The sequence below is a fragment of the Kitasatospora sp. NPDC002227 genome (assembly GCF_040296285.1).
Lineage (GTDB): Bacteria > Actinomycetota > Actinomycetes > Streptomycetales > Streptomycetaceae > Kitasatospora.
The window spans coordinates 57,672-115,342 of the sequence record NZ_JBEOWY010000016.1 but is presented as its reverse complement, the minus strand read 5'-3'; the positions used below and the strand labels follow the sequence as shown (position 1 = coordinate 115,342).

The 57,671-nt window shown below is 72.0% G+C and carries 46 protein-coding genes and 1 pseudogene (2 of these 47 cut by a window edge); 11 read left to right on the top strand and 36 right to left on the bottom strand.

Annotated features, from left to right (window positions below):
- The 3 genes from ABT095_RS17345 to ABT095_RS17335 all read right to left on the bottom strand — a co-directional run.
- Nucleotides 1–614: the 5' portion of an RtcB family protein gene (locus ABT095_RS17345; protein WP_350530265.1), read on the bottom strand. 643 nt of this gene lie to the left of the window's left edge; 614 of the gene's 1,257 nt are visible here — the first part of the coding sequence; its start codon is at nt 612–614; its stop codon lies off the left edge, out of view.
- Nucleotides 615–932: 318 nt separating this feature from the next.
- A complete protein-coding gene (locus tag ABT095_RS17340; RefSeq protein ID WP_350530264.1) occupies nt 933–2,318 on the bottom strand; it encodes a M16 family metallopeptidase in 1,386 nt (461 codons plus the stop codon).
- A complete protein-coding gene (locus ABT095_RS17335) occupies nt 2,315–3,637 on the bottom strand; it encodes a M16 family metallopeptidase (RefSeq protein WP_350530263.1) in 1,323 nt (440 codons plus the stop codon). Before ABT095_RS17335 ends, ABT095_RS17340 begins: the two co-directional genes overlap by 4 nt.
- 295 nt (nt 3,638–3,932) lie before the next feature.
- Between ABT095_RS17335 and ABT095_RS17330 the strand changes: the two genes are divergently transcribed.
- Both ABT095_RS17330 and ABT095_RS17325 read left to right on the top strand, forming a co-directional pair.
- Nucleotides 3,933–6,386: a DNA gyrase/topoisomerase IV subunit A gene (locus ABT095_RS17330; RefSeq protein ID WP_350530262.1), complete on the top strand. Its 2,454-nt coding sequence runs from the start codon at nt 3,933–3,935 to the stop codon at nt 6,384–6,386.
- Nucleotides 6,387–6,606: 220 nt separating this feature from the next.
- A complete protein-coding gene (locus ABT095_RS17325; protein ID WP_350530261.1) occupies nt 6,607–7,524 on the top strand; it encodes a ferredoxin family protein in 918 nt (305 codons plus the stop codon).
- Here the strand turns inward: ABT095_RS17325 and ABT095_RS17320 are convergent.
- Together ABT095_RS17320 and ABT095_RS17315 are read right to left on the bottom strand one after the other, a co-directional pair.
- The gene (locus tag ABT095_RS17320) at nt 7,509–8,192 is read right to left on the bottom strand and encodes a response regulator (protein ID WP_350530260.1); all 684 of its coding nucleotides are present in this window, start codon (nt 8,190–8,192) and stop codon (nt 7,509–7,511) included. The two genes, ABT095_RS17325 and ABT095_RS17320, sit on opposite strands and share 16 nt — an antisense overlap.
- Nucleotides 8,189–9,793, bottom strand: a complete 1,605-nt coding sequence (locus tag ABT095_RS17315) for an ATP-binding protein (protein WP_350530259.1) — start codon at nt 9,791–9,793, stop codon at nt 8,189–8,191. Before ABT095_RS17315 ends, ABT095_RS17320 begins: the two co-directional genes overlap by 4 nt.
- Nucleotides 9,794–9,999: 206 nt before the next feature.
- Between ABT095_RS17315 and ABT095_RS17310 the strand changes: the two genes are divergently transcribed.
- From ABT095_RS17310 to ABT095_RS17300, 3 genes are read left to right on the top strand one after another with little or no spacing between them, the layout of a single operon-like run.
- Nucleotides 10,000–10,821, top strand: a complete 822-nt coding sequence (locus tag ABT095_RS17310) for an ABC transporter ATP-binding protein (RefSeq protein WP_350530258.1) — start codon at nt 10,000–10,002, stop codon at nt 10,819–10,821.
- On the top strand, nt 10,821–11,690 hold the full coding sequence (locus ABT095_RS17305; RefSeq protein ID WP_350530257.1) for an ABC transporter permease: 870 nt from the start codon (nt 10,821–10,823) through the stop codon (nt 11,688–11,690). Before ABT095_RS17310 ends, ABT095_RS17305 begins: the two co-directional genes overlap by 1 nt.
- A 33-nt stretch (nt 11,691–11,723) precedes the next feature.
- Entirely contained in the window at nt 11,724–12,788 is a 1,065-nt protein-coding gene (locus ABT095_RS17300; RefSeq protein ID WP_350530256.1) for an ABC transporter substrate-binding protein, read from the top strand.
- Between the two features lie 102 nt (nt 12,789–12,890).
- Here the strand turns inward: ABT095_RS17300 and ABT095_RS17295 are convergent, their stop codons facing one another.
- From ABT095_RS17295 to ABT095_RS17270, 6 genes are all read right to left on the bottom strand, one after another.
- A complete protein-coding gene (locus tag ABT095_RS17295; RefSeq protein ID WP_350530315.1) occupies nt 12,891–14,504 on the bottom strand; it encodes a monocarboxylic acid transporter in 1,614 nt (537 codons plus the stop codon).
- Nucleotides 14,505–14,578: 74 nt separating this feature from the next.
- A complete protein-coding gene (locus ABT095_RS17290; protein WP_350530255.1) occupies nt 14,579–15,055 on the bottom strand; it encodes a DUF485 domain-containing protein in 477 nt (158 codons plus the stop codon).
- Nucleotides 15,056–15,285: 230 nt separating this feature from the next.
- Nucleotides 15,286–15,951 (bottom strand): response regulator transcription factor, encoded by a 666-nt coding sequence (locus ABT095_RS17285; RefSeq protein ID WP_350530254.1) that lies wholly within the window; start codon nt 15,949–15,951, stop codon nt 15,286–15,288.
- Nucleotides 15,948–17,105 (bottom strand): sensor histidine kinase, encoded by a 1,158-nt coding sequence (locus ABT095_RS17280; RefSeq protein WP_350530314.1) that lies wholly within the window; start codon nt 17,103–17,105, stop codon nt 15,948–15,950. The genes ABT095_RS17285 and ABT095_RS17280 overlap by 4 nt, the downstream gene beginning before the upstream one ends.
- A 16-nt stretch (nt 17,106–17,121) precedes the next feature.
- Complete coding sequence (locus tag ABT095_RS17275) at nt 17,122–17,610, bottom strand: DUF1453 domain-containing protein (protein WP_350530253.1); 489 nt, start codon at nt 17,608–17,610, stop codon at nt 17,122–17,124.
- Nucleotides 17,611–17,846: 236 nt separating this feature from the next.
- Nucleotides 17,847–19,937: a DNA gyrase/topoisomerase IV subunit B gene (locus tag ABT095_RS17270; RefSeq protein ID WP_350530252.1), complete on the bottom strand. Its 2,091-nt coding sequence runs from the start codon at nt 19,935–19,937 to the stop codon at nt 17,847–17,849.
- 539 nt (nt 19,938–20,476) lie between these two features.
- Between ABT095_RS17270 and ABT095_RS17265 the strand changes: the two genes are divergently transcribed.
- Nucleotides 20,477–20,707 carry a DUF7455 domain-containing protein gene (locus ABT095_RS17265; RefSeq protein ID WP_350530251.1) on the top strand — a complete coding sequence of 77 codons (231 nt, stop codon included), beginning with the start codon at nt 20,477–20,479 and terminating at the stop codon, nt 20,705–20,707.
- A 139-nt stretch (nt 20,708–20,846) separates the two neighbouring features.
- Here the strand turns inward: ABT095_RS17265 and ABT095_RS17260 are convergent, their stop codons facing one another.
- From ABT095_RS17260 to ABT095_RS17230, 7 genes are all read right to left on the bottom strand, one after another.
- Complete coding sequence (locus ABT095_RS17260; RefSeq protein ID WP_350530250.1) at nt 20,847–21,698, bottom strand: S1 family peptidase; 852 nt, start codon at nt 21,696–21,698, stop codon at nt 20,847–20,849.
- A gap of 188 nt (nt 21,699–21,886) precedes the next feature.
- A complete protein-coding gene (locus tag ABT095_RS17255; RefSeq protein WP_350530249.1) occupies nt 21,887–23,506 on the bottom strand; it encodes an RNA polymerase sigma factor in 1,620 nt (539 codons plus the stop codon).
- Between the two features lie 301 nt (nt 23,507–23,807).
- On the bottom strand, nt 23,808–24,680 hold the full coding sequence (locus ABT095_RS17250; RefSeq protein ID WP_350530248.1) for a FadR/GntR family transcriptional regulator: 873 nt from the start codon (nt 24,678–24,680) through the stop codon (nt 23,808–23,810).
- 197 nt (nt 24,681–24,877) lie between these two features.
- Nucleotides 24,878–25,678: a hypothetical protein gene (locus ABT095_RS17245; RefSeq protein WP_350530247.1), complete on the bottom strand. Its 801-nt coding sequence runs from the start codon at nt 25,676–25,678 to the stop codon at nt 24,878–24,880.
- 3 nt (nt 25,679–25,681) lie between these two features.
- Entirely contained in the window at nt 25,682–26,965 is a 1,284-nt protein-coding gene (locus ABT095_RS17240) for a DUF8746 domain-containing protein (RefSeq protein WP_350530246.1), read from the bottom strand.
- 313 nt (nt 26,966–27,278) lie between these two features.
- Nucleotides 27,279–28,022, bottom strand: coding sequence for an NUDIX hydrolase (locus tag ABT095_RS17235; protein WP_350530245.1), 744 nt, complete (start codon nt 28,020–28,022; stop codon nt 27,279–27,281).
- A gap of 134 nt (nt 28,023–28,156) precedes the next feature.
- Entirely contained in the window at nt 28,157–30,166 is a 2,010-nt protein-coding gene (locus ABT095_RS17230) for an amylo-alpha-1,6-glucosidase (RefSeq protein ID WP_350530244.1), read from the bottom strand.
- A 1,335-nt stretch (nt 30,167–31,501) separates the two neighbouring features.
- Between ABT095_RS17230 and ABT095_RS17225 the strand changes: the two genes are divergently transcribed.
- Nucleotides 31,502–32,815 carry an alpha/beta fold hydrolase gene (locus ABT095_RS17225; protein WP_350530243.1) on the top strand — a complete coding sequence of 438 codons (1,314 nt, stop codon included), beginning with the start codon at nt 31,502–31,504 and terminating at the stop codon, nt 32,813–32,815.
- Nucleotides 32,816–32,865: 50 nt separating this feature from the next.
- Here the strand turns inward: ABT095_RS17225 and ABT095_RS17220 are convergent, their stop codons facing one another.
- Entirely contained in the window at nt 32,866–34,509 is a 1,644-nt protein-coding gene (locus ABT095_RS17220) for a DUF4192 domain-containing protein (RefSeq protein ID WP_350530242.1), read from the bottom strand.
- A 243-nt stretch (nt 34,510–34,752) separates the two neighbouring features.
- On the opposite strand from ABT095_RS17220, the gene ABT095_RS17215 reads away from it, so the two are divergent.
- Nucleotides 34,753–36,999, top strand: a complete 2,247-nt coding sequence (locus tag ABT095_RS17215; RefSeq protein ID WP_350530241.1) for a RecQ family ATP-dependent DNA helicase — start codon at nt 34,753–34,755, stop codon at nt 36,997–36,999.
- A 329-nt stretch (nt 37,000–37,328) separates the two neighbouring features.
- Nucleotides 37,329–37,952 (top strand): hypothetical protein, encoded by a 624-nt coding sequence (locus tag ABT095_RS17210; RefSeq protein ID WP_502884904.1) that lies wholly within the window; start codon nt 37,329–37,331, stop codon nt 37,950–37,952.
- 104 nt (nt 37,953–38,056) lie between these two features.
- Here the strand turns inward: ABT095_RS17210 and ABT095_RS17205 are convergent, their stop codons facing one another.
- From ABT095_RS17205 to ABT095_RS17195, 3 genes are all read right to left on the bottom strand, one after another.
- Nucleotides 38,057–38,446 (bottom strand): hypothetical protein, encoded by a 390-nt coding sequence (locus ABT095_RS17205; protein ID WP_350530240.1) that lies wholly within the window; start codon nt 38,444–38,446, stop codon nt 38,057–38,059.
- Between the two features lie 348 nt (nt 38,447–38,794).
- Complete coding sequence (gene rnhB, locus ABT095_RS17200; RefSeq protein ID WP_350530239.1) at nt 38,795–39,478, bottom strand: ribonuclease HII; 684 nt, start codon at nt 39,476–39,478, stop codon at nt 38,795–38,797.
- A 103-nt stretch (nt 39,479–39,581) separates the two neighbouring features.
- Nucleotides 39,582–40,223 (bottom strand): TetR/AcrR family transcriptional regulator, encoded by a 642-nt coding sequence (locus tag ABT095_RS17195; protein ID WP_350530238.1) that lies wholly within the window; start codon nt 40,221–40,223, stop codon nt 39,582–39,584.
- A gap of 195 nt (nt 40,224–40,418) precedes the next feature.
- On the opposite strand from ABT095_RS17195, the gene ABT095_RS17190 reads away from it, so the two are divergent.
- On the top strand, nt 40,419–41,969 hold the full coding sequence (locus ABT095_RS17190; RefSeq protein ID WP_350530237.1) for an MFS transporter: 1,551 nt from the start codon (nt 40,419–40,421) through the stop codon (nt 41,967–41,969).
- 117 nt (nt 41,970–42,086) lie between these two features.
- On the opposite strand, the gene ABT095_RS17185 is transcribed toward ABT095_RS17190, so the two are convergent.
- From ABT095_RS17185 to nrdR, 14 genes and pseudogenes are all read right to left on the bottom strand, one after another.
- Nucleotides 42,087–42,986, bottom strand: a complete 900-nt coding sequence (locus ABT095_RS17185; RefSeq protein WP_350530236.1) for a carbohydrate ABC transporter permease — start codon at nt 42,984–42,986, stop codon at nt 42,087–42,089.
- Nucleotides 42,987–43,084: 98 nt separating this feature from the next.
- On the bottom strand, nt 43,085–44,098 hold the full coding sequence (locus tag ABT095_RS17180; protein WP_350530235.1) for a carbohydrate ABC transporter permease: 1,014 nt from the start codon (nt 44,096–44,098) through the stop codon (nt 43,085–43,087).
- A 164-nt stretch (nt 44,099–44,262) separates the two neighbouring features.
- Complete coding sequence (locus tag ABT095_RS17175; protein ID WP_350530234.1) at nt 44,263–45,441, bottom strand: ABC transporter substrate-binding protein; 1,179 nt, start codon at nt 45,439–45,441, stop codon at nt 44,263–44,265.
- A 508-nt stretch (nt 45,442–45,949) separates the two neighbouring features.
- A complete protein-coding gene (locus tag ABT095_RS17170; protein WP_350530233.1) occupies nt 45,950–47,152 on the bottom strand; it encodes a cytochrome P450 family protein in 1,203 nt (400 codons plus the stop codon).
- 46 nt (nt 47,153–47,198) lie between these two features.
- The gene (locus ABT095_RS17165; protein WP_350530232.1) at nt 47,199–48,443 is read right to left on the bottom strand and encodes a cytochrome P450; all 1,245 of its coding nucleotides are present in this window, start codon (nt 48,441–48,443) and stop codon (nt 47,199–47,201) included.
- Nucleotides 48,440–49,243, bottom strand: a complete 804-nt coding sequence (locus tag ABT095_RS17160) for a GTP-binding protein (protein ID WP_350530231.1) — start codon at nt 49,241–49,243, stop codon at nt 48,440–48,442. The genes ABT095_RS17165 and ABT095_RS17160 overlap by 4 nt, the downstream gene beginning before the upstream one ends.
- Nucleotides 49,224–49,592, bottom strand: a complete 369-nt coding sequence (locus ABT095_RS17155; RefSeq protein ID WP_350530230.1) for a DUF742 domain-containing protein — start codon at nt 49,590–49,592, stop codon at nt 49,224–49,226. Before ABT095_RS17155 ends, ABT095_RS17160 begins: the two co-directional genes overlap by 20 nt.
- 95 nt (nt 49,593–49,687) lie before the next feature.
- A pseudogene (locus tag ABT095_RS17150) lies at nt 49,688–50,098 on the bottom strand (roadblock/LC7 domain-containing protein); the annotation flags it as partial.
- Nucleotides 50,098–51,804: a sensor histidine kinase gene (locus tag ABT095_RS17145; protein WP_350530229.1), complete on the bottom strand. Its 1,707-nt coding sequence runs from the start codon at nt 51,802–51,804 to the stop codon at nt 50,098–50,100. The pseudogene ABT095_RS17150 and the gene ABT095_RS17145, both read right to left, overlap by 1 nt.
- 200 nt (nt 51,805–52,004) lie before the next feature.
- Nucleotides 52,005–52,553, bottom strand: a complete 549-nt coding sequence (locus ABT095_RS17140) for a Clp protease N-terminal domain-containing protein (RefSeq protein WP_350530228.1) — start codon at nt 52,551–52,553, stop codon at nt 52,005–52,007.
- Nucleotides 52,554–52,555: 2 nt separating this feature from the next.
- Entirely contained in the window at nt 52,556–52,786 is a 231-nt protein-coding gene (locus tag ABT095_RS17135; RefSeq protein WP_350530227.1) for an RNA polymerase subunit sigma-70, read from the bottom strand.
- Between the two features lie 48 nt (nt 52,787–52,834).
- Nucleotides 52,835–53,224 (bottom strand): hypothetical protein, encoded by a 390-nt coding sequence (locus ABT095_RS17130; protein ID WP_350530226.1) that lies wholly within the window; start codon nt 53,222–53,224, stop codon nt 52,835–52,837.
- Nucleotides 53,225–53,474: 250 nt separating this feature from the next.
- Nucleotides 53,475–56,363, bottom strand: coding sequence for a vitamin B12-dependent ribonucleotide reductase (locus ABT095_RS17125; RefSeq protein WP_350530225.1), 2,889 nt, complete (start codon nt 56,361–56,363; stop codon nt 53,475–53,477).
- Between the two features lie 262 nt (nt 56,364–56,625).
- Entirely contained in the window at nt 56,626–57,117 is a 492-nt protein-coding gene (gene nrdR / locus ABT095_RS17120; RefSeq protein ID WP_350530224.1) for a transcriptional regulator NrdR, read from the bottom strand.
- Nucleotides 57,118–57,535: 418 nt separating this feature from the next.
- Between nrdR and lexA the strand changes: the two genes are divergently transcribed.
- Nucleotides 57,536–57,671: the 5' portion of a transcriptional repressor LexA gene (gene lexA / locus ABT095_RS17115; protein ID WP_350530312.1), read on the top strand. It continues 683 nt past the right edge of the window; only the first 136 of its 819 coding nucleotides appear in the window; the start codon lies at nt 57,536–57,538; its stop codon lies beyond the right edge, outside the window.

Genomic DNA, 57,671 nt, shown 5'->3' with positions numbered 1-57,671 from the left:
TGGTTGTGCGGGAGGGAGCGGGCCACGCCCATGTGGTGCTCGGCCAGTTCCTTGCCGATGTTGCGCGAACCCGAGTGCAGCATCAGCCAGACGGCACCGGTCGAATCAATACAAACTTCAACGAAGTGATTCCCGCCGCCCAGCGTCCCCATCTGCTGCATGGCCCGCTCACGCCGCCACTTCACCTCGGGGGCGACGTCGTCGAACCGCCCCCAGAAGTCGTCCCAGCCCGCCGTGGCGTAGCCGTGCAGCTTCCGCGGGTCGACCGGGTCAGTGTGCGCACCCCGGCCGACCGGGATGATCTGCTCGATCTTCGAGCGGAGCCGGGAGAGGTCGTCGGGCAGGTCCTTGGCCGTGAGCGTGGTCTTGACCGCGCTCATACCGCAGCCGATGTCCACGCCCACGGCGGCGGGGCAGACGGCGCCGCGCATCGCGATCACGGACCCGACGGTCGCGCCCTTACCGAGGTGCACGTCCGGCATCACCGCCAGACCGTGCAGCCAGGGCAGGGAGCTGATGTTGCGCAGCTGCTGCATGGCCGCGCCCTCGACGGTGGCGGGATCCGTCCACATCCGGATCGGTACCCGGACACCCGGAACTTCGGTGTACGACATGGTGAACGACCTCCAAGGGTCGGCAGATTCAAGCCTAGGCGGCGAAGGCCCAGGAGAGGACTGCCACGCGAAGCTTCCGGCGTGGCTCGGGGAAGATCAGAAGGCCTTGCTCAGGCGGCGAAGGCGCGTCGGAGGGACAGCGGCCGCAGGGAGCGATAGCGCCTTATGGCTGGCTCGACCCGCATGTTGACCGCCTCCTCTCCGGTGAGTGATCGCCCACTGTGGGCGACGGGGATATCTACCCACACCGCACAACAGAGCGGCAAGCGAATAAAAAGGGGGCGGCTGCGAGCAGCCGCCCCCTCACCTCACCAACTGTCAGTCGATGACCGTGACCTCGCCGATGCCCAGGGCACGGACCGGCTCGGCGATCTCGGAAGCGTCGCCGACCAGGACGGTGACCAGGCGGTCGGCCGGGTAGGCGGCGACCACGGCCGCGGTGGCGGCGGCGGTCTCCAGCTCGGCCAGCTCGCGGTAGACCCGGGCCTGGTAGTCGTCGGGCAGGCTCTGCTCGACCTGGTCGGCCAGGGTGGAGGCGACCGAACCGGCCGTCTCGTACTTGAGCGGGGCGACGCCGACCAGGTACTGCACCGACTCCTCGCGCTCGGCGTCGGTCAGGCCGTCGGCGGCCAGGGTGCCCAGGATCTTCCAGGTGTCCTCGAGCGCCGGGGCGGTCGAGGCGGTGTCCACCGAGCCGCTGATCGCCATCAGAGCGCGGCCGGAGCCGTCGGCGCCGGAGCGCAGCGGCTGGGCGAAGGCGCGCACGCCGTAGGTGTAGCCCTTCTCCTCGCGCAGCACGCGGTCGAGCCGGGAGGTGAGGGTGCCGCCGAGGCAGTAGGTGCCGAGCAGCTGGGCGGACCAGGTCGCGTCGTGGCGGTCCGGGCCGAGGCGGCCGATCAGCAGCTGGGTCTGCACCGAGCCGGGCCGGTCGACGATGACCACGCGGGCGCGGTCGTCACCGACCACCGGGGCGTGCACGCTCGGGGTGGCCGGCTCGGCCGTCCAGCGGCCGAGGGTGGCCTCCAGCAGCGCCGTCAGGTCGACCCCGGTGAGGTCGCCGACCACCACGGCGGTCGCGGTGGCGGGGCGCACGTGCGCGGCGTAGAACTCCTGGACGGCGGCCCGGGTGATGTTCTTGACCGTGTCGGTGGTGCCGTTGCGCGGGCGGGAGAGCCGGTCGGCGCTGTCGAACAGCGTGGCGTAGAGCGCCTTGGCCGCGCGGCGGGCCGGGTTGGCCTGCTCGTGGGTGATCTCGTCCAGCCGGTTGGCGACCAGGCGCTCGATCTCGGCCTCGGGCAGCGCGGGGGCGCGCAGCGCGTCGGCGAGCAGGGTGAGGCCGCGCTCCAGGCGGGAGGCGGGCACCTCGAGCGAGACCCGCAGGCCGGGGTGGTCGGTGGAGGTGTCCAGGGTGGCACCCGCCCGCTCCAGCTCGGCGGCGAACTGCTCGGCGTCCAGCGAGTCGGTGCCCTCGTTGAAGGCGCGGGCCAGGATGTTGGCCACGCCGTCGAGCCCGGCCGGCTCGGCGGCCAGCGGGGCGTCGAGCTGCACGTCCACGGCGACCAGCTGCTGGCCGGGGCGGTGGCAGGAGAGCACCGTGAGGCCGTTGGCCAGGGTCGAGCGCTCGGGGGCCGGGAAGGCCCACGGCGTCGGGGCGCCCGGGGTGGGCTGCGGGTGGAAGGTCATGGCGGGGGTCACGTCGGTCATGCCGCGTCCTCCTCGGTCTCGTCGTCGGCGGTGGTGGGCTCGTATACCAGGACAGCCCGGTTGTCGGACCGCAGGCAGGCCGCGGCGACGGCCTTGACCTCCTCGGCGGTGACGTCGAGGACCCGGTCGAGGGCGGTGTTGAGCAGCTTCGGGTCGCCGAACAGGACGGCGTAGCGGCAGAGTTCGTCGGCGCGGCCGGCCACCGTGGTGAGCCGGTCCAGCCACTCGCGCTCGATCTGGGCCTGGGCGCGCTCCAGTTCCTCGGCCGTGGGGCCCTCGGCGGCGAAGCGGGCCAGCTCCTCCTCGACGGCCGTCTCGATCTGCTCGACGGTCGCGTCCCCGGAGGTCTTGGCGTCCAGCCAGCCCAGCGAGGGCGCCCCGGACAGGCGCAGCAGGCCGAAGCCGGCGGTGACGGCGGTGCGGTCGTGCCGGACCAGCCGGTTGTAGAGGCGGCTGGACTCGCCGGAGCCGAGGATGGTGAGCGCCAGGTCGGCGGCGTCGGCCTCCCGGGTGCCGTCCTGCGGCAGGCGGTAGGCGGCCATCAGCGCGCGCGAGGGGACGTCCTCGCGGACCAGCTCGCGAGCCTCGGCGCCCATGATCCCGGGCAGCGCGCCGTCGCGCGGGGCCTGCTTGCCGTCGTGCGAGGGGATGCTGCCGAAGTACTTCTCCACCCAGGCGATCGCCTGCTCGGGGTCGATGTCGCCGACGATCGAGAGCACCGCGTTGTTGGGCGCGTAGTAGGTGCGGAAGAACTCGCGGGCGTCCTCGAGGGTGGCCGCGTCCAGGTCGGCCATCGAGCCGATCGGGGTGTGCTGGTACGGGTGCCCGGCGGGGAAGGCGAGGGCGACGAGCTTCTCGAAGGCGGTGCCGTAGGGCACGTTGTCGTAGCGCTGGCGGCGCTCGTTCTTCACCACGTCGCGCTGGTTCTCCATGGACGTGTCGTCCAGGGCGGCCAGCAGCGAGCCCATCCGGTCGGCCTCCAGCCAGAGCGCGAGCTCCAACTGGTGGGCGGGCATGGTCTCGAAATAGTTGGTGCGCTCGAAGCTGGTGGTGCCGTTGAGCGAGCCGCCGGCGGCCTGCACCAGCTCGAAGTGCCCGTTGCCGGAGACGCTGGCGGAGCCCTGGAACATCAGGTGCTCGAAGAGGTGGGCCAGCCCGGTGCGGCCCTTCACCTCGTGGCGCGAACCGACGTCGTACCAGAGGCAGACGGCGGTGACCGGGGTGAGGTGGTCCTCGGAGAGCACCACGCGCAGGCCGTTGGCCAGGCGGTGCTCGGTGATGGCGAGACCTCGGGTGGTGGCGGGGGCCGGGTTGGCCATGCGGTCACCGGTCCTTTCCGGGCGTGATCGGCGTTGATCGGCGTGCCGTGATCGGCGGTTGGAGGCGGAGCTGAGCCCCCATTGTGGTGCAACGCGCGGGAGCCCGTGATGTGTCCGCGCTGGTCGTGCGTTCGCCACGGGCGGAAGCGGCCCGACGAGCGCCCGGACCGGACTGAGCGGGCCCAAGGCGGGGCTTGTCGGCGCGAGGGTCCACAATGGGGGGCGCCGTACCCATGCACGGATTCAGCAGTTACAGGAACGACGTAGCCAGACACACGTAGGGAGCCCCGCCGCGATGGCCCGCCGCAGTTCGCCCACCCCGCCGCCCGGAGACTTCGAGGAGCGCATCCTCGATGTCGATGTGGTGGACGAGATGCAGGGCTCCTTCCTGGAGTACGCCTACTCCGTGATCTACTCCCGCGCGCTGCCCGACGCGCGGGACGGCCTCAAGCCGGTGCACCGCCGCATCCTGTACCAGGCCAACGAGATGGGCCTGCGGCCGGACCGCGCGCACGTGAAGTGTGCCCGCGTGGTCGGCGAGGTGATGGGCCGTCTGCACCCGCACGGTGACGCCTCGATCTACGACTCCGTGGTCCGAATGGCCCAGCCGTTCTCGATGCGGCTGCCGCTGATCGACGGCCACGGCAACTTCGGCTCGCTCGGCAACGACGACCCGCCGGCCGCCATGCGGTACACGGAGTCGCGCCTGACGGCCGCCTCGATGGCGATGGTCGAGTCCATCCACGAGGACACCGTCGACTTCGGCCCCAACTACGACGGCAGCGAGCAGGAGCCCACCGTGCTCCCCGCTTCCTTCCCCAACCTGCTGGTCAACGGCGCCTCCGGGATCGCCGTCGGCATGGCCACCAACATGCCGCCGCACAACCTCTCCGAGGTGGTGGCCGCCGCCCGGCACCTGATCAAGAACCCGCAGGCCGACCTCGAAGCCCTGATGCGCTTCGTGCCGGGCCCGGACCTGCCGACCGGCGGCCGGATCGTCGGCCTCTCGGGCATCCGGGACGCGTACGAGTCCGGGCGCGGCACCTTCAAGATCCGCGCGACGGTCTCGATCGAGGCCGTCACCGCCCGCCGCAAGGGCATCGTGGTCACCGAGCTGCCGTTCACGGTCGGCCCGGAGAAGGTCATCTCCAAGATCAAGGACTTGGTCGGCGCCAAGAAGCTCCAGGGCATCGCCGACGTCAAGGACCTGACCGACCGTGAGCACGGCCTGCGCCTGGTCATCGAGGTCAAGAACGGCTTCGTGCCCGAGGCCCTGCTCGAACAGCTCTACAAGCTGACGCCGATGGAGGAGACCTTCGGCATCAACAACGTCGCCCTGGTCGACGGCCAGCCGCTGACGCTGGGACTCAAGGAGCTGCTGGAGGTCTACGTCGACCACCGCTTCACCGTGGTGCGGCGGCGCAGCGAGTTCCGCCGCCGCAAGCGGCAGGAGCGGCTGCACCTGGTCGAGGGCCTGCTGGTCGCGCTGGTCGACATCGACGAGGTCATCGCGATCATCCGCTCCAGCGACAACGCGACCCAGGCCAAGGACCGTCTGATGGAGCGCTTCGGGCTCTCCGAGACGCAGACGGCCTACATCCTGGACACCCCGCTGCGCCGCCTGACCCGCTTCGACCGGGTCGAGCTGGAGACGGAGCAGGAGAAGCTGATCGCCGAGATCGCCGAGCTGACCGAGATCCTGGAGTCGGACTCCCGGCTGCGCTCGGTGGTCTCGAACGAGCTGGGCGCCGTGTCCAAGCAGTTCGGCACCGAGCGGCGCACCGTGCTGCTCGAGGCCGGGGCGGCGCCGAGCGCGGCGCTCTCCGTGCCGCTCGAGGTCGCGGACGACCCGTGCCGGGTGCTGCTCTCCTCCACCGGCCTGCTGGCCCGCACCGCGGACGGCGAGCCCTTCGAGGCCTCCGGCGACCGGGCCAAGCACGACGTGATCGTCTCCGCCGTGCCGGCCACGGCACGCGCCGACGTCGGTCTGGTCACCACGGCCGGCCGGGTGCTGCGGCTCCCGGTGATCGACCTGCCGGCCCTGCCGCCCTCCCCCACGCCCTCGCTCGCGGGCGGGGCGCAGGTCTCGGAGTTCCTGCGGCTGGAGGACGGCGAGCGGGCCATCGCGCTCACCACGCTGGACGAGTCCTCGCCGGGTCTGGCGCTCGGCACCGAGCAGGGTGTGGTCAAGCGGGTCGTGCCCGAGTGGCCGGCCAACAAGGACGAGTTCGAGGTGATCGCGCTCAAGGACGGCGACCGGCTGGTCGGCGCGGTGGAGCTGCGCACCGGCGAGGAGGACTTGGTCTTCATCGCCTCCGACGCCCAGCTGCTCCGCTACCCGGCCTCGTCCGTCCGTCCGCAGGGCCGCCCGGCGGGCGGCATGGCGGGCATCAAGCTCTCGGACGGGGCGCGGGTGCTCTCCTTCACCGCCGTCGACCCGGCCGCCGACGCGGTGGTGGTCTCGGTGGCCGGCTCCGCAGGCACCCTGGCGGGCGAGCAGCAGACCAGCTGGAAGCTCACCCCCTTCGAGCAGTACCCCCGCAAGGGCCGCGCCACCGGTGGCGTCCGCTGCCAGCGCTTCCTCCGCGGCGAGGACGCCCTCCTCTTCGCCTGGGCCGGCCCAGCCCCGGCCCGAGCAGCCGCCGCCAGCGGCACCCCGGTCCAGCTCCCCGAGCGCGACCCCCGCCGCGACGGCTCCGGCACCCCGGTCAAGACGCCGCTCGCGGCGGTGGCGGGGCCTTCGGCCTGAGCCTTCGCACCACCTCAGGTTGCACTGGTTGCACTGGTTGCACTGTCCAGGGGCGCGAGGAACTGCGCTCTGCGGAAGGCGACAGGCCGGAGCCTTCCGAGCCCGCGCCGTTCCTCGCGCCCCTGAGCACTTGCGACTGACCGTCAGTGGCCAGGATGCAGGCCGGCCTCTTCCGGCCTCGCGCAGTTGGACGCGCCCCTGATGGTGCAAGCTGACGTCTGTGAATACCTGTACGACGATCTCGGCCGAACTCGCCGAGCCGCTGGCCGCGACGGCCGCCAGCGCGACGACGTGGTTGCTGATCGAGCAGGCCGGGCCCTGGGGGGCCAAGGCGCTGACCGAGAGCCACCTGGAGGCCGCTCTCGGGCGGCAGTTGGACGCGGCCGCCGCCGGCACCGGTGTCCGGATCGCGCTGATCCGCCGCCCGGGCCGGCACGCCGACGCCGCGGACGGCACGCCGCACACGGTGCTGGTCGGCCACACGGCGCCGGGCCGCTCCTGGGTCCGCCGACTGACCGTCACCGACCCCGCCGAGCTCCTGGAGCTGGACTTCGCGGCCCTGGGCGCCGGCGACCACGCCGGCCTGGGCACCGCCCACTCCGGCGGCCCGATCGCGCTGGTGTGCACCAACGGCCGCCGCGACCGCTGCTGCGCCCTGCTCGGCCGCCCGCTCGCGGCGGACCTCGCGGCGGCGGGCCACAGCGAGGTCTGGGAGGTCACCCACCTGGGCGGGCACCGCTTCTCCCCCACCATGCTGGTGCTCCCGTACGGCTACGCGTACGGGCGGCTCACCGAGGCCGCGGCCAAGGAGGTGCTGGCGGCCACGGCCGCCGGGCACACCAGCCCGGCGTGGTCCCGCGGCCGCTCGTACTGGGACCGTCCGGGCCAGGCGGCCGAGCAGGCCGTCCGGGAACTGACCGGCGAGACGGCGGCCGACGCCCTGACCCTCACCCAGGAGCCCGCGGGCGAGCGCCGCTGGCGCGTCCGCGTGACCCACCGGGACGGCCGCGGCTGGACGGCCGAGGTGGCGCAGCTCCCGAGCGAACCGGCCCGCCCGGAGAGCTGCGGCAAGACCCCGGGCACCCCCGCCCGGATGGACGTGGTCGCGCTGACGGAGGGCGCTCAGGCCGGCCGGTAGCGGTGCTCCGGGCGGCCGGTGGCCCCGTAGCGGAGCTCCAGCCGGATCATCCCCTCCCGGACCAGGTACGACAGGTACCGCTGGGCGGTCGCCCGGGAGACGCCGGTCTGTTCGGCGACCTGACTGGCCGACAGGTCACCGCCGTACCGGCGGACGGAGGCGAGGACGAGGGCGAGCGTCGGTGCGGAGTGGCCCTTGGCGGGGAGCCGGGGAGCGGCCGTGGGGCGGGCGGCGCTGAAGAGGGCGTCCACCTCCGCCTGGCCGTTCTCCGCGATCGGGTCGAGTGCGGCGACCCGCTCCCGCAGCTCCCGGTAGGCCTCCAGACGCTCCTGGAGGGCGGCGAAGCCGAAGGGCTTGACCAGGTAGCCCGTGGCGCCCAACTGCATGGCGGCCCGCACCGAGGTGAGGTCCCGGGCCGCGGTGATCATGAGCGCGTCCGGCCGCTCACCGGGCTCGGCCCGCAGCCGCCGCAGCAGATCGAGCCCGCTGCCGTCCGGCAGGTAGACGTCGAGCAGCAGCAGCTCCGATGCCAGCTCCCGGACGGCCTCGACGGCCGCGGCGACCGTACCGGCCTGTCCGCACACCTCGAATCCGGGCACCCGTCCGACGTACGCGGCATGGATGCCGCTCACCCGGAAGTCGTCGTCCACCACCAGCACCCTGATCACCGGGCCACCTCCAGTGCCGTGCCGTCGGCGGCCCGCACCGACTCCTCGTCCGGCAGCGGCAGGGTCACGGTGAAGACCGCCCCGGGGCCCTCGCTGACGGCGACCGTGCCGCCGTGCCGCTGCACCAACCGGTGCACCAACGCCAGCCCGAGGCCACGCCTGGCGGTGCCGCGCCCGGGCCTGGTCGACCAGCCGTCCTCGAAGATCGGGGCACCGGCCGGGACGCCGGGCCCCGAGTCGGTCACCCGCAGCAGGACGGTCTCGGCCCCCTCGGCCAGCAGCAGCCGAACGGTGCCGCCGGTGCCCGCCGCCTCCACCGCGTTGTCGAGCAGGTTGCCGACGATGGTGAGCAGCCGCCGCAGGTGGCCCGGGTCCTCGCCGAGCCGGGAGCCCTCCGCCAGGGTGAGCCGCACCCCCCGCTCGGCGGCGACGGCCGTCTTGGCCACGATCAGCCCGGCCATCAGCGGGTTGGCGATGCTGTCCCGGACGGCCTCGGCCGCAGAGGGCTCGGCCCGGCCCAGCTCCACCGCGTACTCCAGGGCGGCCTGCTGGTCGCCGAGTTCGAGCAGGCCGGCGAGGGTGTGCAGGCGGTTGGCGAACTCGTGCTGCTGGGCGCGCAGGGCGTCGGTGAGACCGCGGACGGAGTCGAGCTCGCGCAGCAGGCCGACCAGCTCGGTGCGGTCCCGGACGGTCACCACCGCGCCGAGAGTGCGGCCGTGCAGGGTGACGGGCATCCGGTTCACGGCCAGGCAGTGGCTGTCGGTGAGCACGGTGAGGTCGTCCCCGGTCAGGGTGCCGTCGAGGGCGCGGCGCAGTCGGCCGTCCGGCAGCAGCTCATCGAGCCGGGAGCCGAGCGCCGTGCCGAGGCCGAGCAGGCGGCGGGCCTCGTCGTTGACCACGGTCACGCGGCCCTGCGGGTCGAAGGCGAGCACGCCCTCGCGGATGCCGTGCAGCATTGCCTCGCGGTCCTGGAGCAGCCCGGCGATCTCCTCCAGCTCGAGGCCGAAGGTGCTCCGCTTGAGCCGCCGGGCCAGCACGTAGGAGGCGATGACGCCGACGGCCAGCGCGCTGCCCAGGTAGACGGCGAAGGTGGCGAGCTCACGGCGCAGCTGCCCGAGCACGTCCTTCTCGGCGATGCCGACCGAGACCGCGCCGACCAGGGTGCCGGTCGGGCCGTACAGCGGGGCGGTGCCGTTGGCGGAGGTGCCGGTGGAGCCGTGGTTGATCCGCACCGAGCTGCGGCCGTCCGGCGGGGCCTCCTCCACCGGGCGGCCGATCAGCTCGGGGTTGGGGTGCGAGTGGCGTACCCCCGCGCGGTCGATCACCACCACGTACGAAGCCCTGGCCGCGTGCTGCACCCGGTCGGTGACGGTCTGCACCAGGTCGCCCCCGCCGCCGTACTCCATGGCCGCCTGGATCTGCGGGTCGGCGGCGGTGGTCTGCGCGATGGCGAGGGCCCGCTGCTCGTTGTCGCGGTCCAGCTGGGCGCGCTGGGCGTAGGCGAGCAGCACGAAGCCGATCAGGCCGGTGATGGCGAGGATCACCAGGTGCCCGGTGAGGATCCGGGCCGAGAGCCGCCTGCCGCGCCCACGTCGGGCCATGCTCCTCACCTCCGGTCCACTCGGGCTGTGGCAGGCGATTGTGCCTGGTGGGGGCTGGTTTGCCCACCCCCGTGACCGTGCGCAGAACGAGCAGAACCGTGCGCAACGCGGGGAAGTCACGCAATGCGCTCAAGACTCCCGGTGCCGTAGCCGCCCGCCCTACCGTCTGGCCACCGACGACGAGCCCCCGAAGGTGGTGCCGGCCAGTGGACCAGACACCCGGCAGTGCGATCCCCGCGATCGAGCTGCGCAACGCGACCAAGCGCTTCCGCACCCCCTCGGGGGGTGTCTACACCGCGATGTCCGAGCTGAGCATGACGGTGGCGCCCGGCGAGTTCTGCGCCGTGGTCGGCCCGACCGGCTGCGGCAAGTCGACCACCCTCTCGCTGGTCTCCGGGCTCGAGCCCGCCAGCGAGGGCGAGACGCTGATCCACGGCGGGCCGGTCACCGGCACCGACCCGCGGGTCGGCTTCATGTTCCAGACCGACGCCGTCTTCCCGTGGAAGTCGGTGCTGGACAACGTCGCCGCCGGGCCGCTCTTCCGGGGCCTGCCCCGCAAGGAGGCGCTGGCCAAGGCGCGCGACTGGCTGCGCCGGGTGGGCCTGGCGGGCTTCGAGGACCGGCTCCCGCACCAGCTCTCGGGCGGCATGCGCAAGCGCGTGGCGCTGGCCCAGACGCTGATCAACGAGCCCGAGATCCTGCTGATGGACGAGCCTTTCTCCGCGCTCGACGTGCAGACCCGCCAGATCGTGCAGGACGAGCTGCTCGCGCTCTGGGAGCTGACCCGCCCGGCGGTCGTCTTCGTCACCCACGACCTGGAGGAGGCCATCGCGCTGGCCGACAAGGTCGTGGTGCTGACCGTCGGGCCAGCCACGGTCAAGTCCGTCTTCACCATCGACCTGCCTCGCCCGCGCCGCGTCCAGGAGATCCGCTTCCACCCGCGCTTCGTGGAGCTGTACGAGCAGATCTGGACCAGCCTGCGCGACGAGGTGCAGCTCGCGTACGCCCGCACGGCAGGAGCAGCCTGATGACCCTCACCTCACTCACCCACGATCTCGTCGACGAGGCAGCCCTCCTCCGGGCCGCCCGGGCCCGGGTGCGGCGGCGCCGGCTGCTGGTGCTGGCCGCCCAGCTGGTGCTGGTCGCGCTGGTGCTCGGCGGCTGGCAGCTCGGCGCCGCCCAGGGCTGGCTGGACTCCTTCACCTACGGCTCGCCGAGCGGGGTGGCCGGGCAGCTGCGGGTCTGGTTCACCGAAGGCACCGCGACCGGTTCGATCTGGCGCAACATCGGAGTCACGATGCAGGAGACGGTGTTCGGCTTCCTGCTCGGCACCGGGGGAGGCGTGGTGCTCGGCATCGCGCTGGGCCGGGTGCGGATGCTCGCGGACATCGCAGCGCCGTTCATCAAGGCGGCCAACTCGGTGCCCCGGATCGTGCTCGGCTCGGTCTTCATCATCTGGTTCGGGCTCGGTCCGAGCGGCAAGATCGCGCTGGCCACCGTGCTGGTGTTCTTCTCGGTCTTCTTCAACGCCTTCCAGGGCACCCGCGAGGTGGACCAGCACCTGGTCGCCAACGCCCGCATCCTGGGCGCCTCCCCCTGGCGGGTCACCACCCAGGTGGTCCTGCCCTCCGCGATGACCTGGATCGTCGCGTCCCTGCACTCCGCCTTCGGCTTCGCCCTGATCGGCGCGATCGTCGGCGAGATCCTCGGTGCCCAGTACGGCCTGGGGCAGCTGATCGCCCAGGCCCAGGGCTCGTTCAACGCCAACGGCATCTACGCCGGCACGGTCGTGATCGCCGTCCTCGCCCTGCTCGCCGAATGGCTGGTGACCCGCTTCGAGCAGCGGGTGCTGCGGTGGCGCCCCAGCCAGGCGGGCAGTCACGCCACCCAGATCTGACCCACCCCCACCCCCGTTCCGAAGGAGCCCGCAATGACGCCGGTCCGGCACACCGCCACCCGCAGAACCGCCACCGCCCTGCTCGCGGCCACCGCGCTCACCCTCTCCCTCGCCGCCTGCGGAAGCGGCGGCGGCGCGAAGCCCGCGGCGAAGAACGACGCCGGCGAACTGACCGTCAAGATCATGGTCGGCGGCCTGAACAAGCAGATCTACCTGCCCGTGATGCTGGCCAAGAACCTGGGCTACTTCAAGGCCGAGGGCATCGACGCCCAGCTCTCCGACGAGCCCGCCGGGGTGGACGCCGAGACGGCCATGCTGGCCGGTCAGGTGGACGCGGTGGTGGGCTTCTACGACCACACCATCGACCTCCAGTCGAAGGGCAAGTCCACCGAGTCCGTGGTGCAACTGCTGCGGGCGCCGGGCGAGGTGGAGATGGTCCGCACCGACCTGGCGGGCGCGGTGAAGTCCCCCGCCGACTTCAAGGGCCGTCACCTCGGCGTCACCGGCCTCGGCTCCTCCACCAACTTCCTGACGCAGTACCTGGCGGAGAAGAACGGCCTGAAGCCGGGCGAGACCACCTCGATCGCGGTCGGCGCGGGCTCCACCTTCGTGGCGGCGATGCAGAACAAGCAGATCGACGCGGGGATGACCACCGAGCCGACCATCTCGCTGCTCCAGCAGAAGGGCCTGGCCCAGCCGCTGATCGACCTGCGCACGGCCGAGGGCGCCCGGGCCGCCCTGGGCGGTACGTACCCGTCCTCCTGCGTCTACCTGACCTCCGCCTACGTGCAGCAGAACCCGGAGGCCGTCCAGAAGCTGGCCAACGTCTTCGTGAAGACGCTGAAGTGGATCCAGGCCCACTCGCCCGCCGAGATCACCGAGCAGATGCCGGCCGACTACTACGCGGGCGTCGGCAAGGACGCGTACGTGAAGGCCCTGGAGAACGAGAAGGCCATGTACTCCCCCGACGGCCTGATGCCCTCGGACGGACCGCAGACCGTACTCAACGTGCTCTCCGCCTTCGACCCCACCGTCAAGGGCCACACCGTGGACCTGTCGAAGACCTACACCGACGCGTTCGTGAAGAAGGCCGGCTGACGGTCCGTCGAGACACCCCCGGGCGTGGTCCCCCATCGCGCCCGGGGGCTCCGGCTGTTACGCCGCCCCGTCTTACGCCGCCTCGTGTTATGCCGCCTCGTGTTACGCCGCTCCCGCCCCGGTGAGGGAACGGACCTCCAGCTCGGCGTACTTGTCGGGGTCGGCCGCCTCCCGGGAGGTCAGGGTGCCGATCCAGCCGGCCAGGAAGCCGAGCGGGATGGAGACCAGGCCGGGGTTCTCCAGCGGGAACCAGTGGAAGTCCAAGCCGGGGAAGATCGAGGTCTTCGCCCCGGAGACGACCGGCGAGAAGACCACGAGCAGGACGGCGGGCACCAGGCCGCCGTACACCGACCAGACCGCGCCCCGGGTGGTGAAGCGGCTCCAGAACAGGCTGTAGAGCAGGGTCGGCAGGTTGGCCGAGGCGGCCACGGCGAAGGCCAGACCGACCAGGAAGGCCGTGTTCAGCTGCTGGGCGAACAGGCTCAGCACGATGGCCAGCGCCCCGATCACCACGGCGGCCGAGCGGGCCACCACCAACTCCTCGCGCTCGGTGGGCTCCCGCCGGCCGACCCGGCGCCAGGCCCGGGCGTAGAGGTCGTGGGCGAAGGCGGCGGAGGCGGCCAGGGTGAGGCCGGCGACCACGGCGAGGATGGTGGCGAAGGCGATCGCGGAGATCAGCGCGAAGAGGATCACGCCCACCGTGCTGCCGGGACCGCCGCCGAGGTCGAGCGCGAGCAGCGGCACGGCGGTGTTGCCCGCCGGGTTGGCCGCCTTGACGGCCTTGGCGCCGACCAGCGCGGTGGCACCGAGGCCGAGCACGATGGCCATCAGGTAGAAGCCGCCGATCATGCCGATCGCCCACATCGTGGAGCGGCGGGCGGCCCGGGCGGTGGGCACGGTGTAGAAGCGGGAGAGGATGTGCGGCAGGCCGGCGGTGCCGAGCACCAGGCCGAGGCCCAGGCTGAAGAAGTCGAGCCGACTGGTGAGGCTCGCGCCGTACTTGAGGCCCGGCTCGAGGTAGGCCTGACCCTTGCCGCTGCCCTGGGCGGCGGCGCGCATCAGCTCGGCGAGGTTGCCGTTGAAGCGGGCCACCACCAGGACGGTGAGCAGCACAGCGCCGACGATCAGCACGAAGGCCTTGACGATCTGGATCCAGGTGGTGGCCTTCATCCCGCCGACCGTGACGTAGATGATCATCAGGGCGCCGACCCCGACGATCGTCCAGGTCTTGGCCTGGCCGCCGTTGGTGCCCAGCAGCAGGGTGACCAGGCTGCCCGCACCGACCATCTGCGCGATCAGGTAGAGCAGGGTGACCACCACGCTGGCGCTGCCCGCGGCCGCGCGCAGCGGGCGCTCGCGCATCCGCAGCGCCAGCACGTCGGCCAGGGTGTACCGGCCGGCGTTGCGCACCAGCTCGGCCACCAGCATCAGCACCACCAGCCAGGCGACCAGGAAGCCGATGCTGTAGAGCACACCGTCGTAGCCGTAGAGGGCGATCAGGCCGGTGACACCGAGGAAGGAGGCGGCGGAGAGGTAGTCGCCGGAGAGCGCGAAGCCGTTCTGCAGCGGGGTGAAGTCCCGGCCGCCGGCGTAGAAGTCCTCGGCGGCCTGGCCCCGGCGGCCGACCCAGAGGGTGATGCCGAGGGTGACCAGCACCACCACGGCGAAGAGCACCACGGCGAGGCTGTGGTGCTGGCCGGTGGTGACGGGGGCCATCGCCGGGGCGGCCGGAGCGGCCGGGACGACCGAGGCGGGGTGGGCCTCGGGGGGCGGCAGGAGGTTGGAGAAGGTCATCGGAGTTGGTCCTGGGTGTCCCAGCGCAGCCCGAGGGCCGCGCGGTCGCGCTTGGTACGGGCGTTGCGGGCGTAGAGCCAGGTCAGCAGGAAGGTCGAGGCGAACTGCAGCAGACCGGCCAGCCAGGCGACGTTGAGCGGCCCGGCGAGGCGGATGCGCATCAGCTCGGGGGCGGCGGTCTGCCCGGCGAGGTAGAGCAGGTACCAGCCGAGGAAGGCCGCACTGGCGGGGAAGACGAATCCGCGGTAGCTGCGCCGGATCTCCTGGAACGCCTCGCTGGCCTGCACCGAGCGGTACACCTCGGCGGCGTCCACCGACGGGGGCGCGGGGGGCGGAGGCGGGGGCGCGGCGGGCGGCGGCGCCGCGACCGCGCGCGGCGCGGGGACGGCCGCACGGGCCTTCGCCGCCGAGCGGACCACGGTCCGACCGACGGGCTTGGCGGCCCACCAGTCGAACCTCTCCTGCTGTGCCAATGCTGCTCCTGAACCGGGACGGCCCGTAGGGGCGGGGCGTCGGTGTCGGCGCCGGAGGAGTCGGTTCCGGACGCACCTGTCCGGACCAGCATGGTGGCGCGCGCCCTGGCGTTGCGAGCCAGCGGCCCCTGCATCACTCGAACAGGTGAGGGCCAATCAGGTGACGAGGCGTCAGTCGAGGGGTAGGATTCCCGGCCCCCGATAGTCGGCCAGCGGACTCCCCCGGCGGACTATCGGGGGCCGGAGGGCGAACCGATCCCGTGCCGGTAGGCGTAGGCCACGGCCTGGGCCCGGTCGCGCACGGCTGTCTTGGCGAAGAGGTTGTTGATGTGCGTCTTCACCGTGGCCTGGCTCACGAAGAGCCGCTGGGCGATCTCGGTGTTGGACAGGCCCTCGGCGATCAGCGCGAGCACCTCGGCCTCCCGGGCGGTCAGACCGTCCGGCAGCTCGACCGGCCCGGCCGGGGTGGCCGAGAGCCGCTCCAGCAGCCGCCGCTGGACCTGCGGGGAGAGGCCGGCCGCGCCCGAGCGGACGTCGGCGATGGCCCGGGCGATCTCCTCGCCGCCCGCGTCCTTGGTGAGGTAGCCGCGCGCGCCGGCCTGCAGGGCGGGGAAGAGCGAGTCGTCGTCGGCGTAGGTGGTGAGCACCACCACCTCGGTGCCGGGGTGCTCGGCGCGGATGCGCCTGGTCGCCTCCACGCCGTCACAACGGGGCATCCGAAGGTCCATCAGGACCACGTCCGGCTGGTGCCGCTCGACCAGCCGGACGGCCTCCTCGCCGTCGGAGGCCGCACCCACCACCTCGATCCCGGGGAGCAGCCCCAGCAGCATCACGATGCCCTCGCGGACCACCGTCTGGTCGTCCGCGACCAGCACCCTGGTCGGCCGATCGGTCATGCCGGCACCCGCAGCAGCACGCGCCATCCTCCTTCGTCCGGGCCCGCGAGCAGTTCACCGCCGAGCAGTTCGGCTCGCTCGCGCATCCCCAGCAGACCGTACCCGCTGCCCGCGTCGGCGAGCCCGGGGGCCGCTCCGCCACGCGGCGCGCGGGTGTTGCGCACCTCCAGCTCCACCTCCTCCTCCAGGTACGCGAGCCGCACCGTGACCCGCGCGCCGGCCGCGTGCTTGCGCACGTTGGTCAGTGCCTCCTGCGCCGTACGGCTCACCGCCAGACCGGTCTCGGCCGGCAGTGGACGGGCGACTCCCTCGACCACCAGCTCCGCTCCCTCACGGTGCGTCAGCTCCACCAGGAACTCCCCGACCGGCGCGAACTCGCCACGCAGCGCCGAGAGCGCCTGGCGGGTCTCGGCCAGACCGTCCTGCGCCATCCGCCGGGCGGCCACCACCCGCTCCCGGATCCGCTCCCGCTCCGCCCCGGCGTCCAGCATCAGACGGGCCGCCTCCAGGTGCACCAGCTGGGCCGAGAGGCTGTGCGCCAGCACATCGTGTATCTCCCGGGCGATCCGGGCCCGCTCGGCCAGCGCTGCCGCCTCCGCCTCGGCGGCCCGGGCCGCCCGCTCCTGCTGGAGCAGTTGGTGCGCCGCCCCGGTCGCCTCGGCATCCAGCCGGAGCAGGTACCCGAGGAGGGAGAGCCCGCCGACCGTCGCGATGATGCTCAGCCAGCTCTCCCAGCTGACCGCCGCGTAGGAGATCAGCGCAACCGCTGCGAGCGGTGCGCCGGCCACCAGCGGCAGCCGCACCAGGGCCGTGACGGCCAGGGTGCACCAGAGCAGGTCGGCCAGCAGGTAGGCCTGTGTCGTGTTGGCGATCCAGCCAAGGCCGAGCAGCGCCGCCCCCAGGCTCACCGCCGCCGCCAGGCGGTGGACCAGGGTGGTGTGGAAGTACGCGGTGAGCAGCAGCCCGGCCAGCACGATCCCGGCCCCGATCCAGACCGCTGCCCAGCCGGTGAACCGCCCTGGCGCATAGGTGCCCCAGAGCACCACCACGAGCAGCACCAGCCTGGTCAGCACGGAGAGCAGCCGGCGCGGCTGGCTCTCCCGCTCCTTGGTCAGCCCGGCCCGCGGCGGCCAGTCGGCCCAGGAGGTCTGCATCCGCACGGCGGCCCTCTCACTCGGTCAGGGTAGGGACACGGTACGACGCGACCAGCCGCTCGGCCCGCCACCGCAGCACGAGCCCCCGGACCAGCAGCAGGGCTGCGAGGGCGAGCAGCAGATCACTCGTGCCCTGCCGGACGCCGAGGGCCGCACCTGTCCCGTACAGCCCGCCTCGCACCACCATCATGCCGAGCCAGGCCGCCAGCGCGGCGGGGGTGCCCTTGACCCAGACACTTCCGTCGCTCTCCCGCCAGAGCCGGGACGTCCAGCCCCAGACCGAACCGAGGGCTATCTCGACCGCCATCCCGACGGCTATCAGGCAGATGGCGGCCACCTGATGGTGAGGGTCCACCAGGGCCGGATCGCGGAGCGAGAGCACCGCAAGGATCAGGGGGATGAGCCAGACCCGCTTCTCGGAATCCAGCTGCCGGGCGCGGAACTGACGGGCGATCACCAGGATCGTCACCGCGAGGACGATCAGGACGTTGAAACCGGCGCTCATGGTGGGCTCCGTACCGCGAGGGGTGTGCTGACCTCCTCAAAGCTACGGAGAGCCGGCCTGGCGGGGATCGGAGCCAGGGTTGAACCGGCATGGAGAGGGCCCTCCACCCTGGGGTGGAGGGCCCTGGTCCGACCGGGCTCGGCCGTTCGAGCTCAGGCGTTCGTACTCAGGCGTTCGCGTTCAGGCCTTCGCGTTCAGGCCTTCGCGCTCAAGCCTTCGCGCTCAGGCGTCCGCGCTCAGGCGTCGATGCGTGAACGGTCCAGCGTCGCCGCCGAGTCGACGATGAACTCCTTGCGCGGGGCGACGTCGTTGCCCATCAGGAGGTCGAAGGTCTTCTCCGCCAGGTCGAGGTCGCCCAGGTTGATCCGGCGCAGGGTGCGGTGGCGCGGGTCCATGGTGGTCTCGGCCAGCTGGTCGGCGTCCATCTCGCCGAGGCCCTTGTACCGCTGCACCGGCTCCTTCCAGCGCAGGCCCTTGCGCTGGAATTCCAGCATCGTGGAGCGCAGCTCGGAGTCGGAGTAGGTGTAGTGGTACTTCTCCTGCCCGCGCTTGGGATTGGTCAGCTCGATCCGGTGCAGCGGCGGCACGGCGGCGAAGACCCGGCCCTGCTCGACCATCGGGCGCATGTACCGGTGGAAGAGCGTGAGCAGCAGGGTGCGGATGTGCGAGCCGTCGACATCGGCGTCGGCCATGAAGATGACCCGGCCGTAGCGGGCCTGGTCGATGTCGAAGGTACGGCCCGAACCGGCTCCTATGACCTGGATGATCGAGGCGCACTCGGCGTTCTTGAGCATGTCGGCCACGGAGGCCTTCTGCACGTTCAGGATCTTGCCGCGGATCGGCAGCAGGGCCTGGAACTCGGAGTTGCGGGCCAGCTTGGCGGTGCCGAGCGCGGAGTCGCCCTCGACGATGAACAGCTCGCTGCGCTCGACGTCGTCGCTGCGGCAGTCGGCCAGCTTGGCGGGCAGCGAGGAGGTCTCCAGAGCCGTCTTCCGGCGCTGGGCCTCCTTGTGCTGCCGGGCCGCGACCCGGGTGCGGGCGGCGGCGGCGATCTTCTCCAGGACGGCGCGGGCCTGGAGCTTCTCGTCCTTCTTGGTGGAGGCCAGGAAGGCCTTGAGCTCCTTGGCCACCACGGCCGCGACGATCCGGTTGGCCGCCGAGGTACCGAGCACCTCCTTGGTCTGCCCCTCGAACTGCGGCTCGGCGAGCCGGACCGTCACCACGGCGGTGAGACCCTCGGTGGCGTCGTCCTTGGTGACGTCGTCCTCGGCGACCCGCAGCACCTTGGTGGCCCGCAGCGCCTCGTTGACCGTCTTGGCCAGCGAGCGCTCGAAGCCGGTGACGTGGGTGCCGCCCTTGGGGGTGGCGATGATGTTGACGAAGGAGCGCAGCGTGGTGTCGTAGCCGGCGCCCCAGCGCAGGGCGATGTCCACCCCGAGCTCGCGGGAGACCTCGGTGGGGGTCATGTGGCCGAACTCGTCCAGGACCGGCACCGTCTCCTTGAACGTGCCCTCGCCCTGGAGTCGCAGCACGTCCGAGACGCCCTTGTCGGGCGACAGGAACTCGCAGAACTCGCTGATGCCGCCGTCGAAGCGGAAGGTCTCCTCCTCGATCTTCTCGCTCTCCGTCAGCCGCTCGTCACGGACGACGATGGTGAGGCCGGGCACCAGGAAGGCCGTCTGCCGGGCGCGGGCGTGCAGCCCGTCCAGCGAGAGCTTGGCCTCCTTGAGGAAGATCTGCCGGTCGGCCCAGTAGCGGATCCGGGTACCGGTGCGGCCGCGGGGGCCCTTCCGCTTGGCCATGCCGTTGGCCGGCTCGAAGGGGGCGTCCGGGCTGAGCTCGGTGAAGATGCCGGGGGTGCCCCGGCGGAAGCTGATCGCGTGGGTGGAGCCGCCGCGGTCGACCTCGACGTCGAGGCGGGCCGAGAGCGCGTTCACCACGGAGGCGCCGACGCCGTGCAGACCGCCGGAGGCGGCGTAGGAGCCACCACCGAACTTGCCGCCCGCGTGCAGCTTGGTCATCACGACCTCGACGCCGGACAGGCCGGTCTTGGGCTCCACGTCGACCGGGATGCCGCGGCCGTTGTCCCGCACCTCGACGGAGGCGTCGTCGTGGAGCACGACCTCGATCCGGTCGCAGAAGCCGCCCAGGGCCTCGTCCACCGCGTTGTCGATGATCTCCCAGAGGCAGTGCATCAGACCACGGCTGTCGGTCGAACCGATGTACATGCCGGGGCGCTTGCGGACGGCCTCCAGGCCCTCCAGGACGAGCAGGTGCCGGGCGGTGTAGTTGGACCCGTCGTCGACGATCCGGGCCTGCGCGCTCATCGGCCCACCTCGCCGCTCCCGGTCGCCGCCGCGCGCACGGTGCGCAATCCCATCGTCCTGGACCGCCCTTCGATCAGTGTTGCAGTCAGTGTGTTCGACACCCGCAGTGTTCCCGATGCCTGAGACAGCGGTGGTTCGACCCCGTGCGACTTGTACGCGCTGCGCGAACAAGACCGACGCCGGTCGCGGCGGCCCCGGAGCTCCATCTCCACCTCCCGCCACGGGTCCTGGCGGATCGTAGCGCGCGGCGCAGGCGGCGGAACTGCCGATATGCAGGCTACCGGGGCCACTGGGGGGGCTTATGCTCCAACCCAGCGGAGGATTATGCTACGCGGACTTCGGACACCGCCTCGATCGGGCGTTCGAGGACGTGGATGCGCTCATGGAATCGGTACGCATGAACCACCGGCGCCCTGGGCACGTCCTCAGCAACAACACAGCAGAATCCTCAGAGAAGAAAAGCCACGAGCGGGAACGTTTTCGGCCTGGTTGGATGTTGACCCTGGTACGACAGCTCGTCGAGCTAGAGAAGAGGCGACGTGACTACTGTTCTGACACCTGCGAGCCCGCTGACCGCGGCTGACCGCTGCGACCGCTGCGGCGCCCAGGCTTACCTGCGCGTCGTACTCGCGAGCGGCGGAGAGCTGCTCTTCTGCGCCCACCACGGGCGGAAGTTCGAGCCTGAACTCAAGAAGATCGCCGTCGAGATACAGGACGAGAGTGGCCGCCTCACGACGGTCGCCAACAGCACTCCCGACGACGAGCGCTGACCTCGTGGCTCGCTCGGCGAGCTGAGTCGCGCCAGGCGTCGAGCCGGGTGGCAGCCCCAAAAGGGCCCGCCACCCGGCTTCGTCATGCCATCGGCGGCAACTCACCGCACATGGACGGACACGCAGGGTTGACATCGCGTCAGAGCTGGCCGCGCACCGCGTCCGCCACGGCCGACAGCCGGGTGTAGACGCCCGGGTGGGCCGCCTCGGCACAGCCCGTACCCCAGGAGACCACCCCCACCAGCCGCCCGGCCACCACCAGCGGGCCGCCGCTGTCGCCCTGGCAGGCATCCCGGCCGCCTTGCTGCTCCCCTGCGCAGACCATGCCCTGCGCGTCGAAACCACCGTTCGCAGCCCCGCCGGGGTACGCCGCCGCGCAGGCGCCGTCCGGCACGATCGGCACCTCCACCTCGCGCAGCACCGGCGAGTAGCTGCCGTCGCCCCTGGTGTCCCCCCAGCCGTAGACCTCGGCCGAGGTGCCTTCCGCGTACGGCTGCGTCTCGCCCTGGCCGACCAGCTCTAGAGCTGGCACGTCGGCCTGCGGCTGGCCGAGCGTGAGCACGGCCACATCCTGCATGTTGCTGGCGAAAGAGTACCGGGGGTGCACCCAGATCGACCGGACGGTCACCTCGCGCCCGTCCGCGCGGGTCAGGTCCTCCCGCCCGACGATCACCCGCAGGCCCGGCCGGCTGGTCGGCCGGCCGTTCTCGTCGTAGAAGCAGTGCGCGGCCGTCACCACCTTGGTCGGCGAGACCAGGGTGCCGCCGCAGAACTGGCCGGACCGGGCCGAGCCGAACTGCTGCCGGCTCGCGATCGCCACCGCCCACGGATGGCCGGACAGCGCCGCCGGGTGGCCGCCGACGATCCGCCGCTGGGCCTGCGCCGGGGCGGCCGCGCCGAGCGTGATCAGCGGGGCCGGCAGCGCGGCGAGCAGTGCCACCGCCACCGTCCGACGGCGTCGACGGGACGTGACTTCCGGGGTGGGCTGCACCGGTCTCTCCAAGCTGGGGTTCGACGACAGGGAACCGACCCAGCGTAGTCGGCCGATCACCTGAAGCGACGTCAGCGGGGCCGACGCCACCCGGACGAGCGACGGGCGGGCGCCGTGCATCCGGCACGCGAAGGGGCCCGGAGTGCTGTGCAGCACTCCGGGCCCCTTCGGTTCGCCTTGGGGCGGGATCAGTCCAGGTAGTCGCGCAGCACCTGGGAGCGCGACGGGTGACGCAGCTTGGACATGGTCTTCGACTCGATCTGGCGGATGCGCTCACGCGTCACGCCGTAGACCTTGCCGATCTCGTCCAGCGTCTTCGGCTGACCGTCGGTCAGACCGAAGCGCATCGAGACGACGCCCGCCTCACGCTCGGAGAGGGTGTCGAGCACCGAGTGCAGCTGCTCCTGGAGCAGGGTGAAGGAGACCGCGTCGGCCGGGACGACCGCCTCGGAGTCCTCGATCAGGTCACCGAACTCGCTGTCGCCGTCCTCGCCGAGCGGGGTGTGCAGCGAGATCGGCTCGCGGCCGTACTTCTGGACCTCGATGACCTTCTCGGGGGTCATGTCGAGCTCCTTGGCCAGCTCCTCCGGGGTGGGCTCGCGGCCCAGGTCCTGGAGCATCTGGCGCTGGACGCGGGCCAGCTTGTTGATGACCTCGACCATGTGCACCGGGATACGGATGGTGCGGGCCTGGTCGGCCATGGCGCGGGTGATCGCCTGACGGATCCACCAGGTGGCGTACGTGGAGAACTTGTAGCCCTTGGTGTAGTCGAACTTCTCGACCGCGCGGATCAGACCGAGGTTGCCCTCCTGGATCAGGTCCAGGAAGAGCATGCCGCGGCCGGTGTAGCGCTTGGCCAGCGAGACCACGAGACGGAGGTTGGCCTCCAGCAGGTGGTTCTTGGCGCGGCGGCCGTCCTCGGCGATGATCTCCAGCTCGCGCTTGAGCTTGGGAGCGAGCTTGTCGGCGGCACTGAGCTTGTCCTCGGCGAACAGGCCGGCCTCGATGCGCTTGGCGAGCTCGACCTCCTGCTCGGCGTTGAGCAGCGGGACCTTGCCGATCTGCTTGAGGTAGTCCTTGACCGGGTCGGCGGTGGCACCCGCGACGGCGACCTGCTGGGCCGGCGCGTCGTCCTCGTCGTCGTCGGAGAGCACGAAGCCCTGGTCCGACTCCTCCTCCGGCGTGTCGGCACCCTCGGCCTTGTCGCCGGGCAGCGCCACGTCCTCGAGGAGCTCCTCCTCGCCGATCTCGTCCTCGCCCTTGGCCTTGGCGGCGGTCTTCTTCGCCACGGCCTTCTTGGCGGGGGCCGCGGCCTTCTTCGCCACGGCCTTCTTGGCGGGGGCGGCAGCCTTCTTGGCAGCCGCGGCAGCCGTGCGGGCCTCGGCCATCTCGATGCTGTCCACGACCGTCACCTCGACGGCCGCGGCCGTCACGGACGGGGCGGCGACGCTGGCGGCCGGGGCGATCCGCACCGGGGGCTTGGTCGGCGCGGCAGGCGTGCGGGTGACCGCAGCCTTCGTCGCGGTGCGCTTGGTGGTGCTCTTGGCGGCAACGCTCTTGCGCTTGGCACCCGCGGGCTCGGCCGCGCTCACCATGAGGTCAACCCCCTCCTCAATCAGCACCTGATTGAGGCTGCGCATGACGTTCTTCCACTTGGTGACCGGGATCTGGTCCGCCTCGAAGGCCTGACGCACGTCGTCACCGGCGATCTGCCCCTGGGCCTTGCCCCGCTCGATGAGCGCGAGCAGAGCTGCGGACTCGGCGATCTCGGGGGGGAGCGAACGGGATGTGCTGGCCGACACGAACAACCTCTCGGACGAAGAGTGGGACTCGAACCCGTACCGGGCCGCCCGAGAGGGCGGGGAAGGATCACGCGCAGACACGCACGCGCTGTCGATTCCGACCGGCTCGGGCTTGAGACTGGGTTTGCTTGAGGACTTGCTTGCGGAACGGCAGCAGCGCCGCGGACCAACACAGCGTTGAGGCGCTGTGACGGTATTCCCGGAGCTGCTTCCGCTCCGTACACATCGCTGCTACCCCTCAAGTGTTACGCATGGCCTTCGTGGCGCCGGTCACACCGGCGCCACGGGTCGTCCGGGAGGCCGGCAGTCAGTGCTCGCGGGGGGCCGGGACGGCGTGCTCGACCTCGGGGTGGACGGTGAGCAGCGCCCGGACGGCCGCCTCGGCGGCGGTGCCGTCCCCGGTGCCGAGCGCGTCGACCAGCCGGGCGTGCAGGCTGACCGAGGCGTCCGAAGGGCGCTCGCAGGAGGCCGAGTGCCCGCCGGAGACGTGCAGCGCGCAGGAGATGATCCCCGAGAGGTGCTCCAGCATCCGGTTGCCCGCCATCTGGAGAACGAGCGCGTGCAGCTCGGTGTCGGCGCGGCCGTAGCTGGCGAGGTCGCCCTGGGCCCCGGCGTGGGCCATGATCTCGGTCAGCTCGACCAGCCGCTGCTGGACATCCTCCCGGCCGTGGCCGGCGGCCAACCGGGCGGCCAGCGGCTCGATCGCCCAGCGCAGCTCGAAGAGCTCGCGACGCTGCTCGTCCCGGGCCGGGCCGAAGGCGCGCCACTCGATGATGTCGGGGTCCAGCAGGTTCCAGTCGGCGACCGGACGGACCCGGGTGCCGACGTTCGGCCGGGCACTGACCAGGCCCTTGGCCTCCAGCACGCGCAGCGACTCGCGGACGACCGTCCGGGAGACCTCGAAGCGCTGGCCGATCTCCTCGGGGACGAGCGGGCGGTCGGCGCCCAAGTCCCCCGAGACGATCATCTGGCCGAGCTGCTGGACCAGCTGGCCGTGCAGGCCTCGGCCTCGGCTGCTGGTGGTCTTGCGGCCGACCCGCGAAAGGTCGGCCTCGGCGCCCTCCCAGCGGGGAGCGGGCGGCACGGGCCGGTCGGCGTAGGAGAAGCGGTCCAGCTCCGCGGCACCGACGGCGTCGGCGGAGCGGGCGGTGGTCATGGTGGGGTGCGCAAGGGTACTCACAGCTCCTTTGTCGGCGATAGGCGGCCGCGCCTTGAGAATTCTCGTGAAAAGCACACGAAAGGGTGATCGCCCGTGACTGGATAATTGACCTCTTATCAGCAAGAACGGGACATTTCGGGCAGATTGTGGCGATCTTCATGACAGGCAGTCACCGATGGCCTGGAGGTAGGTGGTTGCGATCTGGTCCGGACCGCTGCTCACAGCGCCCGGCGGCGGGCCTGGAGCAACAGGCACCCGGCCAGCAGTACGACCGGAGGCGCCAGCAGCACGCCCAGCACCAACGGGCCGTTCCCGCTCGGCAGGCGCTCCAGGTCGTACGGGAGGCCGACCGGCAGCACCTCCCGCAGCTGCTCCGGCCAGCCACCGGAACCGAACTGACGCAACGCCAGCGTGGTGGCCGGCTCGGCCAGCACCGGGAGCGCGCAGAGGATCAGCAGGCCGGCGGCCGCGCTGCGCACCAGCGAGGTGAGCAGCAGACCGACCCACCCGGCGAACACCACCACGCCGAGGAAGACCAGCAGCGGCTGCAGCACCGAGCCGGCCCGGCCGAAGTGGTCCGGGTGGACGGCCGCGGCACTGAACACCCGGTGGGCGTGCGCCCCCGGCGCCAGCGCCAGCCGGAGCACCGGCGCGTCCACCGCGACGGTCACGGCCGCGAGCAGCGCTGCGACCACCCCGGTCACCGCCAGCTTCCCCGTGAGCAGCGCGAGCCGTCGGCGGTACGAGACCCGCGAGGCGGGCAGGCCCGGGTGGCGGACCTCGTGCCCGTACGAGAGCGCGCCCAGCGCGCCCGCGCCGAGCGCGGCGATCGGCAGCGGGAGCAGCGGCACGACGGCGGTGACGGTCCGGACGGCGGCGGCCGCGCCGAGCTCCCCGGCAGGGAGCTGACGGGCCAGCAGGGCGGTGACGACGGCGTCCGCCAGCAGGACCGCGCCGAGCAGGAACCAAGTGGAGCGGAGGCCGCGCAGCCGGCGCACCTCGTAGGCCAGTACGCGCACGGGTCACTCGCTCCGGGGGTCGGTGGGGATGGGCAGGACGGTGGGGGCGGGCAGCACGGCGGGAGCGGGCAGCACGGTGGGGGCGCCCAGGACGGCGGAGGCCTGGGCGGGCGGATGGACCGGTGGGGCCCCGGTGAGGGGCGGGGCCACCCGGGGGAGGACCAGGGTCTCGGCCGCGGGCGTGGCTGTAGGCGTGGCCGCGTGGGTGGCTGTGGAAGTGGCCGCGTGGGCGGCTGCTTTGGCGACTGCGGGGGCGGCGCCAAGGGTGTCAGCAGAGGCGGCCGACTGGGGCTCGGGCGCCTGCGCGAGGTCGGGGACCGGTGCGGGCCGGGGTTCGGACCCGGGGTTCGGCTGAGGGTGCAGCTGGACGTGGCCGGATCGGCCGGAGCCGCCCGGGAGCGTGGGGCGGGGCGGTCGGGTCAGGGGTTGCTCGACCACCCGGTCGGCCAGCTCGTGGAGCAGGATGCCGTGGCGGTAGGCGAGTTCACCGATCTCGGTGCGGCCCGCACCGCTCACGGCGATACCCACGCCACTGTCCCGCCGGACCTGCGCCCCCTGCTCGGTGAGCAGGTCGGCGAGCCGGGCCATCTGCGGGCCCCGGACCACCACCTCGGGGTGGAGGCGGGTGCGCCGGAACTCCGACACCGGCTGGTCTGCGAGCAGCCGCCCGTGGTCGAGCGTGATCACCCGATCCGCGAGCAGAGCCGCCTCCTGGGGAGTGCGGGTGGTGACCAGGACGGTGCCGCCGGAGACCGAGTAGGAGCGCAGGAAGGAGTGGAACCACTCGACGTTGCGCGGCGAGAGGTCCTCGGTGGGGCAGTCGAGCAGGAGGGTGTGCGGGTCGCCCAGCAAGGCGGTGGCCAGAGCCAGGCGGCGGTGCATCCCCGGCGAGAAGGAGCGGAGGCGGTGCTCGGCGACGCCCGCGAGCCTGGTCTGCTCCAGCAACTCGTCGGCCCGGCGGCCCGGGACGCCGACCGCGCCGGCCAGCATCCGCAGATGGCCCCGGGCCCGACGGCCGGGGTGCCCGACCAGCGGGTGACCACCGGCCAGCAAGACGCCGACCTCCCGCTCAGGGCGACGCAGCCGACGGTAGGTCTGCCCGCCGAACAGGGTGATTCCCTGGCCGCGCTCCAGCTCGACCATCAGCCGCAGCGCGGTGGTCTTACCCGCCTCCTCCGCACCCAGCAGTGCGGTGACCATCCCGGGGCGGGTGTCGAAGCTCAGGTCGAGCAGGGCGGGTGGCCGGCCTCGGCGGTAGACCTTGGTCAGTCCGGTGCTCTGGATCATCGCTGCCTGCTCCCACGTCCTCGGCCTACAGGGCCCGCGAGACACGGGACGGTGTCCGTGTGCCCGCGCCAGCACATTAGGACGCGGAGGTGGAGAATTCGGGCATTCCGGATGGCTCGTCGGCTCTTTGACCGCCCAGCTCACTCGATCAGGCGACAGTTCTGGGCGTCGCCGACTGGACGGACGGCCGCAGTGGGAACGTCCGCGGGTGGGGACATCCGCGGTGCGAACGTCCGCGGGTGGGGGTGGGCACGGGTGGGGGTGGAGGTGGGCATGGGCGGGGCGGCAGGTACGGGCGGGTGGGCCGCGCGAGTCAGGATTCGGGGCGGAGCATGGGCGGGTTGAGCACGGTGGCGCCGCCCGCCTTGAAGAGCTGGGCCGGGCGGCCACCCTGACGGGTCGTCGTGCCCCCGGTCGGGACCAGGAAGCCGGGGGTACCGGTGACCTTGCGGTGGAAGTTCCGAGGGTCGAGGGCGACGCCCCAGACCGCCTCGTACACCTGTCGCAGCTCGCCGACGGTGAACTCCGGCGGGCAGAAGGCGGTGGCCAGCGAGGAGTACTCGATCTTCGAGCGGGCCCGCTCGACCCCGTCGGCCAGGATCTTCCCGTGGTCGAACGCGAGAGGTACGCCGTCGGCCGGGCTCTGGCCGATCAGCTCCCCCGCCGGTGCCCAGCGGGCGCTGCTCGCGTCGCCGCCGGGGCGCGGGGTCGGCAGGTCGGGCGCGAGCGCCAGGTGGGCCACGCTCACCACTCGCATGCGCGGGTCCCGCTGGGGGTGGCCGTAGGTGGCGAGCTGCTCCAGGTGCGCACCGACCGAGCTCTGGCCCGCCGTGGAGTACGCCCGCAGGCCGGTCTCCTCCGCGAGCTCTCGCGAGGCGGCCTCGGCCAGCCCCTCGTCAGGGCGCACGAAGCCGCCGGGCAGTGCCCAATACCCCTGGAACGGGGGCTCGCCACGGCGCACCAGCAAGGCGCACAACGCATGCTCCCTGACCGTCAGCACCACCAGGTCGACTGTCACGGCGAACGGGGGGAAGGCCGACGGGTCATAACGGGACATGGGGACGATCATAGTCGTCTCTCTGACGATAAGCACAGGGTACGGACAGACCCGGGCCGTACCGGCTCGACGCCGCCCAGGCCGGCGGGGCTGGCGGGGCTGGCGGGGCTGGCGGGGCTGGCGTGTGCCCGGGGTCAGTGCGTGCCGAGCATGAGTGAGGATGACGCCTCCTCCACCACTGCGACTCCGATCCGGCTGACCCGGACCGAGAACGGCTCGCCCGCCACGCGGAGTCCGGTCAGCTCCAGCGCGCCGAGCGGGGCGGTGCTGGCTGGGCGGACTGCCACCCGCCCGGCTGGGACGTCCGGCCTGACTCCCGCGAGGGCGGTCACCAGGTGGACCGCCGCCGCCGAGGAGACGGCGGCCGGGCGGCAGGCGGCCGGGTGCGGCACCGGCGGGCAGCCCGGGACACGCTGCTCCCCCGCGTACATCTCCGGCAGACGTCCCTCGAAGTACTCGGAAGCGTCGAGCAGCCCGGTGAGCAGCTCCCCCGCCTCGCGCTCGAAGCCCGCGCCGGACAGCCCCGCGACCGCCAGCACCGTCTCGTGGACCCGGACCGCACCGCTGCGGTGCCCCAGCGGGTTGAACCGCGGGGACTTGGCGCTCAAGGTGCGCAGCCCCCAACCACAGTCGAACTCCGGGTTGACCAGCCGCTGGGCCAACGCCCTGGTCTGCTCCCGGTCCAACAGACCCTCGTGGTCCGCACCGTCGGCAGCCAGCCCGAGATCGAGCAGGTGGACGGAGGAGGTGGCCAGGGCAGGCAGCAGGCGCCCGGGGGCGAGCAGGGCCGCGGCCGGACGGCCGCCTGACAGGTCGTCGATCCAGAACTGCTCGCGGAACCGCTCACGCAGACCCGCGGCCCAGCTGCGCCACCCTTCGGCGCCGGGGCGGCCGAAGGCCTCCAACAGTTCGGCGCCGTGCAGCGCGGCGCGGTGCGCCTGTGCCTGCACCTCGCACCTGGCGGGCACCGGACGTGCCGCCCGCTCCTCGGCCGTCCGGCCCAGGTCGGTGACGAAGCCGACCGGCCCCTCGACCGCTGGCGGCTCGCCCGGTTCCGTGTCGCTCCCGTGCTCGGCCCGGCTGTCGGCGGCCTCGCTGCTGAGGTTGGCCCGGAGGGCGCCGAGCGCCCGCTCCGCCGCCGGAAGCAGTTCCGCGACCTCCTGGGTGGGCATGCCCCAGCGCCAGGCCTCGGCCAGCACCGTGACGAAGAGCAACGTCGCCTCGGTGGCGGTGCAGGAGGGTGGCAGTTCCGGGCCGGCGTGGCGAAGCGCACCGGGAATCACGCCCTCGGGGCGTGCGCCCCCGGGGTACTGACGGCGCGCAAGCGCGCGGAGCGTGCCGGCAGCCAGCCGGGTGCCGAGCGGCAGCGTGAGCCTGGCCGCCCAGAGCGCATCCGCCGAGGTCAGACCGAAGCGCCAGGGCGCGCCCGAGGCTGTGTACAGGTCCGTCGGACGGTCGGCGTCGGCAAGCAGCAGGCTGCCGAGCGCGTCGAGCGAGCGCGGGACCAGGAGCTGGGCCCGTGGGTCGTCGCAGCGCACCTCCGGAGCGGACCACGGCAGCGGGACTCCCTGGCCACGGCCGGTCGGCGGCCGGACCGCCGGAGCAGCCAGCGGCTCCACCTCGGTGCGCAGCTCGACCGACCACCGGGCGCCCGGCTGCACCTCCAAGTCCCACCGCAGGACACCGGCACCGGCCAGGACGGCGTGCGGGGACGGTCGGGCGGAGACCGTGGCGCTGTGGTGCTGCCCTGCCCAGCGCAGGCCCGCCGACTGCACCTGTGCGGGGAGGTCGGCGGTGCGCTGGCCTGCGGCGATCTCGGCGAGCTGGCCGAGATCCGTGCCGAGCATGATCTCCAACGGCAGCCGGGCGGGACGACCGCTGGTGTTGCGGACGGTCACCGTCTCCACGCCGTCGGCGCTCCTGAGCCGCTCGACGGTCAGCGCCGGGTCCGGGTCCGGATCGCCGGGCACTCGAACGGCACCGACGAACCGGGCCTCGGCAGCCGAGGTCAGCGTCCCCTGGAGGGGCAGCGGCTCGATTCCGCCGAGCCGCACCTCCATCCTGGCGAGTGCCCTGACTCCGGCTCGGAAGAAGCCGTGCAGACCGTGGCCGCGCAGCTGACCGTCCGGACCGGACGTGGCCATAGCCGGGGCGTTGACACAGATGATCTCGGTGTGGGCGGCGATCGGCTGCGGCGGACGGGCCGGGACCGAGGGTCTCGCCTGGCCCGGCAGACCGGCCGGGCCGCCTGGCTGGCCGGGTGGAACTGACTGGTGGCCCAGGGCGGGCGCCGGTTGGCCCGCCACCGGGGCCGGGTGCGCGGCGGGTGGGGCAACCGGGGAGGCGGCTGCCGTGACCTGGTGTCCGGGGCCGGCGGGCGCCTGGCCGAACCCGGCGGGAGGTCGGCCAGGCGCGGCGTACGGCAGGTCGGGGTGCCGCTGGCCCGGGTACGGCTCGCCCGGGCCGGGGCGGCCGGAGCTGGGGTGACCGGCTGCGGGGTAGCCGGAGCTGGGGTGCGGGCGGAGCTGCGCGGTCGGCGCGACGCCGGGTGGGGCGGCCGGCGACGGCGGTGCGACCGGATGGGGGCCCGGAGCGCCGGAGGCGGACGGAGTGGTGGGGACGGACGCGGTCGGTGGTGCTGACTGCGGCTCCGTCTGAGGTGGCGTCATGGCCGACACCTGGCTCTCCTCCCTCGGCCGACCGACCGGCGCCGGGCCGGTCGGCCGAGCGCGTGCTCGATCGCGTTCTGGTACAGCTGCTGTTGGTGGTGCGGTCGGACTGACCGACCGACCGGCTCGGAACCTGCCGCAACCCGTCGTCGGCCCGGAGCAGGATCTGCCCCGCCGTCGCCGACTCGAAGCCGGTGACCTCGCCCCCGGGCCCCCGAGCCCGGTGTCGAAGAGCCAGGTTCCGAGGAGCCTGGTGCCGAGATGGCCGCTCCCGGCGGCTCCGGTCCTGGCGGCCTCCGATCCGCTGAAAAACCCCGAGCCTTCGAGCATCGAGCTGCCGGGCCCCGAACGGACCGGACCTGAACCGACAGGATCCGCTCCGCACGCCGCCGGTCGGCGGTGGCCGACCGGACCGTGTGCCAGGCCACCCTGGCCCGCCACTTGAGACCGGACGGGCGTACGGCCACCCCACGGGGTGAACGCACCGCACCTTCCCCAGGTCACGCCGGAACGACGACTGCCACCCGGCCCAGCGGTTCGCCGTACCTCCGCCCTGCGGCGGTGCTCCGACGCCACCTCGGCCGGACCGGTCCCGCAGCCAGCGTGCCAGATCCACCCGCCCCCGTGCTCGGACCGCCCTACGACAGCGTCCGGCCGCCGCCAGGATACGGTGCGCAGGTGGCGGCGTTCGCACCGGGAGGACCGGCGGGACGCCGGAGCGGCCTCCACCGCCGGAACCCCGGCGGCAGCTCGGAACCCCGCCGGCGGCCGCGGTACCTCTCCCCTCACCACCTCAGATCGAGGAGTCGCATGTCCACCAGCAACCGGCTGCCCGGGATCGTCACCACCGACCACGTCTTCCAACTGCCGCTCGACCACGAGGCTCCCCAGGGCGAGCAGATCGAGGTCTACGCCCGCGAGGTGGTGGCCGCCGGACGAGAGGGCGAGGACCTCCCCTGGCTGCTGTTCCTCCAGGGCGGCCCGGGCGGGAAGGCCAACCGGCCGCTCGGCCGGGACGGCTGGCTGGTGCGCGCGCTGGACGACTACCGGGTGCTGTTGCTCGACCAGCGCGGCACCGGCCGCTCCACCCCGGCCAACCGACAGACCCTGGCCCGGCGGGGCGGGCCCAAGGAGCAGGCCGACTACCTGGCGCACTTCCGCGCCGACTCGATCGTCCGCGACGCCGAGCTGATCCGCCGCCGGCTGCTGGGCGAGGGCAGCAGGTGGAGCCTGCTGGGCCAGAGCTTCGGCGGTTTCTGCACGCTGACCTACCTGTCGCTTGCGCCGGAAGGGCTTCGGGAGGCGTTCGTGACGGGTGGCCTGGCGGGCCTGAAAGCCTCGGCGGACGACGTCTACCGGGCCGCGTACCCGCGAGTGGCCCGGAAGAACGCCGGACATTACGCGCGCTACCCGCAGGACGTCGCGACCGTCCGTGAGATCGCGGCGCATCTCGCCGAGAACCCGGCGCGGCTTCCGGACGGCGGCCTGCTCACTGTCGAGGCCTTCCAGGCGCTCGGTCTGATGCTGGGCTCCGGCACGGGCTCGCACTCGCTGCACCACCTGCTGGAGGAGGCGTGGGTCGAAGGGGTGGCCGGCCGCGAGCTGTCCGACACCTTCCTCGCGGGGGCGCAGGCCCAGCTGTCCTTCGCCCAGGGGCCGCTCTACGCCGTGCTGCACGAGTCGATCTACGGCCAGCGCTCGGTGGACCGCGCCGGCACCCGATGGGCGGCGGAGCGGGTGCGGGCCGAGTTCCCCGCCTTCGACGCGCGGCGCGCGCTCTCGACGGACCAGCCGGTGCTGTTCACCGGCGAGATGATCTACCCCGCGATGTTCGAGGCGGATCCGGCGCTGCAGCCGCTCCGCGAGGCTGCGGAGCTGCTCGCCGAGCGGGGTGACTGGCCCGACCTGTACGACCCGGCCCGGCTGGCCGGGAACACCGTGCCGGTGGCAGCTGCGGTGTACCACGACGACATGTACGTCGACACGGCCGATTCGCTCGAGACCGCGAACGCCGTCCGGGGCCTGCGGGTGTGGGTGACGAACGAGTGGGAGCACGACGGCCTCCGGGTGAGTGGGGGTCAGGTGCTCGACCGCCTGATCAAGATGGTGCGCGGCGAGCTCTAACCCCGGTGCGGGCATGGGCATGGGCATGGGGGACGGTTTCGGGCCCAGGCTCATCCCGTCCACCTCGGCCGGCTCCGCGGCCGCGGCACCGAGCCGGCCCGTGCCTCGGGACCGGCGGCCTCACCCCGGTCGCCATGGCCCACGGTGGAGGGACAGGCTGATCGCCGCACCAGCCGCGACCACCCTCGGCGGGGCGCCGGGGGCTCTCCGGCCGCTCCGGCCGCCGGGCTGTCCGACGGGCTCGGTCCGGCTGCCCCCGGGGTGGCCCTGCCCCGGGCAGGTGCGACTGCCGCTCTCGCCCCGGCCGGCCTCGGGCCGGACCTGGCGTCGGCCCCCGGTTCGGCACCGGACCGACCTCCGGTCCGGATCCGGGCCGCGTCGGCACCGCGCTGTACGCCCGGCCTGGCGGGCGGCTCCGGCCCGGACCCGACGGAGCCTGAGTCCGGCCCGTCCGGCCCCGGGCCTTCGGCACCGGGACCGCCGTCGACCGGGCCGTACGGGCTGGCCCTGTCGATGGCTTCCGGGACGGCGGTTGCGCCCGGGTGTCCCGTGCCCGCCTCGCCCCGCGAGCGGCGGGCCGCGCGCTCCTGCCGGATGCCGTCGAGAAGATCGTCCGGCCGGAGCCCGGCGTTCAGCGATTCGTAGAGCAACTGGGCGAGCGTGTAGTCCCCGTCCAGGTCGAGCGCCCGCGAGAGGACGATCCGGGCGGTCGCGGTGTCGTCCGCCAGCCAGGACGTCCAGGCCAGCAAGGTGAGGGGCGCGGCCCCGAAGGACTCGAACGGCGGGACGGCCCGCCGGGCGAGGTAGCGCCAGAGCCGCTGGGCGGTGACGAGCTCCTCCGGTTCCAGGTACTCGGCGCCGCGATCCCGGCACTCTCGCACCTGCAGCCCGGTGAGCAGCCTGGCCGTGTGCTCGGCGTCCAGTTCCTCGGCGCCGGCGCGGAACTTCTCCATAGCCGCGTCGATGAGCCCGCTCGTGCGCTCCACCAGGGCTGAGCGCTCGCTCGGTCGGCTGAGCAGCCCGATCAGCTCCGGCCCGGCACGGTGGAGTTCCGCGAGGTAGCGCTCGGCATCGGTGGGGCCGACCGGGACGAGGCCGGCCGTGATCTCCTTGCGGCTTCCCCTCGGCGCCAGCCCGGCGAAGGTGGCAGCGGCCGCGATCGCGCTCGGCACCCGCGCCGAGCGGATCGGGGTGCCCGCCGGGCCGCAGCAGGTCGTCCCCCGGCAGAGGAAGGACCACCAGCGGCCGTCCGCGATCCCCAGCGACTCCCGCACCTTGACGCCCTGAGCCCGGAAGGCGTCGGTCAGGCCGTCGGCGAGCGGTGCCAGTCGGGAGATCGTGGCAGGGCAGTCCCCGTCCGCCGGGTCGTGGCAGAGGTAGACGAGCACCTGGTCGGGGCGCCTGCCCCGCTGTTCGGAGAGCTCGACCAGCAGCCGCGCGGTGTCCGCCGCGACGGAGGGCCACGTCTCCTGGTTGTCGGGGATGTCGAGGCGGATGACCCCGCCCTGTTCGAGCCGGGGCCCGTGCAGGCCGACCACGACGATGCTGTCGTCCGGGAAGAACCCGAGCAGGTAGGGGAGCATCTCCGCCATGTCGCTCGGGCCGCGCATCCGGGTCGGGAGCCCGAGGCCGAGCGAGTTGGGGAGCGGTCCGGAGGCGGGGCCGGGGAGCGGTGCGGTGTGTTCGTGGTTCATGTCCGGAAGGGTGGCCGTCGGCGGACCTACTTGTCCGCATCGATCCTTTTCCTGTGGATAAGTCGGGGGGTCCAGCATCTGCTCCCCCGAACGGCCCAGCGCCTATTTCCCTACAAAAACGGACAAATGACGCAGAGTGAGATGCTCAGCAGCTCATCACACTTCAATGAGCGCGCTGAGAGCTATCCACCACCCGATGCCACGGTTCACCGACTGTCGGTCACAACCTGTATTGATGGACCCATGCAGAAGCCGACCGACACCTCAGCCGAGGCCCACCGCCCCGACCGCCAGTCGCCCGACCAGCAGTCGCCCGACCGCGCCGCCGTCCGCGCGCGGGCCGAGGCGGTGCTGCGCGAGCTGGCCGGCCCCTCCGCCGTGCTGCGCGAGGACCAGTGGCTGGCGATCGAGGCACTGGTCATCGACCAGCGGCGGGCGCTCGTCGTGCAGCGCACCGGCTGGGGCAAGTCGGCCGTGTACTTCATCGCCACCGCCCTGCTGCGCGCCCGCGGCACGGGGCCGACGGTGATCGTCTCTCCGCTCCTGGCCCTGATGCGCAACCAGGTCGACTCGGCCGCCAAGGCCGGCATCCACGCCCGCACCATCAACTCCGCCAACCCCGAGGAGTGGGACACCATCCAGGCCGAGGTCGCCGCCGGTGCGGTCGACATCCTCCTGGTCAGCCCCGAGCGGCTGAACAACCCCGACTTCCGGGACCAGGTGCTGCCCAAGCTCGCCGCCGCCACCGGCCTGCTCGTCGTGGACGAGGCCCACTGCATCTCCGACTGGGGCCACGACTTCCGCCCTGACTACCGCCGGCTGCGTACCATGCTCGCGGACTTGGCGCCCGGCGTCCCCGTCCTCGCCACGACCGCGACCGCCAACGCCCGCGTCACCGCCGACGTGGCCGAGCAGCTCGGCACCGGCAGCGCTGCCGCCTCCGCGCAGGACGACCAGGCACTCGTCCTGCGCGGCCCGCTCGACCGGGAGAGCCTGAGCCTGGGCGTCCTTCCGCTGCCCGACCCGGCCCAGCGCCTGGCCTGGTTGGCCGACCACCTGCCCGAGCTGCCGGGCTCCGGGATCATCTACACCCTCACCGTTGCCGCCGCCGACGAGGTCACCGACTTCCTGCGCGGCCGGGGTTACCAGGTCGCCTCCTACTCGGGCCGGACGGAGGACGCCGAGCGTCGCAGCGCCGAGGCCGACCTGCAGGCCAACCGGGTCAAGGCGCTGGTGGCCACCTCGGCCCTGGGGATGGGCTTCGACAAGCCGGACCTCGGCTTCGTGGTCCACCTCGGCTCCCCGAGTTCGCCGATCGCCTACTACCAGCAGGTGGGCCGCGCCGGGCGTGGCGTGGACCGCGCCGAGGTGCTGCTGCTGCCCGGCCGCGAGGACGAGGCGATCTGGCGGTACTTCGCCTCGCTCGCCTTCCCGCCCGAGGAGCAGGTGCGGCGCACGATCGACGCACTCGCCGAGGCCGACCGCCCGCTCTCCACCGCGGCCCTGGAGACCCGGGTCGACCTCCGTCGGGCCCGGTTGGAGACGATGCTCAAGGTGCTCGACGTGGACGGCGCCGTCCGCCGAGTGCGAGGTGGCTGGACGGCTACCGGCGAGCCCTGGGCGTACGACACCGCCAGGTACGCCAAGGTTGCCGCCTCCCGCGAGGCCGAGCAGCACGCGATGCGCGAGTACGCCGCGACGAGCGGCTGCCGGATGGAGTACCTGCGGCGGCAGCTGGACGACGAGGCGGCCGTGCCGTGCGGCCGGTGCGACAACTGTGCGGGGAGCCGGTACTCGGCAGCCGTGTCGGACGAGGCCCTGGCGGCCGCCCGCGCCGCGCTCGGCCGCCCGGGCGTCACTTTCGAGCCACGACGACTCTGGCCCACCGGGATGGAAGCGCTGGGCGTCCCGCTGAAGGGGCGGATCCCCGCCGGGGAGCAGGCCGAGACCGGCCGCGCGCTCGGGCGTCTCTCGGACATCGGCTGGGGCACCCGCCTGCGCGCTCTGCTCGCGGACCAGACGCCCGACGGCCCCGTCCCCGCCGAGCTGGTCGACGCGCTGGTGAGCGTGGTGGCCGACTGGGCGCGCGGCCCCGGGGGCTGGGCCGGACCGGAGGGGCCCGGCGGCAACCGCCTGGCCCGGCCGGTCGGCGTGGTCGCCATGGCCTCCAGCACCCGACCGGAGCTGGTCGGGAGCCTCGCCGCCCAGTTGGCCGCGATCGGCCGCATGCCGCTGCTCGGCCACCTCGGCTACGTCACCGGCCGCCCTCCGCACGGCGCCCGCAGCAACAGTGCCCAGCGGCTGCACTCCCTCGCCGGGGCCCTCACCGTGCCGCCGGAGCTCGCCGCCGCGCTGGCCGCCGCCCAGGGGCCCGTTCTGCTGGTGGATGACCAGGTCGACTCCGGGTGGACGGTCACCGTAGCGGCCCGGCTGCTCCGCCAGGCGGGCGCCAGCACCGTGCTCCCACTGGTGCTGGCCGTCCAGGCGTGACCGTTGGCTATCCAGGCGTGCCCTCGGCCGTCCAAGCGTGATCCTCGACGGTCGGCGGTTCAGCCCGCGACAAGGCCTCGGAAGGGCCCGGCCCACGGGGAGACCTGACAAGAACGGCGGTATCCGGCTGAAATCCACCGAATGGCAGCACCGCGGAAGCGGGATATATGTGACAGAACAGTGGCCTTCGGGCGACATTCGTCATTTCATCGTTGCCGCTCGGGGGCGTCTGACCCGAGAATTGGACCGTACCCCATGACCGGTCCGCTGGACCCGTCCTTCGGCGTACGCACGTACCCGCGCGCTCTGCGGGTCGGGAGAGGAGGATCGTGATCAGCGGCATCGACCAAGGTCAGTTCTCCCCCGCCCAGAGACGGACGCTCTCTCTGGAGAGCTGGGCGGCATCCGGCATCCCGTTGCTGCGGGCACCCAGGGAGTTCGTCAGCGAGCTGCACCAGCGGCATCTCCCCCAGCCGGGCACGACGGTGATCGCCGTGCTGGACGCCGAGCACTACGTGACGGCCTCCGCCTCGTTCGCCCCACGCCCGCACAGCGAGGACGGCTGGCAGCACCGCAACGCGATCCTCGCCCACCTGCGCCAGATCACACCGCACGATCTGCGGCTCGGTTCGCCGTGCCGGACGGCGGTGCTGATGCGCTGCCGCGAGGGTTCGGCGGAGTGGACGGAGCAGGACGGCGCCTGGATGTGGGCGCTGCGCGACGCCGCGACACTGCACGGCCTGCGCTGCGGCTCGTACATCGCACTGACGCCGGCCGGGTGGCACTCGCTGGGCGACGGGCGCCGGGGGCGGGCCCCGCACTCGGGCTCCTGGGCCGAGGGGCCGGTGCACACCGTCACCGAGCTGACGCCACGGAACAACCGCGAGCCCGCCGAGGAGCGGGTCTGGCGACCGGCCACCGTCGCCCCCCTCCGCCGCGCGGCCACCAGCTGAGCGCTCCGCTCCGCCGGGCGTCCGCACACGCCGCGAGCCCCGACCCACCCGGGTCAGGGCTCGGTCCCGGGGCACGAACCGCAGTGCCCCGGCAAGTCGGTGACTCAGGCGGGCACCGGACGGTACTCGGCGGGGAACAGCGGGGCGACCTGGTCGGTCTCACCACAGACGACCAGCACCGTGCCGACGTGGTCGAACACCTCGCGCACCGCACGCTCGACCCGGGCGGCGGCGGTGTCGTTGACCACCAGGACCACCACCTCGCGCCGCAACGGACCGGGCGTGACGGCTGCCGCATCGGCGTAGAAGACGTCGCCGCCCTCGGTGAACTGCGCCCAGTAGCCGGCCTCACCGAAGGAGAGCTCGTGCTGCTGCCACGGGTGGGCTTCGCCGACGGTCAGGACCAGGATGTCCTCCGGGCGGCGGCCCGACTCCAGCAACAGATCGACCGCTTCGTCCGCCCGCTCCACGGCGGCCCGGGCGGGCGCGGACACGAACTGCACCGTGGGGCCGGCCCGTCGGGGTGCCGGGCCGGGCTTGGGAGGCTGCACCGGACGCGGCGGCGGCCCGGGCTTGGGAGCCCTCGGCGGGGCCGGGCGCGGACCGGGTACGACGGCCCGCGGCGCGGAAGGCTGGACGGGGACGGGGGACGCGCTGCTGGTGGCAGGCGTGTTGAGGGCTTGTGCGTCCGACTCGCGGGGGAAGGGAACGCCGGGGCCCGGGATGCTCTCGTGAATCTCCGGCTCCTCGGGGAAGGCAGGCATGCCCGAATATCTATCAAATGCCGGTCGGATGCGCACGGGCGCCCCACCCTTTGAGCACAAGAGCCGACGGACAAACCGTCAGAAACCGAGGGTCAGTTGCTCGTCCTGGGGCGGAAGGCTCCGCACCCGCTTGAGGTGGCTCCACCTGGGCAGCGCATCGAGGTAGGACCAGGAGAGCCGGTGGTGCTCGGTCGGGCCGTACTCCTCCAGGGCCGCCCGGTGCACCGGGGAGGGGTAGCCCGCGTTCTCCGCGAAGCCGTAGGCAGGGTGATCGGCACCGACCTCGGCCATCAGCCCGTCCCGGTGGACCTTGGCGAGCACCGAGGCGGCCGAGACGCAGACGCAGGACTGGTCGCCCTTGATCACGGTGCGGACCCGCCACGGGCCCCCGAGATAGTCGTGCTTGCCGTCCAGGATCACGGCGTCAGGCTGGACAGGCAGCGCCTCCAGAGCCCGGACCGCCGCCAGCCGCAGCGCGGCGGTCATCCCGAGCTCGTCGCACTCCACGGCGGAGGCCTCGCCGAGGGCGTAGGCCAGCACCCAGTCGGCCAGTACGGGGGCGAGCGCGTCACGGCGGCGCTCGGTGAGCAGCTTGGAGTCGGTCAGCCCCTCCGGCGGCTTGCGCATACCGGTCACGGCCGCGCCGACCGTCACCGGCCCGGCCCAGGCGCCCCGGCCCACCTCGTCGAGCCCGACCACCACCTGGGCTCCGGCCCGGCGCAGCGAGCGTTCGACCGAGTGGGTCGGGGGGTCGTACGGCATCGGTGGTCCTTCGGCGGTTCCGGGTGGCGGCGCGGCGGCCGGAGCACCGCCCGTCGGGCCAGTCCAGCGTACGTCCTGCCGGACCGCCCCTGAGCCCGAAGGGCTACGGCCGCACCATCGGCAGCAGCACCTCGTCGACCAGGGCGACGCAGAACTCCGGATCCACCGCTCCGGCGCAGACCTTGGCCCGGTACAGCAGCATCGCCGGGGCCACGTCGGCGACCAGCCCGGTGGCGGCGCCGGGTCGGACGTCGCCGCGCAGCTCGCCGCGCCGCAGCACGCCCAGGGTGGCCGCGGTCGCCGGACGGATCACCCGCTCGTTGAGGAACTCCTGGAAGTCACGGGTGCGCTCGATGTCCAACTCGGCCATCAGGGCACGCATCGCAGCACCCACCGGAGACTCCATCACGGCGCCGTACCCCTGGATGAGCTGCAGCAACTCGCTTCGCACGGACCCGAGATCGGGGACTTCCGTCGGGGGTGGCAGAGTGGAGCCCAGGGCGTCGATGATCAGATCGGCCTTCGAGGCCCAGCGTCGGTACAGCGCTGCCTTCCCGGTCTGCGCCGCCCCGGCGATGCCCTCCATCGTCATCCGAGCGAAGCCGCCGGAGGTGAGCTGATCGAGGGCCGCCTCGAAGATGGCGGTCTCCAGGGCCTTGCCGCGCCGACGGGAGGCCGGGCCGACGGCGCCCGCCTCCCTTCCCTCGATCTCCGACGGCTCGCGCCGCACCGCCTGATCCATCATCACCAACCCTAAAGAACGCTTGCGTTCACAATCGGTCACAGCTATTGTCCATGATAGTGAACGTGACCGTTCCTTCAAGGCGGCGTGACACCCACGCGCGCCGCCGTGCTCAGTACCTGTTTGTGCACAGTACCGATCCAAGTACCTGCTCGAGTACTCACAGCCACCAGCTCCAATAGCCAGCAGGGGGATTACATGGCTATCTCGAAGACACTCGCACGGACTTCACCGCCCCAGGCCAGCCGCGGGCAGAACAAGGGCCTCGCCCTCACCGTCATCGCGGCCACCCAGCTCATGGTCGTGCTCGACGCCACCATCGTGAACATCGCGCTTCCCCACATCCAGGACGCGCTCCACTTCTCCGACACCAGCCTGTCCTGGGTGATCAACGCCTACACCCTGACCTTCGGCGGCCTGCTGCTGCTCGGCGGCCGGGCGGGCGACATCCTGGGCCGTCGCCGGGTCTTCATGGTCGGCACGCTGCTCTTCGGGCTCGCCTCCCTGCTCGGCGGCTTCGCCCAGGACTCCAACATGCTGCTCGCCGCACGCGCCCTCCAGGGCATCGGCGGCGCCATCTGCTCGCCCACGGCTTTCGCCCTGATCGCCACCAACTTCGAGGAAGGGCCGGAGCGGAACAAGGCCTTCGGCGTCTTCTCGGCAGTCGCGGGCTCCGGAGCGGCCATCGGCCTGCTGGCCGGCGGCCTGCTCACCGAGTACCTCGACTGGCGCTGGGTGTTCTTCGTCAACGTGCCGATCGCCGCCCTGATCGCCATCGCGGCCCCGCTCTACATCAACGAATCGGAGCGCCAGGAAGGCCGGTTCGACCTCCCGGGCGCCCTCACCTCGACGCTGGGCCTGGTCAGCCTGGTCTACGGCTTCATCCGCGCGGCTTCGCCGGGTGGCTGGAGCGACCCGCTGACCATCGGCTACTTCGCCGCCGGTCTGGTCCTGGTCACCGCGTTCCTGATCATCGAGCGGCGCACCGCACAGCCGATCACCCCGCTCCACCTGTTCTCCGACCGCAACCGCACCGGCAGCCTGGTGATGATGCTCTGCCTGGCCGCGGCCATGGTCGGCATCTTCTTCTACGTCACCATCTTCGTGCAGCGGGTGCTGGGCTACAGCCCGTTGAAGGCAGGCTTCGCCTTCCTCCCGATCAGCGTGGCCATCATCATCGCTGCCCAGATCACCTCGGCCCTGCAGGCCAAGTACGGGCCGAAGCCCTTCATGGCCGGCGGCGCCCTGCTGGTGTCCATCGGCCTCAGCTGGCTGACCCAGACCAGCGCCGACAGCAGTTACCTCGCCGGAGTGCTCGGCCCCACCGTGATCTTCGGCTTCGGCATGGGCCTGATCTTCGTCCCGGTGATGCTCATCTCGGTCTCCGGAGTGGCGGCCAACGAGACCGGTGCCGCCTCGGGCCTGCTCAACTCGATGCAGCAGATCGGTGGTTCACTCGGCCTGTCGATCCTGACCACCGTCTTCGTCACCGCTACTCGGAACGAGGCCAAAAAGCAGGTCCCGGGTTTCCTGGCACACGCCAAGCCCGAGCAACTGGCCGAGTTCAAGGCCAAGCAGCAGTTCCCGCTCGGCACCAGTTGGTACAACGAGGTGCTGGCCCACGGCATAGGCCAGGCGTTCATCGTCGGTGCCGCACTGGCCGTGGTCGCGCTCCTGGTGGCGGTCTTCGCCATCAAGGCCAAGCCGAGTGACCTGGTCACCGAGGGCCAGCCGGTCATGGTGCACTGACAAGAACGCCTTTCCAGCAAGCCTGACAACACGCATGACGGCACCCAGACGGCACGCATGACGGCGCGTCGCGCCACGTGCCATCAGCGCCGATCAGGTTCCGAGCCGCCGGCCGGGTCAGCCCTTGACCGACCCGGCCAGCAGGCCTCGGACGAAGTACCGCTGGAGCCCGAAGAAGACCATCAGCGGGACGATGAGCGACAGGAACGCCCCGGCGGTCAGCAGCTCCCACCGCCCGCCGAAGGAGCCGGAGAGCTGGGCCAGCCGGACGGTCATCGGAGCCACCTCAGGGGTCCCGCCGGCGAAGGTCAGGGCGACCAGCAGGTCGTTCCACACCCACAGGAACTCGAAGATCGCAAAGGAGGCCAAGGCGGGAGTGCAGAGCGGCAGCACGATGGAGCGAAAGATCTTGAAGTGCGAGGCTCCGTCCACCACCGCCGCCTCCATCAGGTCGCGCGGCAGCTGCGAGATGAAGTTGTGCAGCAGGAACGTCGCAAGCGGCAGAGCGAACATGGTGTGCGCCAGCCAGACCGGCGCGTACGTACCGTGCAGGTCGAGCGAAGGGAGGATGGTCACCCCGCCCAGATGGGCACCACCGGAGAACAACTGCAGCAGCGGGATCAGCGCCATCTGCAGCGGCACCACCTGAAGGGCGAAGATGACGAAGAAGACCGTGTCACTGCCCCGGAACCGAACCCAGGCCAGCGCGTAGGCGGCCATCGCCGCGATCACCAGCGGGAAGATCGTGGCGGGGATGCTGATCGCCAACGAGTTGACCAGATAGGGCATCAGTCCGCCGCTGACGCCGAAGCCCCCCTCGAACAGCACCGTGTGGTAGTTGGAGAGGATCAGGTCCGGGTGGGCGAACACCTCCCACCACCCACTGTCCGTAACGTCCTGCTTGGGCCGGAGCGAGGTCGCGAGCAGCCCGAGGGTCGGGATCGTCCACAGCACCGTCACCGCGATCACGAAGACCGAGGCCACCGGACTGCTGAAGGACTTCCGGACCGCACCCACCCCGTCCGCCTGACCTGGCCGACCTGTCTGACCTGGCTGACCTGGCTGACCTGGCTGACCGGACCTACCTGGCTTACGTTCCTTCACCTGCCTGACCTTCACCGGGTCTCACGCTCCTTGCGCAACTGAACAATGTTGTAGGCCACCAGGGGCAGCACCGCGAGGAAGAGAATCACCGCGAGCGCACTTCCTCGCCCGACGTTGAACTGCACGAAGGACTGCGAGTACATCTCGTTGGCCAGCACCTGGGTACCGAAGTTGCCCCCGGTCATGGTGCGGACGATGTCGAAGGCCTTGAGCGTCGTGATCATGACGGTGGTGAGCACCACCACCAGCGTGGTGCGGATCATCGGCACGGTCACGTACCAGAACAGCTGGAGGCCACGCGCACCGTCCAGCCGGGCGGCCTCCGTCACCTCGTCCGGGATGGCCTTGATCGCGGCCGACAGCACCACCATCGCGAAGCCGGTCTGCACCCACACCATCACCGCCATCAGCAGGAAGTTGTTCAGGGGGTGCGAGAGCATCCAGTTCGGCGGGTGCGACCACCCCAGGCTGATCGCGAGCTGGCTGAGCAGCCCGATCTGGTGCTGCGAGGAGTCCCGGGCCTCGTAGACGAACTTCCAGATGATGGACGCCCCGACCAGCGAGACCGCCATCGGCATGAAGATCAGCGACTTGTAGACCGCCTGACGCTTCATCCGGTCGACCAGCAGGGCCAGCACCAGCCCGAGGCCGGTCGCCGCGAGGGGGGCGACCAGCAACCAGAGCAGGGTGTTGAGCAGCACCTGGTGGATCGAGCCGGTGGTCAGCGCCCAGCCGTAGTTCCGCCCGCCCAGGAAGCGGCTCGAGTCGTCGTTGTAGAAGCTCAGATAGATGGTCCGGATCAGTGGTGCCACCAGACCGACCACCAGCAGCGCCAGCGCCGGGCCCAGGAACACCACGATGGCCAACGGCCGACCGAGCCGCCCCCGCGCCCGCCCGGCCGCGAAGAACACCACCAGCAGGATGCCGAGGAACCCTGCCACAGCACCGAAACTGTTTCCTAGCTTGACCGTCGCATCGGTCCATGCCGAATCCGCCAGCACGACCACCGACACCTGCCTGGGCATACGTACCGTCCCTCCTCCGGTCACCTGACCCGTGCTGAGAGCAGACCCCGAGCGCCCTGGGAGCCGACCCGGTGCCGCCCGTACGGCCGGCACCCGTCAGGGCACCTCACGCACGGGCGGCGCAGTCCCGTCTACCGCAGGAACTGCCGGCAAGGGTGTTCGGCCTACGGCCAGGCGCTGTCGATGTCGCCGGCCACCTTGCTGATCGACTGCCCCTCGGCGAACCAGGCCGTGAGGGACTTCCACTCCTGTCCGGCCCCGATCGCGGCGGGCATCAGGTCGGAGGCGTCGAAGCGGAAGGTCGCCGACGGGTCGGTCAGCGCATCGGCGGAGAGCCGGTCGATCGGATCGGTGTAGAGGCTCTTGTCCACGCCCTGGTTGGCCGAGACCCAACCGGTGGAGACCTTCACCCGGCTGCTCGCCCACTCCGAGCTGGAGAGGTAGTTCTGGACCGCCTGCACCTCCGGCCGGTCCGAGAAGGCGGCCAGGAACTCGCCACCACCCTCGACCGGATTGGCCACGGAGGGGTTCACCGCGGGGAGGTGGAAGGCGAAGATGTCCCCGTCCGGCCCGATCTTGGTGCCCTTCGCCCACTGCGCCTGGTAGAAGGACGCCTGCTGGAGCATCCAGCACTTGTTGGTGAGGATCGGCGCACCGGCGTCCTGGAAGGTGGTCGTGGCGATCGACTTCACATCGCCGTAGCCACCGTTCACCCAGGCCGGGTTCTGCATCCAGCCCGCGACTGTCTTCATCGCGTCGGTGATCTTCGCATCGCTGAACTTCACCTGGTGGCTGACCCACTGATCGTAGGTCTCGCCGCCGTAGCTGCCGAGCACGACCTCCTCGAGCCAGTCCGTGGCCGGCCAGCCGGTCGCCGTGCCCGAACCGATGCCACCGCACCAGGGCTTACCGCCACCGGCCTTGGCGATCTTGTCGCTCAGCGCCATCAGATCGGCCCAGGTCTTGGGTACCTCGTACCCGGCCTGCTTGAAGAACTTGGGCGAGTACCAGACCAGCGACTTCATGTTGGCGCTCATCGGAGCCGCGTAGAAGGTGCCGTTGACGGAGCCGTAGGTCCGCCAGACCGGGCTCCACTTGCCCTCGTTGGTCACCGTTTGGGCCGGCGGCTTGACCACCTTGCCGGTCTTCACCATCTGGGCCAGCAGGCCCGGCTGCGGAATGATCGCGAAGTCCGGCGCATTTCCGCCGCTCACCCGCACCTGGAGCTGCGACTCGAAGTCGTTCGCGCCCTCGTAGGAGATCTTGATCCCGGTGCAGGAGCTGAATTCGGCCCAGGATTTCTCCAGGGAGTCCGACTCCGGGCTGAGGATCGAGGCGTACATGGTGACCTTCGTCCCGGCATGCCCCGCGTATGGCTGGTACTTGGCGCAGTCACCGGTGAGCGCCGCCGCCGAACCGCTCGATCCCGAGGAGCCCCCCGAGCTGTTGGAGCAGCCGACGGCCAGAGTCAGAGCGAGAACGGCGGGCCCGGCGAACAGGGCCCGCCGGAGGCGGCCTCGCCGCCGAGTTTCCGAAGTCGGCGATGAGGCCGACGGAGAGGAGGAGAAGATCGCTGGGTGAGGGAGAGTCAATTCGGACCTCCGTGCCAGGGCCTGGGAGCCAGCTGTCAGGCAGTAAGTGACAGAACAACGCTGCGCTGTACCTGAGTGCGATCCGTACCCACTGGGGGTGGAGTTGAAGACGCTAACGCAGCGCACACCTCTCGCCAAGGCGCCCGACCCGAAACCGGCCCACCAATTGCCCCGCCAATTGCCCCACCAATTGCCCCACCAACCACCGCACCGGCCGGCCCAGCAAGGTCCTATCACCGACCGGTCAGCTGACAGTCGATCAGAGACGGACGGGCAGCTCCCGGAGGCTGTTGACCACCATGGTCGGATTGGGCGCGAGCTCGCTCTCCGGCACCGCCAGCGCGATCCCGGGGAAGCGTTCGAACAGCGCGGGCAGCGCCACGGCCGCCTCCAGCCGGGCCAACGGCGCACCCGGGCAGACGTGCGGGCCGTGCCCGAAGGAGAGGTGCCGGGCGGCGGCGCGGGTGGTGTCGAACAGCTCCGCGGTGCCGCCGTGCTGGTCCGGGTCCCGCCCGATCGCGTTGTACGAGATCAGCACGGCGTCGCCCTGCGGGATCACCACCTCGTCGTAGCTGATCTCCTCGGCCGCGAACCGGAACAGGAAGTTACTCGTCGGCGGGGTCCAGCGCAGCGACTCCTCCACCACGGCCGCCCACTCGACCTCACCCGATCGGGCCAGGGCCAACTGCTCGGGGTGGGTGAGCAGGGCCCGCACAGCGTTTGTGATCAGGTTGACCGTGGTCTCGTGGCCCGCCGCGATGATCACCCGAAGGGTGGCCGCCGCCTCCGCGTCGGTGAGCGCACCACCCTCGACGTCGGCCGCCAGCAGAGCGCTGATCAGGTCGTCCCCGGGCGCGGCGCGACGCTGGGCGACCAGGTCGGCAACGAAGGCGTTGAGCGCCGCGATGGTCGCGTGCACGTCCGAGGCGACACTGCTGAAGAAGCGCTCGTACAGGTCCCGGACGTGCCCGTGGTCGCGCTCGGGCACGCCCAGCAGGGTGCCGATCACCGTCATCGGCAGCGGGAAGGCGAACGCCGCCTTCAGGTCCACCACCGGCCCGGCCTCGGCCAGCCGGTCGAGCAGCTCATGGGTGAGCTTCTCGATCTGCGGCCGCATCAGCTCCACCCGGCGCGGCGTGAAGGCCTGCGCCACGATGGACCGAAGCCGCCGGTGCTCGGCCCCGTCGGTGGTGACCATGCTCGGCCCCGGCACCGCCAAGCCGATCAGCGGCCAGCTCTTCGGCACCTCGCCGCGCTGGTAGGCCGCCCAGTGCGCGGCACTCTTGACCAGCCGGGGGTCGGTCAGCAGCTCGCGGGCCGCGCCGTGCCGGGTGACGGCCCAGCCCCGGACGCCACCCAGCAACTCCACCGCCACCACCGGTCCGGCGGCCCGCAGCAGCGCGCCCTCGGCGGCGTTGTCCCGGGCCAGCGGGTCCATCACGATCGGGGCGGCGGCGGTCATCTCGTACTCCTCGAACGGTACAGGTACAGCAGGAACGGGAAAGCAGTCAGCCCACGTAGCCGGGGGTGAAGGCGACGGGCAGCGAGACCAGGGCTCGCACCCAGGCCGAGGGCCGCCAGACCAGCGCGTGTTCGGCCACCGCCAGTCGCAGGTCCGGCAGCCGGTCCAGCAGCACCTCGATGGCCGTGGCGGCGATCACCTCCGCCGCCTCCTGGGCGGGGAAGGGGCAGGAGTGCGGCCCGTAGGAGAAGCTCAGGTAGGCTCGGTTGCCCTCGGCCGGGGCACCGTCCGCCTGACGGACCGACGGATCGGCGTTGGCGCCGGCGAAGCCGAGCAGCACCATGTCCCCCGCCGCGATCCGCTGCCCGCCGAGCTGGGTGTCCCGGGTGGCCCAACGGCCGGCGAAGATCTGGGTCGGGGTGTCCTCCCAGAGCGCCTCGGAGAGCGCCTGGCTGATGCTCCGTCGGCCGCCCGAGAGCGAGGCCGCGAACCGCTCGTCCGTCAGCATCAGCCGCAGCGCGTTGGCGATCCAGTACGCCGAGGGCTGGTGACCGGCGATCAGGATCACCCGCATGTCGCGCATGACCTCCTCGTCGGTCAGCCCGGCCTGGTGCTCCAGCAGCCTAGAGGTGATGTCGGCACCGGGGTGCTCACGCTTCTCCCGTACCAGCGCGAGCATGCTGTCGAGCAGCTGCTGCGCACCCGCCTGGGCGTCGGCGCCGCCGTCCAGCATCGAGAGCAGGCCCTGGATCAGCACCGGTGCCTCGTCCTCGCCCAGCCCGAACAGCTGGCAGAGCACCAGCAGCGGCATCCGGTGCGCGTACTCGGCCACCAGCTCGGCCTCGCCCCGACCCGCGAACCCGTCGATCAGCCGGTCTGCGATCTCCTCGCAGTGCTTGCGGAGCTCGTACGGGTCGACCCCGGCCAGCGCGTCGGTGATCGCGCCCTTGCGGCGCTGGTGCTCCTCGCCCTCCGCGTACAGCACGGAAGGCACCGGCGCCATCATCGGCTTGAGCGGCCAGTCGGCCGGGATCTCGGGCCAGAGGTTCCACCGGGTGGAGTCCCGCCCGAAGAGCTTGGGCTGGCCGGTCACCTGCTGCAGCTCGCGGTAGCCGATCACCAGCCAGGCCGGTACGCCCCCAGCCAGCTCGATCCGGGCGACCGGGCCGTGGGTCTCGCGCAGCTCCCGGTACAGCTGGCCCGGGTCGGTCTGGAAGCGCGGTCCGTAGAGCGGGGTCGCGTCCGGGTGCGCGGGGCAGCCCGACGGCGGGGTGGCGGCGGGCTCTGTCACGACGTCATCTCCTGTTCAACCACGGCAGCTCCAACCACGGCAGCTCCAACCACAGCGGCTCCAACCACAGCAGCCGGTACAAGCTCGAAATCCTCAGCCTCAGCCGCGACCGCGACGCCGGCCTCAGCCTCAGCCGCGACCGGGGAGGCGCCGGCCTCGGCCTCGGCCAGGCGCTGCAGGTGGCGGACCAGCTCGATCAGCACCTGCTTGCTGGACTCCCGGTCCCGGGCGTCGCAGTCCAGCAGCGGCACGCCCTCCGGCAGGTCGAGAGCGGCCCGGACCTCGGCCAGGCTGTGCCGAGGCTCCTCGAAGTTGTTCCGGGCCACCACGAACGGCGTGCCGTGATGCTCCAGCCGGTCGATCGCGTACCAGGACTCCTCCAGCCGCCGGGTGTCCACCAGCACCACCGCACCCAGCGCGCCCGCGAACAGCCGGTCCCAGAGGAACCAGAACCGCTCCTGCCCGGGAGCGCCGAACAGGTAGAGCACGTTCCGGTCGTTGAGGGTGATCCGGCCGAAGTCGAAGGCGACCGTGGTCGAGCGCTTGCCCCAGGCCGCCGAGGGGTCGTCGATCCCCTCGCCCGCCCTGGTCATCGTCTCCTCGGTGTTGAGCGGACGGATCTCGCTCACCGCGCCGACCAGGGTCGTCTTGCCCACCCCGAAGCCGCCGACCACCACGATCTTCAGCCCGTTGTCGACAGTGCTGCGCAGCGCCGTACGCCCACCGGCACCACCACCCCCGCCCGCACCGGCACCGGCACCGGCACCACCTGCAGCGGCGTCAGAGTTGTTGGAGTCCATGCAGCACCTGCTTCAGCATGTCGAGATCGGGGAGACGGGCCTTGGTCGGGGCGAACCGCGGGTGCCGGGCGGTGATCCGCCCAGTCTCCAGCAGGTCGCCGAGCAGGATCTTGACCACGCTCACCGGCAGCGCCAGCGCGGCCGCGATCTCCACCACGGCCGTCGGCTCGGCGCACATCCGCAGGATGCGGGCGTGCTCGGACTGCATGCCCGGCTCCGGCTCCCGCTCCGTGACGATCAGCGTCACCAGGTCGAAAGCGTGCTCCGGCGGGCGGCTGCGGCCCCGGGTTACGGTGTAGAGCCGGTCCGGGTCGTCGTCCCGGGCAGGGATGCCCCGGCGCTCGCTCACGCCGGGCTCGGGGCGTCGATCCGGCTCGTCGGCTCACTGGGCCCGCGCTGCTCCAGCACCCGGCCCGACCGGTCGGCCTCCGACCCGTCGGCGGGCGCCTCGGAGCCCGCCTCACGCGGCGGAGCACTCAGGTAGGCGCCGATCTGCTCGATCAGGCCGAGCATGTTGTGCCCGACAACGCCCACATCGGCGTCGTCGTCGGTGACCACCGCGAGGTGGGCCCCCTCCCCCGCCGCGACGATGCACAGGATCCCGCCGTGGAACTCCGTCATCGACTGCCGGACCCCGCCGGTGCCGTCGCCGAACTCGATCGAGGCCCCGTGGGCCAGGCTCTGCATCCCGGAGGCGATCGCCGAGAGCTGATCGGCCTGGTCCACCGTCAGCCCGGACGTGTGGCAGAGCTTCAGCCCGTCGGCCGAGAGGACCAGCGCGTGGCGGGCGCCGGGGGTGGCGGTCAGCAGGTTCTCCAACAGCCAGTCGAGATCGCGGTCGGTTGTGCTGCTCATCAGGCGTCGTCCTTCGGGAGTGCGTCGGTGGTGTCGGGCCCCGGGGCGTCCGGCCCCGGCTGCAGGGCCCTGCGGAAGGCGCCGAACCGGGCCGCCGTGAGAGTGGCGGCGGGCCGTGGCGGGGTCGGCTGTGCGGTGGCGGCCGGTCGGGCCGCCCCAGCGGACTGGGCGGAGGCGAGGGTCTGGCCCCGGCGCCGCTGCGGCAGGGCCGACCCGTCACCGGTCTCGCTCGGCCGCTGGTGCTGGGGGCCGGTACCGGTGCTGGCTCCCGCTCCCGCGCCCGAAGGCTCGGCGACGGACCGGGACTCCAGCGCCGCCCGGGTCGGCCGGGCGACGACCGCGGTCGGCACCACCGGAGCGGCGACAGCAGCGGTACCGGCGCCGGGAGCCGGCGCGGCCTCCGGCCCCGGGTGGGTGATCAGCTGAGCCGGGATCAGCATCACCACACCCGTACCGCCCCGGGCGGAGGGCCGGAAGGAGATCGAGAGCCCGTGCTTGCGGGCCAGCGAACCGACCACCGCCAGGCCGATCCTGGTCCCGGCGGAGAGCGCCGTGAGGTCCAGCGGCTCGGGCGAGACCGCCCGCTCGGCGCGGCTCAGCCAGCTGTCGCTGAGCCCGAGGCCACCGTCCTCGACGGTGATCACCAGGCCGGCGTGGGCCTCCTCGACGTACACGTGCACCTCGGCGGGCGGCGCCGAGAAGTTGGTCGCGTTGTCCAGCAGTTCGGCCAGCGCGTGCATCACACCCTCGGCCGCGTACCCGGCCACGGCCGCCGTGCTCGCCGAGTGCAGCCGCACCCGCTGGTACGCGCCGATCCGGCCGAGCGCACCGCGCAGGATGCTCTCGACGCTGATCGGCTTCGCCCAGCGACGGCCCGAGCGCGCGCCGGTGAGCACCGCGATGCTGTCCGCCAGCCGCCCGGCCTGAGCGGTGGAGTGGTCGAGGGTGAGCAGGTCGCCGAGCACGTCCTCGCCGTGCCGGTGCTGCATCTCGCGCAACTCGGCGTGCATGCTGGTGGCCAGCGCCTGGACGCGGCCCGCCGCCGTGGCGCAGACGGCGAGCGCGGCGGCGCGCTGGCGCTCGCCCCGGCCGACCTCCTCCGCGACGTAGCGCAGCAGTCCGGCGTGGGCCGAGCCGCGGTGGGCGGCCAGTACGGTCTCGACCGAACGGCCACCGCGCAACCCCTGGACCACCTCGGGCAGCACCTCGCCCGCGATCCGGTCCAGCTCCGCGCGGTCCGCCCGGGCCAGCTCCGCGAACTCCCCGAGCTCGGTGTTGGCGGCCTCGGCCGCCACCAGCGCCGCCCGGACGCCGGTCAGGTCCGCCCGGGCGGCCTCGGCGGCCGACTCGGCGCCGGCCAGCGCGGACCGGAGCGCGGCCACCGAGGCATGAGCGGACGTCAGGTCGGCGCGCAGCTCGGCGTTCTGGACGCGGCCCCGGGCCGCCTCCTCCCGGTGGTACTCCAGCCCTTCCCGGGTACGGGCGACCCGGCCCGCCTGCGCGGCGGCCAGCACGGCCAGCACGCACCACAGCAGGAACCCGCCGAAGGCGGTGGCCGCGACGGCGGCCCGGTGCGTCTCGGCGGCGGTGGCCACGGCCACCGCCCCGGCTCCCGCACCGACCAGGATGCCCGCCACCGCCCAGGTGACGGTTCTGCCGTCAAGTCGTCGGTACGCCCCGCGGACGTGGGGTATGGGAGCGGTCATCAATCTGTCCTCGGGGGCGGCGGCAGATCAGGGGCGGACGACGGCACGCCGACATCCGGAGCACTGATGAGCACGCTCCGGACAGTTGTTCAGCACACGCGGTCACCAGATCATATCCATTTATCACCTTTGCTCAATGCGCCCCAAAGCACCTGAAGGTCAGCCGCCCTGCCGACCGCTCAGGCGCCCGGGGCCATTGCTCAGGCGAGAGCCGCCCGCAGCGCCACCTCCAGCTCCCCCGGGTCGATCCCCTGCCCCCGCAGGACCTGGACCGCCACCCCGCCGCCCTCCGCGAGGATTCCGAGGATCAGGTGCCGGGCCTCGATCCGGTCGGCCCGCTCCGCGGTGGCCTGCTGGAGCGCGAGCGAGAGCACCCGCTTCGCCTGGTCGGTCCACCGGACCGCGCCCCGGCGGCGCCGCTTGGGCGGCACGACGGGCACGTCCAGCGCGCCCGCCCCGAAGCTCGCCTCCACCGCCTCCCGGACGGCTTCCAGATCCACCCCGATCGAGGCCAGTGCAGCCTCGTCGCCCTCCGGGTGCGGCGCCCCGAGCAGCCGGGCGACCGTACCCCGGGCCGACACCAGCTCCAGCCCGGCCCCGCGCAGCGCACGGGCCGCCGGATCATCGGGCAGGGCGAGCACCCCGAGCAGCAGGTGCTCGGTACCGAAGTGTTCGTGCCGCAGTCGGGACGCCTCCTGCACGGCGCCCGCGACCGCCTGCCGGGCACCGTCGGTGAACCGTTCGAACATCGTCAGCCCTCTTCTCCGCCGAAGCCCCGTCGGGCGTACTTCTTGTGGACGGCCTGCCTGCTGACCCCCAGACAGGTCGCGATCTCCTGCCAGGACCAGCCCTTGACCCGGGCGTTCCCGACCTGGAGCTCCTCCAGCCGGTCCGCCAAGTCCCGTAGGGCCCGGACGGCTCGCAGGCCGACGGCCGGGTCGCGGCTGCCCGCGGCAGCCGCGAGCTGTGCACTCTCGCTCATTCCACCCCCTCCTCCTTGATGTCAACTTAGGTTGACGCCGTCCGAGTGTCAACCTAAGTTGACAGATGAGGTCCGGAACGCGGACCCGCCGCAGACCTCGGCGGCCCTGCGGGGGTCCTCGGCCGTGAGCTGCGCCGCCAGCTCGCCGGCCTGCGCGGCCGGGTCGTCACCAGAGACCGAGACGGTCACCCTCAACTGGGCCCAGGGGCGGCCGCCCCCGATCGCGGAGCGGCCCGGCTGGAACAGGAGGACGGTGACGTACACGGCGCCGCAGCATCCCTCCGTGCACTCGGCCTCGGCCGGCCGGACCGGCCGGGGAGTGTCCGTCGCACTCAGCGGCGTGTCCGGGCCCAGCAGCTGCCCCGGATCCGCTGCCGGCCCCTCGTCGAAGACCTCGGCCAGGATGTCCCGTCCGTCGACGATCGGTCGGCATGCCACGGTGGCCTGCCCGGCGCCGGGCGGTGGCACGACGATGCGGAGGGAGAGTCGGTTCGCTGATGCGGAGGGAGAGCCGGTTCGCTTCTGTGGTCACCCGCCCGATGATCGCCGGACCACAACGATGGTCACCGAACCGACAACAGCCGTCAGTCGCGTTTCCCACCCGGGAAGGGTGCGGGAACGCCGAAGGGACCGGCCTCGGGCCGGTCCCTTCGTGACCTACTGGTCAGCTGCGCCTACGGGCAGGCGGTCAGCTGCAGCCGCTGGTGGAGCCGCAGCCCTCGCAGAGGTAGCAGCTGCCGGCGCGGCGCATCTTGGTGCCGCAGGAGAAGCAGAGCGGGGCGTCCGCGTTCAGGCCGAGCTGGATCTCCATCAGCTCGGTCGAGTTGTGCGCCTGGGCCGGGGCCGCCTTGGGCTTCTCGACGGCCGGAGCCGGGGTCGGGGCCGACGTGCGGGAGACCGACTGGGCCAGCGTCTCGGTGTCCATCTCCTCGGCCTCGATCGGCTCGTAGGAGCCGGTGTCGAGGTGGCGCTGCCGCTCCTCGATCGAGTGGATGCCGAGCGCCGAGCGGGTCTCGAACGGCAGGAAGTCGAGCGCCAGGCGGCGGAAGATGTAGTCGACGATGGACTGCGCCATCCGCACGTCCGGGTCGTCGGTGAGGCCGGCCGGCTCGAAGCGCATGTTGGTGAACTTCGCGACGTAGGTCTCCAGCGGCACGCCGTACTGCATACCGACCGAGACGGCGATCGAGAAGGCGTCCATCATGCCCGCGAGGGTCGAGCCCTGCTTGGACATCTTGAGGAAGACCTCGCCCAGACCGTCGTCCGGGTAGGAGTTGGCCGTCATGTAGCCCTCGGCACCACCCACCGTGAAGGAGGTGGTGATGCCCGGACGGCCCTTCGGCAGACGCTTGCGGACCGGGCGGTACTCGACCACCTTCTCGACCGCGACGGCGGCCGGGGCGGCAGCCGGGGCCTCGACGGCCGCGGCGGGAGCCTTCTTCGCCGACAGCGGCTGGCCGACCTTGCAGTTGTCGCGGTAGATCGCCAGCGCCTTGACGCCGAGCTTCCACGCCTCGAAGTAGATCTCCTCGATCTCCTCGACCGTGGCGATCTCCGGCATGTTGACCGTCTTGGAGATGGCGCCGGAGATCCAGGGCTGGATCGCCGCCATCATCCGGACGTGGCCCATCGCGGAGATGACCCGCTCGCCCATCGCGCAGTCGAACACCTCGTAGTGCGCGGGCTTGAGGCCCGGCGCGCCGACCACGTTGCCGTGCTCGGAGATGAACGCGACGATCGCCTCGATCTGCTCGTCCTGGTAGCCCAGACGCTTGAGCGCGCGCGGCACGGTGCCGTTCACGATCTGCATCGAGCCGCCGCCGACCAGCTTCTTGAACTTGACCAGGGCGAGGTCGGGCTCGACGCCGGTGGTGTCGCAGTCCATCATCAGGCCGATGGTGCCGGTCGGGGCCAGCACCGAGGCCTGCGCGTTGCGGAAGCCGTGCTCGGCGCCCAGGCGCAGCACATCGGCCCAGGTCTCGGTCGCGGCGGCCCAGACCGGGGCGTCCAGGTCGTCGGCGGGCGACGCGGCGGCGTTGGCGTCCGCGTGCTGCTGCATGACCCGCTGGTGCGGCTCGGCGTTGCGGGCGTAGCCGTCGTACGGGCCGACCACGCCGGCCAGCTCGGCGCCGCGGCGGTAGGCGGTACCGGTCATCAGCGAGGTGATCGCCCCGGCCAGCGCGCGGCCGCCCTCGGAGTCGTACGCGTGGCCGGTGGCCATCAGCAGGGCGCCGAGGTTGGCGTAGCCGATGCCCAGCTGGCGGTAGGCGCGGGTGGTCTCGCCGATCTTCTCGGTCGGGAAGTCGGCGAAGCAGATCGAGATGTCCATCGCGGTGATGACCAGCTCGACGACCTTGGCGAAGGTCGCGGCATCGAACGAGTCGTCCGGGCGCAGGAACTTCATGAGGTTGAGCGAGGCGAGGTTGCAGCTGGAGTTGTCCAGGTGCATGTACTCGGAGCAGGGGTTGGACGCGTTGATCCGGCCCGACTCCGGGCAGGTGTGCCAGTGGTTGATGGTCGAGTCGTACTGAATGCCCGGGTCGGCGCAGGCCCAGGCGGCCTCGGCCATCTTGCGGAAGAGCTTCTTCGCGTCGACGGTCTCGATGACCTCGCCGGTCATCCGGGCGCGCAGGCCGAACTCGGTGCCGTTCTCGACCGCCGTCATGAACTCATCCGAGACACGGACGGAGTTGTTGGCGTTCTGGTACTGCACGGAGGTGATGTCGTCACCGCCGAGGTCCATGTCGAAGCCCGCGTCGCGCAGGGCGCGGATCTTCTCCTCCTCCTTCACCTTGGTGTCGATGAAGGCCTCGACGTCCGGGTGGTCCACGTCGAGCACGACCATCTTGGCCGCGCGGCGGGTCGCGCCACCGGACTTGATCGTCCCGGCGGAGGCGTCGGCCCCGCGCATGAAGGAGACCGGGCCGGAGGCGTTGCCGCCGGAGGAGAGCAGCTCCTTGGAGGAGCGGATGCGGGAGAGGTTCAGGCCGGCGCCGGAGCCGCCCTTGAAGATCATGCCCTCCTCCTTGTACCAGTCGAGGATCGACTCCATGGAGTCGTCGACGGCCAGGATGAAGCAGGCGGAGACCTGCTGGGGCTGCTTGGTGCCGACGTTGAACCAGACCGGCGAGTTGAAGCTGAACACCTGGTGGAGGAGGGCGTGGGTCAGCTCGTGCTCGAAGATCTCGGCATCGTCCGCAGTGGCGAAGTAGCCGTTCTTCTCGCCGGCGGCGCGGTAGGTGAGCACCACACGGTCGATGATCTGCTTGAGGCTCCACTCGCGCTGCGGGGTGCCGACCGCGCCGCGGAAGTACTTGCTGGTGACGATGTTGACCGCGTTGACCGACCAGAAGTCGGGGAACTCCACGCCGCGCTGCTCGAAGTTGATCGAGCCGTCACGCCAGTTGGTCATGACGACGTCGCGGCGCTCCCAGGTCACCTGGTCGTAGGGGTGGACACCAGGAGTGGTGTAGATGCGCCCGATCCGCAGGCCGCCCTTCGGCGCAGCCTTGCCGGCGCCCTTGGCGGTCTTCTCGGACTTCGACCCGCGCGCGGAACCGCTCGTCGTGTCAGTCACTTCGTACTCCTCCTCCTGGGCAAACGCCCTCGGCACCCCAGACCTTCCGGGTGCCGCTGGTTCGCTTCTCCTGGTGTGCTCAGTCGGCCGGAGCTGTCGGACGCTGCGCACGATTTGTGGTGTTCTGTGCCCGATTTCCGGGCAGGCGGCAGCCACGGTCCGCCGCCGGAGCGGCTGGTCATGGCTTGGGTCGAGCTGAAAGTCGGGCTATGAACAGAGTCGAGCTGAGAGCTGAGCCGTGGGTGGTGCGGGGGCCGGGCGATCAGGTCGCGGCGGCGGGGACGGGCACGGCGCCCGCCTCGGCGAGGGACTGCTCGGCGCGGAGCTCCGCGATGGCCGCCTCGAAGTCCTCGAGCCCGTCGTACGCGCGGTACACGGACGCGAAGCGCAGGTAGGCGACCACGTCGAGCTGCTTGAGCGGGCCCAGTATGGCGAGCCCGACGTCGTGCGTCGAGAGTTCGGCGCTGCCGCTGGCCCGCACGCACTCCTCGACCCGCTGGCCGAGCTGCGCGAGCGCGTCCTCGGTCACCGGGCGGCCCTGGCAGGCCTTGCGGACGCCGGAGATCACCTTCTCGCGGGAGAAGGGTTCGGTCACCCCGCTGCGCTTGATGACCATCAGCGTGGCCGTCTCCACCGTGGTGAAACGACGGCTGCAGTCCGGGCACTGGCGGCGGCGGCGGATCGAACTGCCGTCGTCGCTGGCGCGGCTGTCCACCACGCGGCTGTCCGGATGCCGACAGAAGGGGCAGTGCACTTGGGGAATCCCTCCATGGCAGCTTCGGGCGGACCTGACCAGCCTACACGGTTCGGCCGAGGCAGCCACACGCCCGACCACAACTTGTAGGCCCGAGCCGGGAGACTGGCACAAGATCTAGGGTGTCGAGGGGCGCCACGCCGAATCAGAGCCCGATCGGGTCGAAAAGTTCACCCGCCGTGAAATAGACTCCCGAAGTCGGCCGGAGTCGAACATTTAATCGAGCTACACCCAAAGCCTTGATCGAGTCAGCCGACTCCGAAATAATTCACTCGAACGTGTGTTTGGCGCAACCTTTCGATAGAGGCGCCAGTTGTGCTCGACAAGAGGGAGAACGCCTGTCCAAGAGGGGCATCCAGTGAACACCGTAGAAGCCAAGAGCAACTCCATCCCGGTGCAGGAGCGTTCGGCGCGCACCATGGACCAGCAGAGCGTGGACCACAGCATGAGCCGCAGCGAAGACCACCGCGTGCCCGGCGGGGCCCTGAACTCCTCGGGCCGCCTCCCGGACCAGCCGATCGAGCACGCCGCCGCCCTGGACGGAGCCCTCGCCC

Bases quoted from the DNA above. Each gene is read 5' to 3' on its own strand.
- ABT095_RS17340 (WP_350530264.1), bottom strand. From the start codon at position 2,318: ATGACCGACGTGACCCCCGCCATGACCTTCCACCCGCAGCCCACCCCG.
- ABT095_RS17335 (WP_350530263.1), bottom strand. From the start codon at position 3,637: ATGGCCAACCCGGCCCCCGCCACCACCCGAGGTCTCGCCATCACCGAG.
- ABT095_RS17330 (WP_350530262.1), top strand. From the start codon at position 3,933: ATGGCCCGCCGCAGTTCGCCCACCCCGCCGCCCGGAGACTTCGAGGAG.
- ABT095_RS17315 (WP_350530259.1), bottom strand. From the start codon at position 9,793: ATGGCCCGACGTGGGCGCGGCAGGCGGCTCTCGGCCCGGATCCTCACC.
- ABT095_RS17305 (WP_350530257.1), top strand. From the start codon at position 10,821: ATGACCCTCACCTCACTCACCCACGATCTCGTCGACGAGGCAGCCCTC.
- ABT095_RS17300 (WP_350530256.1), top strand. From the start codon at position 11,724: ATGACGCCGGTCCGGCACACCGCCACCCGCAGAACCGCCACCGCCCTG.
- ABT095_RS17295 (WP_350530315.1), bottom strand. From the start codon at position 14,504: ATGGCCCCCGTCACCACCGGCCAGCACCACAGCCTCGCCGTGGTGCTC.
- ABT095_RS17285 (WP_350530254.1), bottom strand. From the start codon at position 15,951: ATGACCGATCGGCCGACCAGGGTGCTGGTCGCGGACGACCAGACGGTG.
- ABT095_RS17280 (WP_350530314.1), bottom strand. From the start codon at position 17,105: ATGCAGACCTCCTGGGCCGACTGGCCGCCGCGGGCCGGGCTGACCAAG.
- ABT095_RS17275 (WP_350530253.1), bottom strand. From the start codon at position 17,610: ATGAGCGCCGGTTTCAACGTCCTGATCGTCCTCGCGGTGACGATCCTG.
- ABT095_RS17270 (WP_350530252.1), bottom strand. From the start codon at position 19,937: ATGAGCGCGCAGGCCCGGATCGTCGACGACGGGTCCAACTACACCGCC.
- ABT095_RS17240 (WP_350530246.1), bottom strand. From the start codon at position 26,965: ATGATCCAGAGCACCGGACTGACCAAGGTCTACCGCCGAGGCCGGCCA.
- ABT095_RS17235 (WP_350530245.1), bottom strand. From the start codon at position 28,022: ATGTCCCGTTATGACCCGTCGGCCTTCCCCCCGTTCGCCGTGACAGTC.
- ABT095_RS17230 (WP_350530244.1), bottom strand. From the start codon at position 30,166: ATGGCCACGTCCGGTCCGGACGGTCAGCTGCGCGGCCACGGTCTGCAC.
- ABT095_RS17225 (WP_350530243.1), top strand. From the start codon at position 31,502: ATGTCCACCAGCAACCGGCTGCCCGGGATCGTCACCACCGACCACGTC.
- ABT095_RS17220 (WP_350530242.1), bottom strand. From the start codon at position 34,509: ATGAACCACGAACACACCGCACCGCTCCCCGGCCCCGCCTCCGGACCG.
- ABT095_RS17215 (WP_350530241.1), top strand. From the start codon at position 34,753: ATGCAGAAGCCGACCGACACCTCAGCCGAGGCCCACCGCCCCGACCGC.
- rnhB (WP_350530239.1), bottom strand. From the start codon at position 39,478: ATGCCGTACGACCCCCCGACCCACTCGGTCGAACGCTCGCTGCGCCGG.
- ABT095_RS17195 (WP_350530238.1), bottom strand. From the start codon at position 40,223: ATGATGGATCAGGCGGTGCGGCGCGAGCCGTCGGAGATCGAGGGAAGG.
- ABT095_RS17190 (WP_350530237.1), top strand. From the start codon at position 40,419: ATGGCTATCTCGAAGACACTCGCACGGACTTCACCGCCCCAGGCCAGC.
- ABT095_RS17180 (WP_350530235.1), bottom strand. From the start codon at position 44,098: ATGCCCAGGCAGGTGTCGGTGGTCGTGCTGGCGGATTCGGCATGGACC.
- ABT095_RS17175 (WP_350530234.1), bottom strand. From the start codon at position 45,441: ATGTACGCCTCGATCCTCAGCCCGGAGTCGGACTCCCTGGAGAAATCC.
- ABT095_RS17170 (WP_350530233.1), bottom strand. From the start codon at position 47,152: ATGACCGCCGCCGCCCCGATCGTGATGGACCCGCTGGCCCGGGACAAC.
- ABT095_RS17160 (WP_350530231.1), bottom strand. From the start codon at position 49,243: ATGGACTCCAACAACTCTGACGCCGCTGCAGGTGGTGCCGGTGCCGGT.
- ABT095_RS17145 (WP_350530229.1), bottom strand. From the start codon at position 51,804: ATGACCGCTCCCATACCCCACGTCCGCGGGGCGTACCGACGACTTGAC.
- ABT095_RS17140 (WP_350530228.1), bottom strand. From the start codon at position 52,553: ATGTTCGAACGGTTCACCGACGGTGCCCGGCAGGCGGTCGCGGGCGCC.
- ABT095_RS17135 (WP_350530227.1), bottom strand. From the start codon at position 52,786: ATGAGCGAGAGTGCACAGCTCGCGGCTGCCGCGGGCAGCCGCGACCCG.